The 56,905-nt window shown below is 54.0% G+C and carries 55 protein-coding genes (1 of these 55 cut by a window edge); 26 read left to right on the top strand and 29 right to left on the bottom strand.

Annotated elements, in window-relative coordinates; genetic code table 11:
* Together thrB and rnhA are read left to right on the top strand one after the other, a co-directional pair.
* A protein-coding gene (gene thrB / locus ACFOWX_RS04895; protein ID WP_381421880.1) for a homoserine kinase crosses the window boundary here: on the top strand, positions 1–899 show its 3' portion. Its footprint begins 55 nt before the window's first position; the window shows 899 of its 954 coding nt (coding positions 56–954); its start codon lies off the left edge, out of view; the stop codon is at positions 897–899.
* Between the two features lie 16 nt (positions 900–915).
* Complete coding sequence (gene rnhA, locus ACFOWX_RS04890; protein ID WP_381421878.1) at positions 916–1,362, top strand: ribonuclease HI; 447 nt, start codon at positions 916–918, stop codon at positions 1,360–1,362.
* A 36-nt stretch (positions 1,363–1,398) separates the two neighbouring features.
* Here the strand turns inward: rnhA and ACFOWX_RS04885 are convergent, their stop codons facing one another.
* Both ACFOWX_RS04885 and ACFOWX_RS04880 read right to left on the bottom strand, forming a co-directional pair.
* Positions 1,399–2,508, bottom strand: coding sequence for an NAD(P)/FAD-dependent oxidoreductase (locus ACFOWX_RS04885; protein ID WP_381421876.1), 1,110 nt, complete (start codon positions 2,506–2,508; stop codon positions 1,399–1,401).
* Positions 2,505–3,470: an alpha/beta fold hydrolase gene (locus ACFOWX_RS04880; protein WP_381421874.1), complete on the bottom strand. Its 966-nt coding sequence runs from the start codon at positions 3,468–3,470 to the stop codon at positions 2,505–2,507. Before ACFOWX_RS04880 ends, ACFOWX_RS04885 begins: the two co-directional genes overlap by 4 nt.
* 40 nt (positions 3,471–3,510) lie before the next feature.
* On the opposite strand from ACFOWX_RS04880, the gene ACFOWX_RS04875 reads away from it, so the two are divergent.
* The 8 genes from ACFOWX_RS04875 to ACFOWX_RS04840 all read left to right on the top strand — a co-directional run bounded on the left by ACFOWX_RS04875 (position 3,511) and on the right by ACFOWX_RS04840 (position 11,734).
* Positions 3,511–3,984, top strand: a complete 474-nt coding sequence (locus tag ACFOWX_RS04875) for an A24 family peptidase (protein ID WP_381421872.1) — start codon at positions 3,511–3,513, stop codon at positions 3,982–3,984.
* Positions 3,985–4,031: 47 nt separating this feature from the next.
* Positions 4,032–5,048 (top strand): Flp pilus assembly protein CpaB, encoded by a 1,017-nt coding sequence (gene cpaB / locus ACFOWX_RS04870; protein ID WP_381421870.1) that lies wholly within the window; start codon positions 4,032–4,034, stop codon positions 5,046–5,048.
* A gap of 5 nt (positions 5,049–5,053) precedes the next feature.
* Positions 5,054–6,661, top strand: a complete 1,608-nt coding sequence (locus ACFOWX_RS04865; protein ID WP_381421868.1) for a type II and III secretion system protein family protein — start codon at positions 5,054–5,056, stop codon at positions 6,659–6,661.
* 26 nt (positions 6,662–6,687) lie between these two features.
* Complete coding sequence (locus ACFOWX_RS04860) at positions 6,688–7,287, top strand: CpaD family pilus assembly protein (RefSeq protein ID WP_381421866.1); 600 nt, start codon at positions 6,688–6,690, stop codon at positions 7,285–7,287.
* Positions 7,287–8,558: a pilus assembly protein CpaE gene (locus ACFOWX_RS04855; protein ID WP_381421865.1), complete on the top strand. Its 1,272-nt coding sequence runs from the start codon at positions 7,287–7,289 to the stop codon at positions 8,556–8,558. The genes ACFOWX_RS04860 and ACFOWX_RS04855 overlap by 1 nt, the downstream gene beginning before the upstream one ends.
* Before the next feature lie 64 nt (positions 8,559–8,622).
* A complete protein-coding gene (locus ACFOWX_RS04850; RefSeq protein WP_381421863.1) occupies positions 8,623–9,615 on the top strand; it encodes a type II secretion system F family protein in 993 nt (330 codons plus the stop codon).
* A 15-nt stretch (positions 9,616–9,630) separates the two neighbouring features.
* Positions 9,631–10,629: a type II secretion system F family protein gene (locus ACFOWX_RS04845; protein WP_381421861.1), complete on the top strand. Its 999-nt coding sequence runs from the start codon at positions 9,631–9,633 to the stop codon at positions 10,627–10,629.
* Between the two features lie 205 nt (positions 10,630–10,834).
* Positions 10,835–11,734: a DUF4349 domain-containing protein gene (locus ACFOWX_RS04840; RefSeq protein WP_381421859.1), complete on the top strand. Its 900-nt coding sequence runs from the start codon at positions 10,835–10,837 to the stop codon at positions 11,732–11,734.
* An 84-nt stretch (positions 11,735–11,818) separates the two neighbouring features.
* Here the strand turns inward: ACFOWX_RS04840 and ACFOWX_RS04835 are convergent, their stop codons facing one another.
* Positions 11,819–13,588, bottom strand: a complete 1,770-nt coding sequence (locus tag ACFOWX_RS04835; RefSeq protein WP_381421857.1) for a DUF885 domain-containing protein — start codon at positions 13,586–13,588, stop codon at positions 11,819–11,821.
* A 119-nt stretch (positions 13,589–13,707) separates the two neighbouring features.
* On the opposite strand from ACFOWX_RS04835, the gene ACFOWX_RS04830 reads away from it, so the two are divergent.
* From ACFOWX_RS04830 to ACFOWX_RS04820, 3 genes are read left to right on the top strand one after another with little or no spacing between them, the layout of a single operon-like run.
* Positions 13,708–14,976, top strand: coding sequence for an MFS transporter (locus ACFOWX_RS04830; RefSeq protein ID WP_381421855.1), 1,269 nt, complete (start codon positions 13,708–13,710; stop codon positions 14,974–14,976).
* Between the two features lie 13 nt (positions 14,977–14,989).
* Positions 14,990–15,907 (top strand): cysteine synthase A, encoded by a 918-nt coding sequence (gene cysK / locus ACFOWX_RS04825; protein ID WP_381421853.1) that lies wholly within the window; start codon positions 14,990–14,992, stop codon positions 15,905–15,907.
* A 9-nt stretch (positions 15,908–15,916) separates the two neighbouring features.
* Entirely contained in the window at positions 15,917–17,104 is a 1,188-nt protein-coding gene (locus ACFOWX_RS04820; protein ID WP_381421851.1) for a cell wall hydrolase, read from the top strand.
* Between the two features lie 99 nt (positions 17,105–17,203).
* Here ACFOWX_RS04820 and ACFOWX_RS04815 read toward each other — a convergent pair whose 3' ends face one another.
* The 5 genes from ACFOWX_RS04815 to ACFOWX_RS04795 all read right to left on the bottom strand — a co-directional run bounded on the left by ACFOWX_RS04815 (position 17,204) and on the right by ACFOWX_RS04795 (position 22,982).
* Positions 17,204–17,548 carry a hypothetical protein gene (locus ACFOWX_RS04815; RefSeq protein ID WP_381421849.1) on the bottom strand — a complete coding sequence of 115 codons (345 nt, stop codon included), beginning with the start codon at positions 17,546–17,548 and terminating at the stop codon, positions 17,204–17,206.
* A 187-nt stretch (positions 17,549–17,735) separates the two neighbouring features.
* Positions 17,736–19,784, bottom strand: coding sequence for a methyl-accepting chemotaxis protein (locus tag ACFOWX_RS04810; protein ID WP_381421848.1), 2,049 nt, complete (start codon positions 19,782–19,784; stop codon positions 17,736–17,738).
* A gap of 195 nt (positions 19,785–19,979) precedes the next feature.
* On the bottom strand, positions 19,980–21,782 hold the full coding sequence (locus tag ACFOWX_RS04805; protein ID WP_381421847.1) for an acyl-CoA dehydrogenase C-terminal domain-containing protein: 1,803 nt from the start codon (positions 21,780–21,782) through the stop codon (positions 19,980–19,982).
* 38 nt (positions 21,783–21,820) lie between these two features.
* Positions 21,821–22,300, bottom strand: a complete 480-nt coding sequence (locus ACFOWX_RS04800) for a MerR family transcriptional regulator (protein WP_381421845.1) — start codon at positions 22,298–22,300, stop codon at positions 21,821–21,823.
* A gap of 154 nt (positions 22,301–22,454) precedes the next feature.
* Positions 22,455–22,982, bottom strand: a complete 528-nt coding sequence (locus ACFOWX_RS04795) for a superoxide dismutase family protein (RefSeq protein WP_381421844.1) — start codon at positions 22,980–22,982, stop codon at positions 22,455–22,457.
* Positions 22,983–23,294: 312 nt separating this feature from the next.
* Here ACFOWX_RS04795 and leuA point away from each other — a divergent pair, with 312 nt between their 5' ends.
* The 3 genes from leuA to ACFOWX_RS04780 all read left to right on the top strand — a co-directional run bounded on the left by leuA (position 23,295) and on the right by ACFOWX_RS04780 (position 26,738).
* Positions 23,295–24,974 carry a 2-isopropylmalate synthase gene (gene leuA, locus ACFOWX_RS04790; RefSeq protein ID WP_381421842.1) on the top strand — a complete coding sequence of 560 codons (1,680 nt, stop codon included), beginning with the start codon at positions 23,295–23,297 and terminating at the stop codon, positions 24,972–24,974.
* Positions 24,975–25,079: 105 nt separating this feature from the next.
* Positions 25,080–26,051: an NAD(P)H-dependent flavin oxidoreductase gene (locus tag ACFOWX_RS04785; protein WP_381421840.1), complete on the top strand. Its 972-nt coding sequence runs from the start codon at positions 25,080–25,082 to the stop codon at positions 26,049–26,051.
* A 147-nt stretch (positions 26,052–26,198) separates the two neighbouring features.
* Positions 26,199–26,738 carry a YHS domain-containing (seleno)protein gene (locus ACFOWX_RS04780; protein WP_381421838.1) on the top strand — a complete coding sequence of 180 codons (540 nt, stop codon included), beginning with the start codon at positions 26,199–26,201 and terminating at the stop codon, positions 26,736–26,738.
* 243 nt (positions 26,739–26,981) lie between these two features.
* Here the strand turns inward: ACFOWX_RS04780 and ACFOWX_RS04775 are convergent, their stop codons facing one another.
* Complete coding sequence (locus tag ACFOWX_RS04775; protein WP_381421836.1) at positions 26,982–27,209, bottom strand: hypothetical protein; 228 nt, start codon at positions 27,207–27,209, stop codon at positions 26,982–26,984.
* A 154-nt stretch (positions 27,210–27,363) separates the two neighbouring features.
* Between ACFOWX_RS04775 and ACFOWX_RS04770 the strand changes: the two genes are divergently transcribed.
* Positions 27,364–27,771 (top strand): BLUF domain-containing protein, encoded by a 408-nt coding sequence (locus ACFOWX_RS04770; protein ID WP_381421834.1) that lies wholly within the window; start codon positions 27,364–27,366, stop codon positions 27,769–27,771.
* 79 nt (positions 27,772–27,850) lie between these two features.
* Here the strand turns inward: ACFOWX_RS04770 and ilvC are convergent, their stop codons facing one another.
* The 4 genes from ilvC to miaA form a co-directional block, all read right to left on the bottom strand.
* Complete coding sequence (ilvC, locus tag ACFOWX_RS04765) at positions 27,851–28,885, bottom strand: ketol-acid reductoisomerase (protein WP_381421833.1); 1,035 nt, start codon at positions 28,883–28,885, stop codon at positions 27,851–27,853.
* Positions 28,886–28,931: 46 nt separating this feature from the next.
* A complete protein-coding gene (gene ilvN / locus ACFOWX_RS04760; protein WP_381421831.1) occupies positions 28,932–29,447 on the bottom strand; it encodes an acetolactate synthase small subunit in 516 nt (171 codons plus the stop codon).
* Positions 29,447–31,192 (bottom strand): acetolactate synthase 3 large subunit, encoded by a 1,746-nt coding sequence (locus ACFOWX_RS04755; protein WP_381421829.1) that lies wholly within the window; start codon positions 31,190–31,192, stop codon positions 29,447–29,449. Before ACFOWX_RS04755 ends, ilvN begins: the two co-directional genes overlap by 1 nt.
* A gap of 139 nt (positions 31,193–31,331) precedes the next feature.
* Positions 31,332–32,264 (bottom strand): tRNA (adenosine(37)-N6)-dimethylallyltransferase MiaA, encoded by a 933-nt coding sequence (gene miaA, locus ACFOWX_RS04750; RefSeq protein WP_381421827.1) that lies wholly within the window; start codon positions 32,262–32,264, stop codon positions 31,332–31,334.
* Between miaA and serB the strand changes: the two genes are divergently transcribed.
* On the top strand, positions 32,257–33,153 hold the full coding sequence (serB, locus tag ACFOWX_RS04745) for a phosphoserine phosphatase SerB (protein WP_381421825.1): 897 nt from the start codon (positions 32,257–32,259) through the stop codon (positions 33,151–33,153). The genes miaA and serB overlap by 8 nt on opposite strands.
* Positions 33,154–33,174: 21 nt before the next feature.
* Here serB and ACFOWX_RS04740 read toward each other — a convergent pair whose 3' ends face one another.
* Genes ACFOWX_RS04740 through ACFOWX_RS04725 form a run of 4 tightly spaced genes read right to left on the bottom strand, consistent with a single transcriptional unit; the run spans position 33,175 to position 37,110 of the window.
* Positions 33,175–34,122, bottom strand: coding sequence for an acetyl-CoA carboxylase carboxyltransferase subunit alpha (locus ACFOWX_RS04740; protein WP_381421823.1), 948 nt, complete (start codon positions 34,120–34,122; stop codon positions 33,175–33,177).
* A 31-nt stretch (positions 34,123–34,153) separates the two neighbouring features.
* Positions 34,154–35,104 (bottom strand): tyrosine recombinase, encoded by a 951-nt coding sequence (locus ACFOWX_RS04735; protein ID WP_381421821.1) that lies wholly within the window; start codon positions 35,102–35,104, stop codon positions 34,154–34,156.
* Positions 35,101–36,912 carry a hypothetical protein gene (locus tag ACFOWX_RS04730; protein ID WP_381421819.1) on the bottom strand — a complete coding sequence of 604 codons (1,812 nt, stop codon included), beginning with the start codon at positions 36,910–36,912 and terminating at the stop codon, positions 35,101–35,103. The genes ACFOWX_RS04735 and ACFOWX_RS04730 overlap by 4 nt, the downstream gene beginning before the upstream one ends.
* A gap of 33 nt (positions 36,913–36,945) precedes the next feature.
* Positions 36,946–37,110 (bottom strand): hypothetical protein, encoded by a 165-nt coding sequence (locus ACFOWX_RS04725; protein ID WP_381421818.1) that lies wholly within the window; start codon positions 37,108–37,110, stop codon positions 36,946–36,948.
* 67 nt (positions 37,111–37,177) lie between these two features.
* Between ACFOWX_RS04725 and ACFOWX_RS04720 the strand changes: the two genes are divergently transcribed.
* Entirely contained in the window at positions 37,178–37,741 is a 564-nt protein-coding gene (locus ACFOWX_RS04720) for a shikimate kinase (protein ID WP_381424914.1), read from the top strand.
* The gene (aroB, locus tag ACFOWX_RS04715) at positions 37,738–38,880 is read left to right on the top strand and encodes a 3-dehydroquinate synthase (protein ID WP_381421816.1); all 1,143 of its coding nucleotides are present in this window, start codon (positions 37,738–37,740) and stop codon (positions 38,878–38,880) included. Before ACFOWX_RS04720 ends, aroB begins: the two co-directional genes overlap by 4 nt.
* A 3-nt stretch (positions 38,881–38,883) precedes the next feature.
* Here aroB and ACFOWX_RS04710 read toward each other — a convergent pair whose 3' ends face one another.
* From ACFOWX_RS04710 to radA, 4 genes are read right to left on the bottom strand one after another with little or no spacing between them, the layout of a single operon-like run.
* Positions 38,884–40,674: a monovalent cation:proton antiporter-2 (CPA2) family protein gene (locus tag ACFOWX_RS04710; protein ID WP_381421814.1), complete on the bottom strand. Its 1,791-nt coding sequence runs from the start codon at positions 40,672–40,674 to the stop codon at positions 38,884–38,886.
* Positions 40,671–41,072: an iron-sulfur cluster assembly scaffold protein gene (locus ACFOWX_RS04705; protein WP_381421812.1), complete on the bottom strand. Its 402-nt coding sequence runs from the start codon at positions 41,070–41,072 to the stop codon at positions 40,671–40,673. The genes ACFOWX_RS04710 and ACFOWX_RS04705 overlap by 4 nt, the downstream gene beginning before the upstream one ends.
* A gap of 44 nt (positions 41,073–41,116) precedes the next feature.
* Positions 41,117–41,653 carry a CvpA family protein gene (locus ACFOWX_RS04700; RefSeq protein WP_381421811.1) on the bottom strand — a complete coding sequence of 179 codons (537 nt, stop codon included), beginning with the start codon at positions 41,651–41,653 and terminating at the stop codon, positions 41,117–41,119.
* A 10-nt stretch (positions 41,654–41,663) separates the two neighbouring features.
* A complete protein-coding gene (gene radA / locus ACFOWX_RS04695; protein ID WP_381421809.1) occupies positions 41,664–43,028 on the bottom strand; it encodes a DNA repair protein RadA in 1,365 nt (454 codons plus the stop codon).
* 85 nt (positions 43,029–43,113) lie between these two features.
* On the opposite strand from radA, the gene ACFOWX_RS04690 reads away from it, so the two are divergent.
* Complete coding sequence (locus ACFOWX_RS04690; RefSeq protein WP_381421807.1) at positions 43,114–43,740, top strand: DUF1287 domain-containing protein; 627 nt, start codon at positions 43,114–43,116, stop codon at positions 43,738–43,740.
* A 27-nt stretch (positions 43,741–43,767) separates the two neighbouring features.
* Complete coding sequence (locus ACFOWX_RS04685; RefSeq protein WP_381421805.1) at positions 43,768–46,119, top strand: patatin-like protein; 2,352 nt, start codon at positions 43,768–43,770, stop codon at positions 46,117–46,119.
* Positions 46,120–46,131: 12 nt separating this feature from the next.
* Here the strand turns inward: ACFOWX_RS04685 and ACFOWX_RS04680 are convergent, their stop codons facing one another.
* From ACFOWX_RS04680 to dnaK, 6 genes are all read right to left on the bottom strand, one after another.
* On the bottom strand, positions 46,132–46,788 hold the full coding sequence (locus ACFOWX_RS04680) for a DUF6969 family protein (RefSeq protein ID WP_381424912.1): 657 nt from the start codon (positions 46,786–46,788) through the stop codon (positions 46,132–46,134).
* 145 nt (positions 46,789–46,933) lie between these two features.
* The gene (locus ACFOWX_RS04675; RefSeq protein WP_381421804.1) at positions 46,934–47,209 is read right to left on the bottom strand and encodes a hypothetical protein; all 276 of its coding nucleotides are present in this window, start codon (positions 47,207–47,209) and stop codon (positions 46,934–46,936) included.
* Between the two features lie 163 nt (positions 47,210–47,372).
* Positions 47,373–47,942, bottom strand: a complete 570-nt coding sequence (locus tag ACFOWX_RS04670; RefSeq protein WP_381421802.1) for a hypothetical protein — start codon at positions 47,940–47,942, stop codon at positions 47,373–47,375.
* Positions 47,943–48,199: 257 nt separating this feature from the next.
* On the bottom strand, positions 48,200–49,120 hold the full coding sequence (locus ACFOWX_RS04665; protein ID WP_381421801.1) for an MBL fold metallo-hydrolase: 921 nt from the start codon (positions 49,118–49,120) through the stop codon (positions 48,200–48,202).
* A 207-nt stretch (positions 49,121–49,327) separates the two neighbouring features.
* Positions 49,328–50,461, bottom strand: a complete 1,134-nt coding sequence (gene dnaJ / locus ACFOWX_RS04660) for a molecular chaperone DnaJ (protein WP_381421800.1) — start codon at positions 50,459–50,461, stop codon at positions 49,328–49,330.
* 67 nt (positions 50,462–50,528) lie between these two features.
* Positions 50,529–52,445, bottom strand: coding sequence for a molecular chaperone DnaK (gene dnaK / locus ACFOWX_RS04655; RefSeq protein ID WP_381421798.1), 1,917 nt, complete (start codon positions 52,443–52,445; stop codon positions 50,529–50,531).
* A gap of 237 nt (positions 52,446–52,682) precedes the next feature.
* Between dnaK and ACFOWX_RS04650 the strand changes: the two genes are divergently transcribed.
* Positions 52,683–53,141 carry a copper chaperone PCu(A)C gene (locus tag ACFOWX_RS04650; RefSeq protein WP_381421797.1) on the top strand — a complete coding sequence of 153 codons (459 nt, stop codon included), beginning with the start codon at positions 52,683–52,685 and terminating at the stop codon, positions 53,139–53,141.
* A 3-nt stretch (positions 53,142–53,144) separates the two neighbouring features.
* Complete coding sequence (locus tag ACFOWX_RS04645; protein WP_381421795.1) at positions 53,145–53,609, top strand: vgr related protein; 465 nt, start codon at positions 53,145–53,147, stop codon at positions 53,607–53,609.
* A 10-nt stretch (positions 53,610–53,619) separates the two neighbouring features.
* Here the strand turns inward: ACFOWX_RS04645 and ACFOWX_RS04640 are convergent, their stop codons facing one another.
* Positions 53,620–55,008, bottom strand: a complete 1,389-nt coding sequence (locus ACFOWX_RS04640) for an MATE family efflux transporter (RefSeq protein ID WP_381424910.1) — start codon at positions 55,006–55,008, stop codon at positions 53,620–53,622.
* A gap of 134 nt (positions 55,009–55,142) precedes the next feature.
* On the opposite strand from ACFOWX_RS04640, the gene ACFOWX_RS04635 reads away from it, so the two are divergent.
* On the top strand, positions 55,143–55,811 hold the full coding sequence (locus tag ACFOWX_RS04635) for a CDP-alcohol phosphatidyltransferase family protein (protein ID WP_381421793.1): 669 nt from the start codon (positions 55,143–55,145) through the stop codon (positions 55,809–55,811).
* A 169-nt stretch (positions 55,812–55,980) separates the two neighbouring features.
* Entirely contained in the window at positions 55,981–56,307 is a 327-nt protein-coding gene (locus tag ACFOWX_RS04630; protein ID WP_381421791.1) for an HNH endonuclease, read from the top strand.
* 4 nt (positions 56,308–56,311) lie between these two features.
* On the opposite strand, the gene grpE is transcribed toward ACFOWX_RS04630, so the two are convergent.
* Positions 56,312–56,896 (bottom strand): nucleotide exchange factor GrpE, encoded by a 585-nt coding sequence (grpE, locus tag ACFOWX_RS04625; RefSeq protein ID WP_381421789.1) that lies wholly within the window; start codon positions 56,894–56,896, stop codon positions 56,312–56,314.
* Between the last annotated feature and the right edge of the window lie 9 nt (positions 56,897–56,905).

Here is a 56,905-nt window from a genome sequence, read left to right as displayed (position 1 = left end):
ATGACGTGGGCGACCTTGTTGCGTTAAAAGGCATTGCGGAGGGTGTCGAAAATAGCAACTATTTCGTCGAAACCACGCGTTCCCGTTATATTTTGACTTTATATGAAAAGCGCGTCGATCCCGAAGACCTGCCATTTTTCTATGCGCTGCTCGGCCATTTGCATGCCGCCGGTTGCAAAGTGCCGCGGTTCATTGATGACCGCGACGGCAATTGGCTGCAACAATTATGCGGCCGCCCGGCCTGTCTGATCGAATTCCTCTCTGGCTTCTCCGTGTCCACACCCACCGCCGTGCAGGCGCAGGCGACTGGTAAAGCGCTGGGCGACATGCATAAAGCGCTGGCCGACTTTACGATGGAACGGCCCAATAGCCTCGGCGTTGCCGCCTTTCGGCCATTGGCAATGCGCTGCGGCACAGATGCATTGGACAGCATTTCTCCCGGCCTGTCGGAGCGGATATTTGCGGAATGCGATTATGTTGAAGCGCATTGGCCGGTCCATTTACCGGTTGCCGCCATTCATGCCGACCTATTCCCTGACAATGTTTTGATATTGGATGACCGGGTATCAGGCCTGATCGATTTTTATTTCGCATGTACCGATATTCGCGGTTACGACCTAGCAGTAACGCACGCCGCCTGGAGTTTTTCGAGCGATGGTGCGGATTATCATCCCGAAATCGGCCGTGCATTATTGTCGGGATATGAACAAAGCCATGGCAGCGATCGTGCAACGCGTGACGCTTTTCCCATTCTTGCCCGCGCGGCGTGCTTGCGCTTTTTGTTGACCCGCTGTTTTGACTGGATCAATACACCCAAGAGCGCAATTGTGACCCAAAAAGACCCGTTGGCCTTTTTGAGGCGGCTTGATTTTTACACAGATCGGTTCGATAAATTGTGAAAAATGAGGCTTTATTATGAAGCAAGTTGAAATTTTCACTGATGGCGCATGTAAAGGCAACCCTGGTCCTGGAGGATGGGGGGCGCTCATCCGTTATGGCGAACATGAAAAAGAAATATCCGGCGGTGATCCCGACACCACCAATAACCGGATGGAACTGCTCGCCGCGATCAATGCGTTGAATATATTGATCGAACCTTGCAATGTACTGCTCCATACAGACAGCAAATATGTCTGCGAAGGCATAACGAAATGGGTTGCCGGATGGCAGCGTAATGGCTGGAAAAACGCGTCGAAACAACCTGTACGCAATGCCGATTTATGGCATGATCTGATCGAAGCTTCTGCACGTCACGATATTGAATGGCGATGGGTAAAGGGCCATTCCGGCCATGAAGGCAATGACCGCGCCGATGCCTTGGCAAGCAATGCCGCAGAAGCTGCGACACCCGTTGAGGATTAAGGCCGCAATGCCGGCGCTGTTCCGGCGCAACTGAAATTATCGAAACCTGTCCGGCGCATAATGTGCCGGATCGACATGTGCTGGCGCCGTAATGTTGCCCGATAATAGTGACGCGGCGAGCTGCGCTGTGGCGGGTGCGGTTTGGATGCCAAAACCGCCCTGCCCCGCCAGCCAGAAAAATGCGCTACATTCCGGATCAGCACCGATTACTGGCAACCGGTCGCGCGCAAAGCTGCGCAGGCCCGCCCATTTGCGTTCCAATTTTATCTGAGCGCAATTGGTCACTTGTTGAAAACGGTCCATGGCGATGGCTATGTCCATTTCTTCGGGTGCCGCGTCACAGGGCGGACTTGGCGTTTCGTCATGCGGGCTCAGCCATATTCGCCCGCCGGCTTCGGGTTTGAAATAGAAACTGCCATCAAGCGCGATGACGAGTGGTAAATTGGCTGCAAATCCGGGGTCCGTTTGCAATTGCAATACCGTCCGGCGATAGGCAGTGATGCCAATTGGCCGAATATCGCAGCGTTCCGCCACTTGGTCGGCCCACGCACCTGCGGCATTTACGATAGCCTTCGCAGTAAAATTGCCCGCCGCCGTCTCCAACGCCCACCGTCCATTGCCAAATTCGGCGCGGCGCAGCGCCGCGTTGCAGGCCAGTTTCGCTCCCTTGCGTTTCGCAGCGCGCAAATAGGCGCTGTGCAGGCCGCCGACATCGATATCACAGCAATCAGGCTCCCACAGGCCGATGGTCCAATCGCTTTGGATATGGCCGACCCGCCGCGCTATTTCAGCTGCGCTAACCGGGGTAATCGAAACCCCGCTGGGCGCAAAATCGGCCAACAGTTTGCTGGCAAGCGTCCGGTCAGCTTCCCGCCCAATATGCAGCGCGCCTCTTGGGTGCATAAATGGCTGGTCCGATATATCGGGCGGCGGCGCAGATAAAAACGGGCCAGATGCACTGGTCAGCGGCTGCACCATCGGGCCGCCATAGCTTTCGGTCCAAAATGCAGCGCTGCGCCCGGTTGCATGATACCCGGGTTGCGATTCTGCTTCCAATAGCAATAATCTTGCCGCGCCTGCCAATTGCGACGCAAGGCTGGCCCCGGCAATCCCGCTGCCAATAATCGCTACATCAAAATCTGTCATTTCTTCGGAGCGTGTTCATCCATGAAGCGGTTCATTGCATCAAGGCATTTATCGCGCACCTCATCCACTTCCCGCAGTAATTCATGCGCGGCCTCTTTTCCAAATAACAAAATTTCTGAATGAGGCAGCCGTTTTTCATCGGCAATGATCCGCCTCGTACTGACCAATTGATCGGCAGTTGTCGCCATCAACAGCGTTGGTATTTTCATATTTTCGAGCTTGCCTGCTCCTTCCAGCGACCGGATGGAGGCGATGGCTCTTTCAATCCAGTGCCAGCTGGCTGGTCCCAATTTCACGCCGGGCCGTTTCTCCCACCAAGCTAGCTCATCGGCGTAACGGTCCGGGTCATGGGTTAAGATTTTCGCCCTCAGGCTCATGGCGGACAACGGTTTTTCGCTCACTTTCCATGCCGGCCGTTCGCCCCTGCCCAGCCAGACCATGAAACGGGCAAATGCATGGTTAACGGACAATGGCAATCCAGCTGTATGAATGCACAGCATCGGCGCGCTCAATATCAGCGCATCGGGATGAATCGCGCCCTCGGCGGCAGTCCGCATGGCCAGATGCCCGCCCATGCTGTGCGCGATGACGACATGAGGGCCGGGCTGCTCTGCCTCCCATTTGCTGTAAAAATACCGGATATCTGCGATCCACGTTGAAAAATCATCAATATGACCAACATGGGGATCATCCAAATAGCGCCCCGACAAACCCTGTCCCCGCCAATCGGTAGACGTCACATTCCACCCTGCCGCCGCATAATAATCGAGCGTTTCGAGATATTTTTCATAATGGTCGCCGCGTCCGGGCAAAAATAAAATTGATCCCCGCGCCTGTTTCGCGCCGCCACGGCCCGCCCAGTCGATACGGCGGATTTCCCAGCCATCCTCGGCTTTCCAGCTGCTTTCGGTGGCGGTGGAGGGTATCGAACGGCGGTCGATGATTTCTAAAGCTTTGGCCATGGTTACCTTTTGGTAATTTCTATTGGTTAATGCGGGCGGCATGGATATGCAAAATCTCACCTACGCGCTGCTTGGCGGCTTGGCAATTGCTCTGATGTTTACCATCTACTCGGACATACGCCACCGCAAGATTTACAATTTCGTGACGCTCGCCATCGTGTTGGCGGCGCCGGTATATTGGTATGCGTCGGGTCAATTGGGATGGCAGTTTGCGGGCATGCAAATTGCAACTGCAATTGTCACTTTCGGCATTTTCAGCATTTTCTTTGCATTAAACTGGATGAAGGGCGGCGATGTAAAGCTGTTCTCCGCCCTCGCTCTTTGGTTTTCACTGACCAAATTTATCACCTTGGTTCTGGTCGCATCGGTGCTGGGGCTGTTCGTGACAATCTTTTTTGCCGTCTCGCATAAGATGCGAAAACGCAAGGGTCCGGCGCTCATTCCTTACGGGATAGCGATCTCCCTCGCCGGCATATGGGCGGTCAGTGAACCATTTTTTAACCATTTTGGATGAATAACGTCCCTCTCAATCAGGGGACCCTTCAGGAGGCCTAGTTCGTCATGGATAGGAAAAAAGTAATCTTACTGGTAAGCGCGCTGCTTATAGCCGTTTTATCCGCCTTTATGGCGCGCAGTATGTTAACCGGTGCATCGGCACCCAATGCGAAAGCCGTTGTGGCCGCGCCTGTGCCGACTGGCCCAAAGGTTCTGGTGGCGACGCGTGCATTGCCCGTTGGCACTTTGATCACGGCCGAGGCTTTGCGCTATCAGCCATGGCCCGAAGAGCTGGTTGAAGAAGCTTACTTCATTGAAGGCGGCGAAGGCCAACCCGATATCGAAAAACTGGCTGGTACTGTTGTGCGCACGCCGATCACTGCCGGACAACCGGTCACGCAAGGTTCGCTTGTCGCGCCTGGTGATCGCGGCTTCCTCGCTGCTGCGTTAAGCCCTGGCATGCGGGCCATCGCGATACCGATGAAAATATCGGAAGGCGTGGCCGGTTTTGTTTTCCCCGGCGACCGCGTTGACCTTTTCCTGACGCAAGGTGTGCCTGTTCAAGAAGGCCAACCGCTGAAGGTTTCGGAAACGATCGTTCGCAATGTGCGGGTTCTGGCAACTGACCAGCGCGCGCAGCCTACTGTCGATGAAAATGGCAATACGCAGGTTCGCAGTTTCACGCTTGTGACTGTAGAAATGACACCGCGTATGGCCGAAAAAATCACCGTGGCCCGCTCCATAGGTACGATCAGCATGTCTTTGCGGGCACTTGCCGATAATGCAACCGAATTGGAACAAGCTCTAGCATCCGGCTCCGTCAAAATTCCGGCAGGCGCAACGCCCGAAGAAGAACAGCGAATTTTGGCTTCGGTCAAAAGCCGTCCCATTGACGGCGGCGGCACTTTCTCAACCGGCGGCGATATATCACGCTTCCAACGCAGAGAAGCACCAAAGACCGTAATTCAGGCCGCTGCGCAAGCTGCTGTTGAACAGAAAACGATTGAGAAGATCGTTAAAGGACCTGTCGTTCGGGTGTCCCGCGGGGCGAATACCCAAGAAGTTCAGATAGAGCGGAGATAATCGAAATGACCTATACCAAACATCTGAAAGCCGGTTTTGCCGCCGCAGCCATTACGGTAGCCTTAGGCACCACTGCATTGTCCGCGCCATCCGCATTTGCCGCTCCATCCAGCCAAGCTGCATCAAATGGCAAGGTGATCGTCCTATCGATCGGACGCGGGCAGCAGATTAACCTGCCGCAAACCGCCGCCGACGTGGTTGTTGCCGACCCGGCGATTGCCGATTTGCAGATTATCTCGGGCCGCCAATTTTATGTCTTGGCCAAAGGACCGGGTGAAACGACAATTTATGCAACGGACGCTGCTGGTCGTAATATTTATACAGCGACGATCCGCGTTGGCAGCAATCTAGACTCACTCGATCAAATGCTTGGCCTCGCTATGCCGGATGCCGACATTCAGATCACGACCATGAACGGTGCAGTATTGTTGACCGGAACTGTCGCCAACCCTGAAGATGCAGAGGAGGCGCAGCGCCTTGTTCAGGCATTTGCCGGCAGCGGTACGACCGTTATCAGCCGATTGAAAAATGCCACGCCCCTGCAAGTAAACTTGCGCGTGCGGATCGCCGAGGTTAGCCGGTCATTGGCAAAAGAAATCAACGGCAACCTGGCGACGCGCGATAATTCAAACGGATTCCTATTTGGCGTGCAGCGCAATAGCGGCTTTATAGATATAGGTGATATAGATGTATCATCATTGCCGAGGCTGGATGCGTCGTCACAATTTGGTCTGCCCGCAGGTTCACTCAGCCTGCCATTTAACCCGCAGACTGGACAATTTGTAACAGGCGGATCGCAATATACCTTCAACAATGTTGATGGCGGTAATGCCTTGCAAGCGGCTGGCCGGTTATTCGGTTTTGATGTTGGAGCAGCCTTCGAACTGTCGGAACGTGCGGGTTTACTGTCGACTTTGGCAGAACCAAACCTAACCACAGTGTCGGGTGAAACAGCAGAATTTCGCGCTGGTGGACAATTCCCTATCCCGGTTCAGGCCGGACTTGGCTCCACTGGTGTGGAATTTCGAAATTATGGCGTAAGCTTAACCTATACGCCTACCGTCCTGTCCAACGGCCGCATATCGTTGCGGGTCCGGCCGGAAGTATCCGATGTGTCGTCCCAGAATTCGGTCCGTATCGCTGGTTTCGAAGTTCCCTCGATTAACTCCCGCATGGCCGACACCACCGTTGAACTGGGTTCAGGTCAAAGCTTTATGATCGCAGGCCTTTTGCAAAACACATTGTCCAGCTCGGTCGACAAAATGCCTGGCGCCGGTGATATTCCGATTTTGGGCGCATTGTTCAAATCCAATGGCTGGCGCAAAAATGAAACCGAATTGATGATTATCGTGACGCCTTATCTGGTGAAGCCTGTATCTGACAATGAAATCGTGCTTCCGACTGACGGGTTCAATTCGCCAAATGACATTGAACGGGTATTGCTCGGAAAATTGAGCGGTAAGAAAGATGACACGGGACGGCCCGCTCCTACTGTTAAGGAACAATCAAACGGACCTGATCTGGGTTCGGTAAGCGAAGCCATGCCGCCGCTGCCTCAAAAAGCACCAGAGGGCAAGACACAGGCATCTGTTCCTGGCTTTAGTTTTGAATAATTAGCAACCGTTTCAGGAGAATAGCCATGATTAAGACAAAATTCCTGATTGCAGCGACGATCAGTTTCGGTTTGGCCGGTTGCGGAGCAATGGGTTCGAATACTTCCTTATATTCCGCTAATCAGCCGGTGGTCGAACGGACCAATTTCGCCATTGATGTGAATGCCAATGGATCATCCGGGATTGCTCCGGGCGAAAAAGTGCGCGTGGGCGAATGGATGAACGCATTGCAGCTGGGCTATGGTGACCGTGTATCGGTAGATTACGGCGCGGGCTATGCCAATAATACCATCAAAAACGAGGTCGCTCAAATGGCCGCTGAACGCGGAATGTTGATCGCTGATACAGCGCCGGTAACTCCGGGTGCCGTCGCCCCCGGTACGGTCCGAATTGTTGTAACACGCTCCTCTGCCTCGGTGCCCGGCTGCCCCAATTGGAGCAAGTCTACCGAAGCAAATTATAACAGCTCAACCCACCCCAATTATGGCTGCGCAGTTAACAGCACTATGGCCGCAATGATTGCCGATCCCGAAGATTTGGTGCGCGGCAAGGAAAATGAAAAACTCGATAGCAGTAGCGGCAAAAATGCAATTCAAGCCTATCGCACCAAAACCGGAGATCAATAATGAACGCACCAGTGAAATCTCTTGCTGCGGGTAATAAGGATCCGTTTGTAGGTTTCGTCTGCGACGACCTGACTTTGGATGTCGTGCGCAGCGTCTGCGATGAAATGGGATGGAGCCAGGAAAAAGCCTTTAAGGGCGGCCTGCGCAACGCGGTTCAATCGCTATCCGTTTCTGCAAGCCCGCAAATATTGCTCGTCGACTTATCGGAATCGGGCGACCCGATCAACGATATCAACTCGCTGGCCGAAGTGTGTGAGCCCGGCACGGTGGTGATCGCCGTCGGGCAAGTGAATGACGTCCGCTTATACCGGGATTTGCTGCTATCCGGTCTGCAGGATTATCTACTGAAACCGCTTAGCCCCGATGCCATGCGCGATGCCATTGCCCATGCGCAAAATATATTGCACGCACCAAGGCATGATGATGGCAACACGGACCGCCCGCATATCTCTGCGGCGGTCATTGGAACGCGCGGCGGTGTGGGCGCATCGACGATCGCATCGTCGCTCGCCTGGACATTTTCCGACCGTTTATCTCGTCCCACAGGTTTCCTCGATCTTGACGTGCATTTTGGCACGGGCGCACTTGCCATGGATTTGGAACCCGGACGCGGCCTGACCGACGCCATTGATAACCCTAGCCGCATTGACGGCCTGTTTATCGAACGCGCTATGATCAAAGCCAATGACCGGCTTTCAATCCTGTCAGCAGAAGCGGCCATGAGCAATCCGATCATGTCGGACGGCACGGCCTTTTTCCAATTGCAGGAAGAATTTCGCGCTGCATTTGAAACGACCATCATCGATTTGCCGCGCAACATGCTGATCGCATATCCGCATTTGGCGCAAGATGTGAACGTGATGGTGATCGCCACCGAATTAACGCTGGCGGGTGCCCGCGATGCTATCCGCATTCTGGCTTGGATGAAAAGCAACGCACCTGCGTGCAAGCCGTTGATCGTTGTGAATAAGATGCAGCCCGCAGCGATTGAAATTTCGCGTAAGGATTTTGAATCGACGATTGAGCGGAAAATCGATCTTATCATTCCCTTCGACAGCAAGGCGACTGCTCAAGCCGCAAAATTGGGCCGTCCAGTCATTGAAGCGGCACGCAGCAGCAAAGTTGCCACCGCAATCTCCACCTTGGCTGATCTGGTTTCCGGATCGGCAGAAGACGGCGATGGAGCACCCGATGAGGAAAGCAAATCAAAATCGTCCATGTTTGGCGGTCTGAAATCCTTGCTAGCCAAAAAATCCGATAAAGACGGATAAGTTTAACCCAGCGATTTGCATCGGGGCCGATGAGGATCGCCAATAATTCGCAGAGCAGAATCTTATGAATATGCAGATGATGATCGTTGTTATTGGCATGATATTATGTCTGGCGCTTTTGGTTCTCGCTTTTGCCGGGCCATCCAGTGCCAAGGCAAGCATGCGCCGTATGGGTGCGTTAAAATTACGCCATTCGGACAGCGACAACGTCCGCGTAGAAGCTCAGATGAAAAAGGCCATCGCTTCACGCAGGCCAATGGTTTACACACAAGGCCAAGATATAAGCCGCGCTGACCGGCTTCGCTTACGCATTGCTCAAACCGGCAAACAATGGACGCTGCAGCAATATTTATACGCGTCGCTTGCGCTTGGCGTTGTTGTTGCTGGTTTAATCATCGTGAAGGGCGCTCCCGTTGCGCTAGGCGCTGCTGTTGGCTTGTTAATGGCGCTGGGCGTCCCGCATATGGTCATTGGTTTTTTGATCAACAAGCGGCTGAATAATTTCACTAGCAGCTTTCCCGATGCGATTGAATTGCTGGTTCGCGGTCTGAAATCGGGTTTGCCGGTTGGCGAAACTTTGATGGTGGTTGCCAAAGAAATTCCTGGCCCCGTCGGTGAAGAATTTAAGCTGGTCACTGAAAAAATCAAAATCGGTAAGCCGATGGAAGATGCTTTGCAGGAAACGGCGGACCGCCTGGGTACGCCTGAATTTCAGTTTTTCGTTATCACCCTGGCCATTCAGCGCGAAACCGGTGGTAACCTTGCGGAAACGCTTGCCAACCTTGCCGATGTGCTTCGGAAACGCGCTCAGATGAAATTGAAAATCCGGGCGATGTCATCGGAATCAAAAGCGTCGGCTTATATCGTCGGCTCCCTGCCCTTTTTCGTATTTGGCATGGTTTGGACGGTGAACCCTGAATATCTATATGGCTTTGTGACTTTTGATGAAGCCGATAAATTTTTTGAACCACGCCTATTGATCGCCGGTCTCATCGGCATGGTCTGGATGGGCATCGGTGTCGGCATCATGGCCAAAATGGTCAGTTTCGAAATTTAAATGGAGGCTATCAATATGCTTTTTACCATATCCTCCAATGCGCGGCCGGAACTATACGGCGTTGATGTTTACTATGTCGCGACATTTCTTGCGGCTATAGCTTGCGGCGCAGTGATGCTCGCCATCTATGCCGCAGTTACCGTGAAGGACCCCATGGCTAAACGGGTCAAGGCGCTGAACGAACGACGCGAACAGTTAAAGGCAGGTATCACCGCATCGACCGCGAAAAAACGCGCGAAGCTGGTTCGCAATTCCGACACCACCGACAAAATGCGCAGCTGGCTCTCGTCGATGAAGGTGCTGCAAGAAGACCAGATTAAACTTGCGCAGCAACGGCTTGCCCAGGCCGGTATTCGCCGCAAGGAATTGGCCGTCATCATCATTTTCAGCCGTTTGGTCATGCCGATAATCTTGGGCGGGTCGGTGGCATTATGGTTATATGGTCTCGGCGGGCTTGCTGATTGGACGCCGTTCAAAAAATTCGCAGTGTTCGCCACTGCTACCATTCTTGGCTATAAAGCCGCCGATATTTACGTAAACAATTTGGTTGCGAAACGGACCGACGCCATTCGCAAAGGCCTGCCTGATGCGATTGACCTTCTGGTCATCTGCGCCGAGGCCGGTCTAACCGTTGACACTGCCTTTAACCGCGTGGCCAAAGAATTGGGCCGCGGCTATCCTGAGCTTGGCGACGAATTTGCTTTGACCGCGATTGAGCTCGGGTTTTTGACCGAACGGCGAATGGCATTTGAAAATCTGGCTTACCGGGTTGATTTGGACGCGGTCAAAGGCGTGGTTACGACCATGATCCAGACCGAAAAATATGGTACGCCGCTTGCCTCTGCGCTGCGCGTGTTGTCGGCTGAGTTTCGAAATGACCGTATGATGCGCGCCGAAGAAAAAGCGGCCCGCCTGCCAGCGATCATGACGATCCCGTTGATCCTATTCATCTTGCCGACGCTGTTTATCGTTATTCTTGGCCCTGCTGCCTGCTCGATCAGCGACGCGTTTTAAGGACAGCAAATAGCGCTCCAGCCCGAGCGGACATCATCGAAAAACAAAGGCGGGAGCGAAATATCTCCCGCCTTTTTTTCGCCTCCATTATATTTTTGCATCCATATGTTGCGCCGAACCGTTACTATTCATCGACAAATGGTTGCATTGTCAAAATGATACAATATTACATATGCCGACTATCGAGTCGTTTTAGGAGGGTTAAATGATGAAGAAACATTGGCTTATCATGGGCGCAAGCTGCCTTTTGATCGCAGGCTGTTCGCAAAACTCGAACGAAGAAGCAGCGCCGGAAAATTATAGTACCGCCGACCAGGTGGCGGACGTCGCACCGGAGCCCGCGGCCATGCGCGCTCCGGGAATATCCCCTACCGCTGCCCCCGGTGTTGCCTTTAACTATCGCTATGCTTTTCGAATACCCGATGAGAAAATTGCCGCAGTCCAAGAAGTCCACGCCGCCGCCTGCGAAGCGCTCGGCATATCGCGTTGCCGGATCACGGGTATGCGGTATCAGTTAATCGACGAGGACGAGGTCGAAGCCTTTCTTGCCTTCAAACTCGATCCCATCATCGCCCGTAAATTTGGAAAAGACGCGATCAGCTCCGTGGAAAAGGCCAAAGGGATTTTAGTCGATAGCGAAATTAGCGGCACCGATGTTGGCAGCGAAATCAGCGCGTCACAAAGGCGCAGCAGCGACGTAAACGCGGAAATCAAACGGCTCGAAGCCCGGTTAGCCGCCAAAGGTCTTGGGGACCGCGAGCGCACCGAATTACAACAACAGGTTAATCAGCTAAACCAGCAATTGTCGAGCGAGAGCGAAAGCCGCCGTCAAGGCGAAGCCAGTCTGGCCACTACGCCAATGGAATTTTCCTATTCGGGCGGCGAAGGCATTGCCGGGCTTGGCCGCAATCCACTGGCGGGGGCATTTGACACATCGGTTTCCAGCTTTGTGACCATGGGCAGCTTCATCATTATGGCCATAGGCGTATTGCTGCCTTGGGCGATATTGATATTCCTATTCATCCTGCTGGCCCGTTCTAAATGGGGTGTAGCCGTCCGCAATTGGATCAGCCGCAAAGACAAACAATTGTCGCAGATTGACTGACGCCCTGAGGACAGGCGGACAGGCGGACAGGCGGGCGGGCCGCACCGGCGTAGGGGAATGCACCGGTGCGGCCAATCGCCGCAATTATTGTGATACAGCGGAGGGGAAAACGGCGCGCGGTGCATTTTCCTTCATCATTGCTTGACGCACCATGGGAATTTGCGGTCCGCCATAGGATAGAAATTCGTCATGGAATGCCTTCCATTTTGTCTTGTCACCCTTTGTCCAATCGTCGCGCAATTGTTTGATCATCAATTTGCCGAGCGTGTAATTCAGATATGCCGGATCATAGGTACCGCGCGACGATTGCTGGATCGCAGTGCCTTCTACCTGATAGCATTCTTTCATGAAAAACTGCTTCGACTGTTCGACGCTCATCGTCCCGCTATGCAAACCAATAGCGGACAAATATCGGCAATTGCGCAGCAATGCGTTGCTGATTTGCCCGACGCGGATTTCATCGGGGGTCAGCCCTTCCATCACGCCGCTTTCGGGCAGGCCCGCTTCGTTCATCAACTCTTCGGTATAATGGGCATAGCCTTCGGCAAAACCATAGCCAACGAACAAACGGCCAAACAGCGACTTGGCGCGATTGGCGTGCAGGAAATTCAAGAAATGCCCGGGCCATATTTCATGCACCGACGTACCGAGCAGATCGGCTTTTCCGGGGACAAATTCATCCTGTGTTTTCTTGTCCCATGCGGGATCCGGCGGGCTGATATAATAAACGCTGGGCAAACCTTTCTCAAACGGTCCCGGTATGTCGATATAGGCTGAATTCTGACGGTTATAGGGGGGCGATTCCTCTACCTTTGCCTCTTCGGTGCCGGGGATAGACACCAAATCCTTATCGATCAGGAATTTTTTCAGCGGCGGCAATTGACGGCGGGCCTCAGCGACCGGTCCGTCGGCGGCTTTATTGGCGCTCATCTTATCCATACAAGCCTGCATCGTTGCACCGGGGGCATAGCGGGTGCACACATCGGCCAAGGCGGCCTGATTGCGTTTCAAATCGGCCTGACCAATGGCGGTCAGCTCCGCTAGCGATAAATCAACGCCCTCGGTTTTTTTGACCATATCGGCAAATTTCTGAGCGCCTAATTCATATCCGCCCGCCGTTCCTGGCTGCGACTGAATATAGGCGGCAAGGTCGTTCATGGCCGCCGCTGCCTTGGCCGCCGCTGCGTCATATTCCGCCTGCAGCTTATCGTCCTTCACCTCGGCAAATGCCGCTTTGGCATCGCCGGTATAGCTGGTGGCAAAACCGCCAAAACCTGCTGCGCCATATTTCACAAAAGTCGCCGGTAAGGGCAGTTTCAAATTGGCCTTAATCTGATCCGCTGCGGTCGGAATATTACCCAAATATTTGATGAAGGCCTTCATCCGCGTTTCGGCATCGGCATAGGGCCGCGCGATATAGACGCTGGGATCCAGGGCACCGACATAGAAAGCGGGGTTTTTATGCGGTTGATCCGCCTCCTCTAACCAGAATAGCTCGCCCTGCATTGTGTTGATCAGATATTGGCGTTCAAATTTCTGGGCATCGGACAGGCTGGCTTCGTCAATCGCCTGCGCATCGGCAATGGCTTTTTTTCGGTAATCAATGGCGGCTTTCAAACCGTTCTCGGAAAAATCCGCGATCTGCCCGTCAAATTCATGCCGTCCTTGATAAATGGCGAAGCTTGGGTTGATGGGGAAATAGCCGTTGAGGAATGTTTCCATATAGCTACCCCAAGCACTACCATCGCTTTTTACGTCAGCCGGAGCGGCGGCGCCATCATCTACTTTTTTACAGGCCCCTGTGACCGCTAAGGCAGCGATAGAGGTGGCGACCAACAGATACCGTAACTTCATCTTACTCTCCCAAAATTTCCAGACGCCGTGTTTGCACCAGTCAGGAAGCTAGCGCCAGAATCTTTTTGACGAACATCTGCCATTGCCTGACCAACGACAAGCGGTTAGGCGCAAAAACAATGACCGACGCCCCCCATCCGCTCACTATCGCGAATTTCCGCTATTTGTGGTTCTCCCGCTTTGCATCGATGCTGTCGCAATATGCAATGATGCTGATTATCGGATGGCAAGCCTATAATCTGGCGAGAGCCGATATGGGGGTGGCGGCTTCGGCCGGGATATTGGGCTTGCTCGGCCTGCTGCAATTCGTACCTTTATTCATCCTCACGCCGCTTGTCGGTTGGGTCGCCGACCGGCTTGACCGGCGCTGGATCGCTCGGACGGTGCTGTTCGCGCAATTTGGGATAGCGGCCACGCTGGCGCTGCTGACCGTCACGGGGCACATAACGCTTTATGCGATTTATGCCATTTCGGTGCTGCTTGGCATTTGCCGCGCCTTTATCGGCCCTGCGATGACCGCGCTGACCCCCAATCTGGTCCCCGCCGCTTCATTGCCGCGCGCCATCGCGCTATCGACGATCGCTTGGCAAGTGGGTGTCATTATCGGGCCGGGGCTGGCGGGGCCGTTATATAAGGTCAACGACGCCCTGCCCTATATCATCTGTGCTGGTTTATATGCCCTATCCTTTACCGCGATGATGCGCATCGGCCCTGTCGCGCGCAGCCATATTGATCGCAGCAAGGGGCCAATGCGGCAAGTGGCCGATGGCATGGCCTATGTCTGGACCAACAAGTTGGTGCTGGGCGCAATCTCGCTGGATTTGATGGTGATGTTTTTGGCAGGTGCGCAGGCAATGATCCCGGTATTTGCGAAGGATATATTGCATGCGGACGAAACCGGCCTGTCGCTGCTCGCCGCTTCGCCTGCTGTGGGTGCTGCGATCGTTGCGGCTTGGTTTTCCTATCGCCCGCTGGCGCATAATGTGGGCAATAAAATGCTAGCCGCGATGGCAATATTCGGACTTGGCACGATTGGGTTTGGACTATCGCCGCTCTTGCCGCTTTCGATGCTATGCCTTGCGCTATGCGGCGCAGCGGATATGTTCGGCGTGTTCATTCGTTCCACGCTCATCCAGCTATACACCCCCGATGACAAACGCGGCCGCGTCGGCGCCGTCAGCCAGATGACGATCAGCGCATCGAATGAATTGGGCGACGCCTTCACCGGCGCATTGGCGGTGTTTGTTGGGCCGATAGTGGCCATTGTCGCGGGCGGCACAGCTGCTATAGTCGTAACCGGATTCTGGTCGCGTTTATTCCCCGAATTGGGCGCTGCCAAGACATTTGATCCCCCGCCGGAGCTGCAAAACGGCGACAAAAAAGCATAAAGGAAACTGCCCTATGAAAGCCCAAACGATCCTCGAAACAATCGGCAACACGCCGCATATCCGGATCAACCGCTTATTTGGCGATGCCGAAGTGTGGATTAAATCCGAACGCGCCAATCCCGGCGGTTCGATTAAGGACCGGATCGGTCTGGCCATGATTGAGGCTGCGGAGCAGAATGGCGATTTGCAGCCCGGTGGAACGATTATCGAGCCGACATCGGGCAATACCGGCGTTGGCCTTGCGATGGCGGCGGCGGTGAAGGGCTATAAGCTGATTTTGGTCATGCCCGAATCCATGTCGCTCGAACGCCGCCGTTTAATGCTGGCCTATGGCGCAAGTTTCGACCTGACGCCAAAGGAAAAAGGCATGAAAGGCGCAATCGAACGCGCCATTGAGCTGACCGAAAACACGCCCGGCGCATGGATGCCGCAGCAGTTTGACAATCCCGCCAACGTGGCCGTCCACATCCGCACCACAGCGCAGGAAATACTGGCCGATTTCGCCGACTCCCCCATTGACGTTATGATTACCGGCGTTGGCACGGGCGGCCATATTACCGGCTGCGCAGAGGAGCTTAAAAAACATTGGCCGCATTTGAAAGTATATGCGGTTGAACCAGCTGGCTCTCCGGTCATCAGCGGCGGGCAACCTGGACCCCATCCGATTCAAGGCATTGGCGCCGGCTTTATCCCCGGTAATTTGCACACTGGCTCGATTGACGGCGCGATCACTGTTGACCCCGAAGATGCAAAGGAAATGGCCCGCCGCTCCGCCGCAGAAGAAGGGATGCTGGTCGGCATATCATCGGGCGCGACGCTGGCGGCGATTGCGCAAAAATTGCCCGAACTTTCCGGCAAACGGATTATGGGCTTCAACTATGATACGGGCGAAAGATATCTGTCGGTTCCCGATTTCCTACCAGAAAGCTAGGGCAATAGATTGATCAGCAATAGCGCCAGATACCGTTTGGGGATCGCTGCCCCTGCGGCGCTCGTCACCGCCTGTCTTGCCGCCTTGTTGCTGGCGAAACCAACCGGGGAATATGGCGGCAAAAATGAAACAGCGGCTGATAATGAGGCGCGCATGGCCATACCGCCGCCCGCCATTGAACCGGTTGCGTTTAAACCATTGGCGGCAAAAGATGCGCAGGCGATTAACGCCGAAATTCCTTTTTCCGCTGCGCCCAATCCTCCGGCATCGCCCTTTCAATTTGCGGGCGATGCCGCCGCACTGGCCCGCGCAACCGACTGCCTGACTGCTGCCGTTCTATATGAAGCAGGCAATGACGCCACCGGTCAACGTGCGGTTGCGCAGGTTGTCATCAACCGCGCTCGCCACCCGGCTTTTCCTAAATCCATTTGCGGGGTCGTATTTCAGGGTAGTGAGCGGCGGACGGGATGTCAGTTTACCTTCACCTGTGACGGCGCGTTGGCACGGCGCTATAGCGGCGCTGCCTGGGGAGCCGCGCGGCAAATTGCAAGCTCGGCGCTTATGGGCAATGTCTACGCGCCCGTTGGCCTTGCCACCCATTATCATACGGACTGGGTTGTTCCTTATTGGAGTGATAGTCTGGAAAAAATCACGTCGGTCGGCACGCATTTATTCTTTCGCTGGCCGGGCGGATGGGGGCGGCCCGCCGCCTATCGGCGAACAATCAGCGGGTATGAGCCATTGGTGGCGAAGCTGGCCCCAATATCTCTGTTTCACCGCAGCGCCGACATGACATTGCCGGGGGAAGCCGCCGAAAATATTGCTGATAACGGTCCCGGAAATGGCGCGCTGCCCAATGGTATCATTATGGACGAAAACAACCGTTATACAGGGACCTTCACGCCCGCCAAAAAAGAAGTCAATGCCGGAAAATCAACCCGCATGCTATTGTCAGCATCGGGCAATGCCGAGGAATATCTCGCGCTCGCCAACGCGAAATGTGCTGGCAAAAGCTACTGCAAAATCATGGGATGGCTCGATGGGGGAAGCGTCCCGGAGGTAGGAGAGATTGGCGAAGCGGGACGCAATTCGATGGTCTTCAGCTATTTACGCGATGAAAAAAATGGCTTTGAAAAGGCGCTGTGGAATTGCACCATTTATCCGCGCAAAGACAAGCGGCAATGTATGAAACGATAAAGGCAGATTGCAAACATCCGTTTTGGGCGCGCAAAAAATCGCCGGGGCTGACCAGAGACCCCGGCGAGTTAAACTGCCCCTCTATCGCAAAAATAACGATCAGCGTTGTGGCTGCTCTGCCTCTTCGGCTGGCGGCGGTCCTTCGCCATTATCCGGGCGGCCATCGCCGTCATTATCCACCAAATCAGGCTTGCCATCATCGTTCGTGTCCCAGGCATCGGGAACACCATTCCCGTCCCTATCCCAGGCATCGGGTTTGCCATCGCTGTTGGTGTCGATGGTGGGGGCCGGTACGGCGCTGTCTGAATTCGGCGCGTCTTTCGCCATTGGTTCTTCCGGTGAATCCTGCCCGCCTATTGCGGCGGTAGCATTTCCAGAAATGCCGATCATTGCTATTGCAATTAACGGAGTTGAGAGTGCGACCCTCAGGGTTGGTTTCAACATTGGTTGCTCCTTAAAAAGCCAACCCCCTGTTTGATTTGATCACTATGACAAGCTTGGTCATCATAGCCAGCGCAATTCGACCATAAGAGCCGTGCAAAGGGCTAACGGCTCGTCGCAATCCAGCATTTGGGCGGCTTTTCGGCGTTAGTATCTGACCCGATACTCCGTTTCGGATGGTTCCGCACTCTTAGGCTGCCTTGGCCTGCGCATTTTGAATATTGCCGAGAAAGTCGCGGACCGTGCCGTCCAGCTGCCCGAAATTCACCGACACATTTTCACTGGCGCTTAGCATCTCTTGTGTCTTTTGCTTCGCCGATTCCGCCGATATATCGGCAGAGCTCACGCGGTCTACCAAATGGGAAAGCGCAGCGGTTGCCTGTTGTATCGCGCTTTCCACTCTCGCAATTGCGGCGGCCTGTTCATCCATCCCGCCCGCGACACTCACCGACCGGCTGGCCAATATATTGACGACCTGCAGCACCTCATCAAAAGCCGCCGTGACCGATTGATTTGCGCCTTCCATCGCCGCTATTTGCTGCGCAATTTCATGGGCGGTATTGCGGGTGGAACGCGCCAGCGCCTTAACCTCGCCTGCAACCACCATGAAACCCTGACCCGCCTCGCCAACACGCATCGCTTCAATCGACGCATTTAGCGCCAGCATATTGGTACGATGTGCAACGGCGGTAATTGTCTGCAACATTTTTGCGGCATTTTTCGTTGCTTGGTCAAATTCGGAGATTTTCTGGTTGGCTTTGCCCACACGGTCGACAGCATCATTAGCAAGGCTGCGCGCATCGCCGAGCGATTGGGTATAGCGGCTAAGTTCCCCAGATACCGTTTCCACTGTCGGCACTACATTTTGCACTGCGGTGCGAATTTCTTTTGCTGCTTTAGCGGCGGCGTTGGATTCCTTTTGCACGCCATCGACGCTGCCCGCCATGGCGGCGGCTTCTTGCTTCATTTGCGCGGCAGAAACGCCCGACTGTGCGAGCAATCCCGATACCTGTGTCTCCAAATCCGCTGCCAGCCGCGCGACCATTTGCCGCTCCAATATGCTGGCCTCAGCTTGCTGTTGTAACGCGTCAGCGAGCAATTGTTCATTCTGCGCCTTCACGTCAGCTACAACCCGTTCCAGTTCCTGTTGTGAGCGCCTGCGTTCATTTTCAAATGCACCGCTCATGTCGATAAAATCTTGCAACGCGCCTGCGATAATTCCGATGTCATTGGTAAATTCAGCGCAAGGCACGGGAGACAGATAGTCGCCTTCGGACAAATCGCCGAGCCGGGCGCTGATGCTGCGCATGCCCGACGTGAGCGCAGAGATAAGAAGGCCCGCCATTAACGCAACGATCACAACCGCAATTACACACGCGATCAGGCCGGCATATAGCTCGGTCTTGATGGATTGCTGCCGCTGTTGCAGGCTCACCTGAAGGGCGTTGCTGGTCGCCATCCAGTTTTTCTCGAGCAATTGATGCAGCCGCTCGTGACTTTGACCGATCTGTTTGCTCTGCGTGATACTATTCACTTCTGAAACAACAGCGTTCAATGTCTCCATGGCTTTACCGCGGGCGAGATCACCGGACGGATCACCTTCAATCGCGTTGGTCATCGAATTTTGTAAATCCGCCGCTGATGATGCCAGCTTGTGCCGCAAGATCAGGTAAAGCGGATCACGGGGGCCCGTTATATCGGGATAGGCCGCCTCCAGCTCATGCCCGGCGCGGGCGACTTCGCGAGACCGCAGCAACACCATATTGGCCAAATAACGGCTATCAATCTCTGAATCGAGCAATAGCCCGGATTGATTACCAATGCGCCGGATGAAATTGTCCATCTCGCGGCGGCCATCGGTGTCGATGCCATTTTTCATCGCGTCCAAGACTCGCAAAACGGCGTCAGCGGTTTTGACGCTGTTCAACCGCTGCACAGTGGCACCCTCGTCAACAATCCGTTTGAGAGTGGCATGGGCCTTTTTCGCCTCAGCAGCGCGCAGGCCTGTATCTTCCGAGCTATGCGCTATCATTTGATCAACTGGCTGAATTTGCCGCAAAAGGTCCAACCCGATCAGCTCACGTTCGACACTATCCGTTTCTACCATTTTATCAGCGACAAAGTAATTGCCCATCACCAATGCCGGAATCAAACCGAGCAGCAGGATCAGCGACAATGTCCAGCCAATCGATAAACCAAGGAATTTCGCGCGAACGGCCAAGAAGATTTTATTACCCATGGATAACCGAATAATCCGGCGCGCTTACCATATGGTTAATGTAAAATTATTTATAATAGCGCCCTGAAATGGCGTATAAATTTGGAGCCTATTGATAAAAAACGCTCCGCCATACTGATCCCGAAAATGCCCCCGGGATTCCTGTGGCGAAGCGTTTATGAACGGGCCGCTTAAGCAGCCTCGTTTGAAAGTCTATTATGCGACGGCGAACATTTCTGGCTCCAGCGCCATAATCGCTTCGCTGCCTGCCTCAATTTTGCGGCGTAGAGCGCCTGCTTCTGGAATGAAGCGTTCTGTGAAATAGCGTGCAGTGACCAGCTTTGCCTCGTAAAATTTGGCATTGCCCGTACCTGCATCCAGCGCCCGAAGCGCGGCATCCGACATACGCAGCCATTGCAAACCAAGCGCGACAATACCCATGATATGCATATAATGATGCGCGCCTGCCCCCACATTATCAGGATTAGCCATTCCATTTTGCATGAACCACATGGTCGCATCCTTCAACTCACCATTGGCTTTTTCCAACCGCTCGGCCAGATCGGATAGCTTGTCATTGGATTTGGCCGCTGCGCATTCTTCATCAACCACTTTGAACAAAGCCTGCACCGCGCGGCCGCCATTTTGCGCCAGCTTACGTCCAACAAGGTCCATCGCCTGCACGCCATTTGTGCCTTCATAAATCATGGTGATCCGGGCATCGCGGACATATTGTTCCATGCCCCATTCGCCAATATAGCCATGACCGCCATAAACCTGCTGTGCGTTGGTGGCGATTTCATATCCTTTGTCGGTGCCATAACCTTTGATAACAGGTGTCAGGAGCGACAGGAGGTCATCGGCCATTTGCCGGTCTTCTTCCGTCTGCGCCTTGTGAATTAAATCCGCCTGCAACGCGCCCCATAGACATAGCGCCCGGAAACCTTCGGTAAACGCCTTTGCATCCATCAGCATCCGGCGCACATCGGGATGCACAAATAAAGTGTCGGCCTTTTCACTGGTGTCTTTGGGACCGGTCAGCGCCCTGCCCTGACGCCGATCGTTGGCATAATGCACTGCATTTTGATAAGCGACTTCCGCAATGCCAAGGCCCTGTTGTCCAACGCCCAAACGGGCGACGTTCATCATGATGAACATGGCGGCAAGGCCCTTATTCTCTTCTCCAACCAAATAGCCCACCGCGCCGTCATAATTCATCACGCAAGTCGAATTGCCGTGAATACCCATTTTATGTTCGATGGACCCGCAAGACAGAGTGTTGCGCTCACCCAAACTGCCATCGTCATTGACCAAGAATTTGGGCACGATGAATAGCGAAATGCCCTTCACATTATCCGGCGCATCGGGGGTTTTGGCGAGCACCAGATGGATGATATTTTCGGTCATGTCATGCTCACCAGAACTGATGAAAATCTTGGTTCCGGTGATCGCATGCGAACCATCGCCATTGGGAACGGCTTTGGTGCGGATCAGGCCGAGATCAGTGCCGCAATGCGGCTCCGTCAGGTTCATCGTGCCGCCCCATTTGCCCGACACCATATTGGGCACGTATTTCGCTTTTTGCTCGTCGCTCCCTTTCGCAAGGATCGACGATATCGCCCCATGGGTCAGGCCGGGATACATAGCAAAGGCCATGTTGGAGCTTGCCATAAATTCTTCAAACGCCATGCTGATGATATGCGGCATGGCTTGACCGCCAAATTCTTCGGGTGCCGATAATGTGCCCCAGCCAGCCTCGCAATATTGCGCATAGGCTTCTTTAAAACCTGTGGGAGTTGTGACGCTGCCATCTTCATGGCGGGTGCAGCCTTCCAGATCGCCGACTTGGTTAAGCGGGAATAGAACATTTTCCACGAATTTGCCGCCCTCGGTCAAAATCGCGTCGATCATATCGGCGGTCGCATTTTCAAAACCGGGCAGGTTTGAAAAACGGTCAATTCCGAGGACTTCGTTGATAATGAATTTGCTGTCGTTAACGGGGGCTTGATATTGTGGCATCACTCACTCCTGAAAATAGAAATGGAAAGGGGTAATATTTACGCAGTTTTCTTCTTGGAAACAGCTGTCTCTTCAGCCTCAACTGTTTCAACGACCGAGACAAATTCGGTCAATTCATCAATCGCGCTTTCGATATCGTCGCGCTGCGCGGTCAGTAATTTGATCCGCTCTTTACATTTTTCGATTGTCACGCGGCGCTGAATATTGCGGCCGTCATTCAAATCATAAAGGTCAATCATCTCGCGAATTTCCGCCAAAGAGAAACCCACGCGCTTGGCTCGCAATATCCACGCGAGCCGGGCCCGGTCCCGCTTTGAATATATGCGGGTTAGCCCGTGCCGTTCCGGCGCAATCAGGCCCTGATCTTCATAGAAGCGCAGCGCACGAGCAGTCACGTCAAATTCGGCAGACAAATCGGATATGGAAAATGTTTCTCGATTCAATTCGTCCGGCGTATCGATGGTGGCGTCCGCACGCCTGCTATCTTCCGATTTTTTCAACAAATTCACTTGGTCCATGGCTTGTTCCTTATGCCATGCTTTTACTTTACGTTTGCGTAAACGTCAAGAGGCTACTGTAAACCTTGTCAACAGGCTCAGACATTTCGCCTTCTTCATCAGGACAGCTGACGGGGTGAGAAGTGATAAACCACCCTGCCCCGTCAGCATTCACTTATTTTTCCAGTTCAAAAACACCGCAGATAATTCGGTCGCCGCTTTCGCCGCTGGGATCGGTCTTGTTATCGTCAGGCTTGGCGTGGATCATAATCGCCGCGCCGTCGGCGTCCATCATGCCGCCTTCTCCTGTGATCTTTAACCCCGTCAACGACCGCTCTAGCCGGGTAACCTGACCATCGACACCTGCCAAATTGGGTAGGTCACCGGCATGCGCGCCTTTGGGATTTTCAAGACCATGTTCTTTGCCCGCCGGGTTCCAATGGCCGCCCGCGCTTTTATAATCAGGACCTTCACATTTACCGGTTTCGTGGATGTGAAATCCATATCCACCCGTTGGCAAGCCTTCAACGCGGAAAGACATTTCGGCATTTTCGCCTTTTTGCGTCAGCGTCACTGTCCCGACCTCCGCATCGCCGCGCATCAATTTGGCGGTCGCAACGACAGGTGCCTCTTTTGCTGGCTCGGATACCGAACCACAGGCCGCGAGCATTGCCACCGCGCCTAAAGCCATAAATTTATGCATAAATTGTCTCCCAAAACGTCTCGGCCCAAGTGTAGCGGATAAATGCCAATAGAAAAGGGTTACCGGCAAATTTTCAGTGATAAAGCAATAAGCCGAAAATAAAGGGCTAGACCTTTGGTATAATATATGGCTAACGATGTTGCCGATGAAGCATAAATTCGCCCTGCCGCTACACCTGCGACTTACACGCCCTTAGGCGTGGCACTGTTAGCGGATTATCAATGCCGCTCACCCGCCTAAGGGTTTTCAAATCCAGAAAATAGCTGCAACAGGGCGCATAGCCGCCCGATTTTTAGTAGAATTGCGAATATCATGACCATGCTTTCCGATCCATCTCAGAAATATCGTCCTTTCCCGCAGGTTGATTTGCCCAGCCGCAGCTGGCCGAATAACAGCATCACCGCTGCGCCCCGCTGGCTCTCCACCGATTTGCGCGATGGCAATCAAGCGCTGATTGATCCGATGGGAATTGAAAAGAAACAGCGGTTTTTCAGATTGCTGTGCAAAATTGGCATCAAAGAAATAGAAGTCGGCTTTCCCAGCGCGAGCCAAACCGATTTTGATTTCGTGCGCGGCCTTGTCGATAGCGGGATGGTGCCCGACGATGTTGTTATCCAGTCACTGACGCAGTCCCGCCGCGATTTGATCGAGCGGACATTTGAAAGCATGGCCGGGTCGAAGAAAGCGATAGTGCATTTATATAATGCCGTCTCGCCCGCATGGCGCGACATTGTTTTCAAACTCGACAAAGCGGGCGTGAAGGCGATTGCGATCGAAGGGGCGAGCATCCTTGCCGAGCAAGCCGCCAAATATCCCGAAACCGATTGGCATTTCGAATATAGCCCGGAAACCTTTTCCACCGCCGAATTGGATTTCAGTCTGGAGGTATGTGAGGCGGTTATGTCGGTGCTGCAACCTACGCCTGAAAAACCACTGATATTGAACCTGCCTGCCACCGTTGAGGCGGCAATGCCCAATATCTATGCCGATCAGATTGAATGGATGTGCGCGCATATTTCGGCGCGGGACAGCGTCATCATTTCGCTGCATCCCCATAATGATAGGGGCAGCGGCATTGCTGCGGCGGAACTTGGCCTGCTTGCCGGTGCCGACCGGATTGAAGGATGCCTGTTCGGCAATGGTGAGCGCACGGGTAATGTCGATCTGGTCACGTTGGCGCTCAATATGTATACGCAAGGGCTGCACCCTGGACTTGATTTCAGCAATATTGATGAGATCATCCAGACGGTCGAACATTGCAATGACCTACCCGTCCATCCCCGCCATCCTTATGCCGGCGACCTTGTCTTCACCGCTTTTTCGGGTAGCCATCAAGATGCGATCAAAAAAGGCTTTGCCGCACAGGCGCAGCGCAATGATCAGCTTTGGCAAGTACCGTATCTGCCCATCGACCCCGCTGATTTGGGCCGAAGCTATGAAGCGGTGATCCGCGTCAATTCGCAGTCGGGCAAAGGCGGCGTCGCATGGGTGTTGGAACAGGATTATGGCTATAAGCTTCCCAAAAGGATGCAGGCGAATTTCAGCTTGACGGTGCAAGAGCTATCCGATGCCACAGGACGGGAGCTGACCAGTGCGGATATTTTTGATGCCTTCCAAAACCGCTATCATCTCATCCCCGATGAAAATGCGCGTTTTGAGCTGGTTGACTTTAACGAGAGCGTCAATCCCCGCGTTGGGGTCGAGCGCATTTTTGCGGGCACCATCCGCATTGATGGCAATGAACAAACGGTCAGCGGCCGGGGCAATGGCTTGATCAGCTCGCTTGCCAATGCGCTGGAACCGGCGCTGGGCGGCGCGTTGGAGATAATCGATTATAACGAACATGCGATTGGCCACGGCACCGATGCCCGTGCCGCCGCCTATGTCGAATGCCGCATTGGTGACGGCCCGCTATTATATGGTGTCGGCAATAGCCGCGATGTTGCAACGGCGAGCGTGCGCGCAATTTTGAGCGCAGTGAACGGAGCCTGACGCCTGTACAGATAGTGACGAGATACAGGATTTTCCCCGTTTGACTTCGCCGTCCGCTTCAGCTTTAGGGTTTAATCATACACTTAACATCTGACCGGAGTAGCTATGCCCCTTCCCGCCATTTTTGATACGGTCCGCCTTCCGGTTATCGGCTCGCCTTTATTTATCATCTCCGGGCCCGAACTGGTGATTGCTCAGTGCAAGGCCGGGGTTGTCGGCAGTTTCCCGGCACTCAATGCCCGGCCCGCGAGTCAATTGGACGAATGGTTGCATCAGATAACCGAGGAGCTGGCCGCACATAACCGCGACAATCCCGATCGTCCCGCTGCGCCCTATGCAGTGAACCAGATTGTGCATAAATCGAACAACCGGTTGGAAGAGGATCTGATGACTTGCGCCAAATGGCAGGTCCCGATCACCATCACCTCTTTGGGCGCGCGCGAGGATTTGAACAAGGCGGTGCATGATTGGGGCGGCATTACGCTGCATGATGTTATCAATGACCGGTTCGCGCATAAAGCGGTTGAAAAAGGGGCCGACGGCTTGATCCCGGTTGCCGCCGGTGCGGGCGGTCATGCCGGGGTTACCTCTCCTTTTGCGCTGATGCAGGAAATACGCGACTGGTTTGATGGGCCCGTCGCCCTGTCTGGTTCCATCGCCAATGGCGCGGCGGTATTGGCAGCTCAGGCAATGGGCGCAGACTTTGGCTATATCGGCAGCGCCTTTATCGCCACGCATGAAGCGCGCGCGGTCGATGGGTATAAGGAAAATATTGTCGAGGCAAAGGCCAGTGACATTGTCTATTCCAACCTGTTCACTGGCGTCCATGGCAACTATCTGCGGCAATCCATCGAACGGGCGGGAATGGACCCGGATAACCTGCCCGAGGGCGATTATTCGACGATGGATTTCGGATCAGGCGGCAATACCGAGGCAAAGGCGTGGAAGGATATTTGGGGCAGCGGCCAAGGCATTGGCGCAGTTAAAGAAATTCAGTCCGTTGCCGACATGGTGGCCCGCTTGGAACGCGAGTATAACGCGGCAAAGACGGCGCTGGATAAAAAATATCTGTTTTAATTGAATAGATTATAATTTAGTTTAACATTTGTGAAACCGAATAGCGGACCGGTGCGAATTATAGTGCAAGCCCGGTCGTTGCCGATAGACCTCCCTACCCCTAAGGAGCGGTCGGGCCTTAAAATTTGATTTTTAAGGACCATCATAATGAAGACAATGCCCCTTCTCATCGCGCTGCTTGCAACTGCCGCGGCGTGCAGTAACGCAGGTGGCCAAGCGGCCGCTCAAAACAAGGAAAGCGCAGCGCAAACATCCGCTCTTGCGGGTTTGGGCGGCGCGCCTAAAGGCCCCATTTACACCAAGGAGGCGGGCGAAACTTTGGCACTTTCGGGCTATGATGCGGTCAGCTATTTTAACGCATCGGCCCCTATGCAAGGTAAGGCAGACTATACCGTTCGGTATCAAGGTTATGATTATCGTTTTGCCAATGCAGACAATGCCAAGACCTTTGAAGCAGACCCCGCAAAATATGCGCCCCAATATGGCGGCTATTGCGCCTGGGCAATCGGTGCCAACGATGCCCTCGCCCCCGGCGATCCCAATGTTTACAAGATTGTGGATGGTAAGCTTTACCTGAATTTCAATAAAGCCGTGGCGCAAAAATGGGCAGTGGATATTCCCGGTTTCATTTCCAAGGGCGATATCAACTATGCGGGCCATGACGCCGACGAGCATTATACCAATTGATAAGGCAACCCTTCAATCGGCCGTCAAGCCGTTGCGATAAGAAATTCGGGACCCCCCGAATGCTGTCGGTCAAAAAACCTTCAGCTACACCGATGACCAGTAATTAGTTTGATAGAAGAGAGGAATGATTATGACACATAAAGGTAAATGGGCCGCTTTATTGGCTGTTACCGGCGGTTTGGTCGCTGCTTCGGCTTCACCAGCCGCTTTTGCAAGTTGCCGTGCCGCTGGCGGCTGCACGAGCTACGGCTGTTCGGCCTGCAGTGCGGCGAAGTCGAAGAAAAAAAGCAAAAAAGCGAAAAAGGCAAAAAGCTGTTCCGCTAGCGCCTGTGCTGCGGCATCCGGTGGCGCTTCGGCTTGCGCCGCTTCAGCTTGCGCTGCATCGGCTTGCGCGGCCTCTGGATGCGCTGCTTCTGCTTGCGGCGCTTCTGCTTGCGCACCCTCGTGCAAGCCGCATGGCTGTTCGCCCAAGGCCTAACAGCCTTCGACTTGGTAGTTGATAGCTGCCTATATGGAGAAATTACGGGGCGGCCAACAGGCGGCCCCGTTTTTTTTGAAAATCAGTTAACCAATTTTCAACCGGCATTCAGCTACTTAAGATTATAAATCAAGCTGGAGTGTTAACATGTTTTTGCGATTATTATATATCAGCACCGCTGACAAAAATAGCAAAGACTCCGATCAGATACGGGCGTTAACTGCGGCAGCAGCAGAGCGGAACAAGCAAAATGGCCTCACCGGATTGCTGATTTTCGACGGATATCGGTTCATGCAATATCTCGAAGGTGAAGAGACACGGGTGCGCGAAACATTTCAGCGTATCAAGGCGGACAAACGGCATTTTGCTGTGGTCACGCTGAGCGAGAAATTTGGCGAGGAGCGGCAGTTTGAGCAGTGGGATATGGCGCTGCGCTTCACCAATGATATTGCCGAAGTAAGCGCTCAAATGCACAAGGTTATGGAACAAACGCGCTGTATCGATATTATGACTGCCGCAGATTTGCAGGGTTTTGTCGAACGGCGTGTCGCTTAGGCATAACTTCAATTTACAAAAGAAAAGGGCGGCCAATTGACCGCCCTGCTCCTCCCATATGGCCGTTGGCCGTAACCGTTTAATTTCGCTCTTTATCGACCAGCTTATTCGCGCCAATCCACGGCATCATTTCGCGCAATTTCTTTCCGGTTTCTTCGATCGGATGACGCTCAGCCGCTTTGCGTGAAGCTTTTAATTCTGGCTGCCCCGCACGGTTATCGAGCACGAAATCTTTTACGAACCGGCCGGATTGAATATCCGCCAATACGCGCTTCATCTCTGCCTTTGTTTCCTCGGTAATGATCCGCGGGCCAGTTTTGATATCGCCATATTCAGCCGTATTGGAAATTGAATAGCGCATATTGGCAATGCCGCCTTCATACAGAAGGTCAACGATCAGCTTTGTCTCATGCAGACATTCAAAATAGGCCATCTCTGGTGCATATCCCGCTTCGGTCAGCGTTTCAAAACCAGCCTGAATCAAATGCGTGATACCGCCGCATAGTACCGCTTGCTCACCGAACAAGTCCGTTTCGCATTCTTCGCGGAACGTGGTTTCGATGATCCCGCTACGCCCGCCGCCCATGGCCGAAGCATAAGAAAGCGCCAGCGCCTTGGCATAGCCATTGCCCGCTTCGCCGTCCTTTTCCTGCGCCACGGCAACAAGGCAAGGTACGCCGCCGCCTTTTTGATATTCGCTGCGCACAGTGTGGCCGGGGCCTTTTGGCGCAATCATAATCACATCAATGTCGCTGCGCGCTTCGATTAGGCCGAAGTGGATATTCAGGCCATGCGCGAATGCGAGCGCGGCGCCGGCCTGCATATTATCGTGATAATCGGCGGCATAGATGGCGGCCTGATGCTCATCGGGTGCAAGGATCATAACGACATCGGCCCAAGCGGCGGCTTCGGCATTGCTGAGCACCTTAAATCCGGCAGCCTCAGCTTTTTTCGCCGTGGCCGAACCCTGACGCAGCGCGATAGCAACATTGGCGACCCCGCTGTCGCGCAGATTTTGGGCATGGGCATGACCTTGACTGCCATAGCCGACGATGACGACCTTCTTGTCCTTAATCAGGGCCTGATCGCAATCTTTGTCATAATAAACTTGCATGATATTCGCTTTCTTTAATTCGTGGGTAACGGAAAATAGGGTGTGTTTAGCTCAGCGCACTGCCGCGCATCAGGCCAGCGACGCCGGTCCGGGCGACTTCGACCAGACCAACTTCGCGCATTAATGATACAAATGTATCTATTTTTTCGGGGCTGCCGGTGATCTCAAAAATGAAGCTGCCGGTCGTGGCGTCGATTACCCGGGCACGGTAAATATCGGCAAGACGCATGGCTTCGATCCTGTGGTCGCCTTTACCGGCTACTTTTACCAGCGCCAATTCGCGTTCCACATGGGGGCCGGCCTCAGTCAGGTCGGTTACCTTATGCACGGGCACCAGCCGCTCGCATTGCGCTATAATCTGATCAATCACCGGCGGCGGGCCATTGGTGACAATGGTAATGCGGCTGACCCCATGGTCCTCCGAAATATCGGCAACGGTCAGGCTGTCGATATTATACCCGCGCGAGGTGAACATCCCCGCGATCCGCGCCAGCGTACCCGCTTCATTATCGACCATAAGCGTCAGGACATGACGTTCGGACTGTTCTTGTTTAATATGCATTATACCAGCGCTTTCGCTTCATCATCCATCGTGCCCGAAACTTCGTCGCTATGCAGGATCATTTCGGTATGCGCCGCGCCCGATGGGATCATCGGGAAACAATTGGCGTCCTTGGTCACGCGGCAATCGAACATGACCGGACCGTCATAGGCGATCATTTCGGCAATCGCGTCGTCGAGCTTGGCCGGGTCGTTGCAACGGATTCCCTTCCACCCATAGCTTTCAGCCAGCTTTACAAAGTCTGGCAAGCTGTCGGAATAGCTACTGGAATAACGGCCTTCATAGGTCAGCTCCTGCCATTGGCGGACCATGCCCATCCATTCATTATTGAGGATGAATATCTTGATGGGCAGACGATATTGCGTCGCGGTACCCATTTCCTGAATATTCATCTGGATCGATGCCTCGCCCGCAATGTCGATCACCAGAGCGTCCGGATTGCCCATCTGCGCGCCGATGGCAGCGGGCATACCATAGCCCATCGTACCTAATCCGCCGCTGGTCAGCCATTTATTCGGGTCATCAAAATGGAAATGCTGCGCTGCCCACATTTGATGCTGTCCCACCTCTGTGGTGATTATGGGGTTTCGATCCTTGGTCAGTTGATACAGCCGCTCGATCGCATATTGCGGCATAATTTCCGCTTCACTCGACGGATAGTTCAGGCATTCAACCCCCCGCCAGTCGGAAATGCGCAACCACCATTCGGACAGGTCCTGCGCCTGATATTTGCGGCCTTTCCACACATTAATCATCTGCTTCAAGGCGGTGCCGACATCGGCCACCACGGGTAAGTCAACATGAACGGTTTTGTTGATCGAGCTGCGATCAATATCGACATGAATTTTGATGCTATCGGGCGAGAAGGCATCAAGACGGCCCGTCACGCGGTCATCAAAACGCGCGCCGAGGCAAACCATCACATCGCATTGGTTCATCGCCATATTGGCTTCATAGGTGCCATGCATCCCCAGCATACCGAGCCAAGCCGAACCGGTGGCTGGATAAGCGCCGAGCCCCATCAGAGTGGAAGTCACCGGCGCACCCGTCAATTCGGCAAGTTCGCGCAGCAACGCGCTCGCCTCTGGTCCGCTGTTGATGATGCCGCCGCCGGTATATAATATCGGGGCCTTTGCATTGGCGATCAGCTCGACAGCCTGATTGATAACCGCGAAATCGGCTTCTCCGGCTGGCACATAGCGGGGTGATGCGGTGCTTTTGAGGCGCGATGCGTCCGCCGTTGCAACCTGCACATTTTTGGGAATATCGATCACCACTGGCCCTGGACGTCCAGTTGTGGCGATGGCAAACGCCTCCCGCACCACATTGGCAAGCTGCGCCGGATCCTTCACCAGATAATTATGCTTGGAACAATGGCGCGTAATTCCAACGGTATCAGCTTCCTGAAACGCGTCGCTACCGATCAGGTTGGTTGCAACCTGTCCAGTCAGCACGATCAACGGAATGGAATCAAGAAACGCATCGGCAATACCCGTAACCGCGTTCGTCGCCCCGGGTCCCGAGGTAACTAGAACAACACCCGGTTTACCGGTCGAGCGAGCATAGCCCTCGGCCGCATGCGCCGCGCCCGCTTCATGACGAACAAGGACATGCTTAATCTTCGAATGCTGAAATATTGCATCATAAATAGGCAGCACTGCGCCGCCGGGGTAGCCGAAAATTGTGTCCACACCCTGTTCGAGCAGGGTTTCGATCAAAATGTCTGCGCCGGATTTTTCCGTCACGGTGAATTTCCGTTTCTATATCTTTACTTCAAAAGCGCCAGAATTAACGATTTTGCTAATTTTCATACCCTTGCTGCACCCGCGAAGGATATGCAAGAGGCGCCCTGCTAGAGGTTATAAAATACTATGTCAACCCTCTTTATTGAAATATAGTTTCAATTTCATCCACATTTGAATCATTTATTTCTTCTTCCAATCGCATCCAGTGACCCGGGCTTTGATTGCGAAACCAGGTATATTGCCGTTTCGCATATTGCCGTGTTGCCGCCTGCCCGCGCGCCACGGCTTCTTCGGCTGTAATCTCCCCGTTCAGCATCGCCGCGATTTCGGGAACCCCGATGGCACGCATGACCGGCGCGTCATGCGGCAGCTTCATGGCCAGCAACCGCTGTACCTCTGCTATCGCTCCGCCCTCGATCATCTGCACAAAGCGCCGGTCGCACCGATCATGCAGCCATGGCCGAGGCGGGAGAAGGAGCAGCGCGCGAAGGTCAATGTCGTCACCAATGCCGCCGGATTTTTGCGCCCGCCACTCGGCAAGCGACAGGCCGCTGCTGCGTTTTACCTCCAACGCTCTCTTGATCCGGCTGTCGTCATTGGCGTGCAGCGACGCCGCCATTTGCGCATCCTCGCTGCGCAGCGCGTGATATGCCGCGTCTGTATCCAAGGCGCGCACCTGCGTCCGAATGGTTGGATCAATGTCGGGCACTGGCGCAATTCCGTCTAGCAAGGTGCGCAGATATAACCCCGTTCCGCCAACCAATATTGGCAATCGCCCTGCGGCATGAGCATCGGCGATTTCACCCTTCGCTGCACCTGCCCAATCAGCGGCTGAACAAGCGGTCCGCCCATCAAGATAGCCGAACAGCTTATGCGGGGCGCTGGCCATTTCCTCCGCACTTGGCTGCGCGCTCAATATCGGCAGCGCATCGTAAACTTGCGCGCTATCCGCGTTAATGATGGTGCATTTTTGCCGCTTCGCCATGTGCAAAGCCAATGCGGTCTTGCCGCTGGCCGTCGGACCGGCAATAAGCGCGACCACCGGTTTTTGTTCAGGATTCGAAATGCCCATAGCCACTTTGATAGCAGCAGATATTTTTGACCGCGACATGATTTCCGCCGCCGTGGAAAGCTTGCAGAATGCCGGATGCGATAATGCCCAAGTGCAGTGGCTCGAAAATGGAAAAGCCGCAGACATCCTATTTACGGGAGATATCCTAGCCGCCCGAAATGCTCTCGCAAGATTTGAGGGCTCAGCTGATATCATTGTTCAATCCGAACATAATCGGCGCAAAATGTTGCTGATATCCGATATGGACAGCACAATGATCACCGTCGAATGTATCGACGAGTTGGCTGATTATGCCGGGATCAAGCCGCAAATCGCCGATATCACGGAGCGGGCCATGCAGGGGGAATTGGATTTTGCTCAGGCGCTTACCGCGCGGGTCGCCTTGCTCGCAGGGCTAGATGAGGCGACGATTGGAACCTGCCTTGCCGAACGAGTGCGGCCTATGCCGGGGGCAGAGATATTGGTCAAAACCATGGCCGGCTGGGGCGCGCATACCGTCCTAGTATCGGGGGGATTTACGCATTTTGCTAGGCCCGTAGCGGCGCAAATTGGATTTGCCGAATATGAAGCGAATATCTTGGCCATGAATGACGGCCAACTAAGCGGCCGGTTGGAAGGCGAAATCGTCGATGCCGCGGCAAAGCGGGCCTTACTAAACAAACGCGCTGCGGACAGATCCATTGCCGGGGAGCTTATCCTTTCGGTGGGCGATGGCGCCAATGATATTCCCATGCTGCAAGCCGCGATTGAAGGGGGCGGTGTCGGCGCCTCCTATCATGCCAAACCGAAGGCAGAGGCGGCGGCCAACTTTGCCGTTCGGCACAATGATTTAACGGCACTGCTCTATGCGCAAGGGATCAAAAAGGCTGATTGGTGGCAGGGGGCATAACGCCCTATCGCAGCCGGCTTCTCACATATTACCGATTTTCAAAAAGCGTTCATAGCGCTGCTGCTTAAGCTGCGGCGGAGACAGTGCGGATAGCGCGTCCAATTCTTCGCTAATGGCATGGCCCAATGCCGCGCAGGCCAGCCGATGGTCGCGGTGCGCACCGCCCACGGGTTCGGGCACGATCCGATCGATAACCCCTAGCGATTTCAAATCCTGCGCCGTCATCTTCATCGCATGAGCCGCATCAGCCGCCTTGTCGTTGGTCCGCCATAATATCGATGCGCAACCTTCTGGTGAAATCACCGAGTAAACGGCATTTTCAAACATCAAAACGCGTTCCGCTGCTGCCAGGGCTACCGCGCCGCCCGATCCGCCTTCGCCAACAATACAGGCAACCATCGGCACGCCTAGATTGAGGCATTTTTCGGTGGAGCGGGCAATCGCTTCTGCCTGCCCGCGCTCCTCCGCCTGAACCCCTGGAAAAGCGCCGGATGTGTCGACCAAAGTAACGACGGGCAGTCCAAAACGGTCGGCCAGCTCCATCAACCGAATGGCCTTACGATAGCCCTCGGGCTTGCCCATACCAAAATTATGTCGCAACCTGCTTTCGGTATCATCGCCCTTTTCATGGCCGATCAGGACCATTTTTTGGTCGCCGATCGTGGCAAGTCCGCCCAATATCGCCTGATCATCGCCAAAGGCCCTATCACCGGACAGCAGCGTAAAATCATCGAAAATATGCTCGACAAAATGCTTAAAATGCGGGCGCTCGGGATGCCGGGCCACTTGCGTTTTTTGCCAAGGGCTCAGCTTTGCATAGGTGTCGGTAAGCAGCTTGTCCGCTTTGGCGCGCAACTTTGCAATCTCTGCCTCAACATTCACCGCGCTTTCATCGGCGGCTTCTTCCAATTCCAGGATACGCGCTTCTAAAGCGGCGACCGGTTTTTCAAATTCCAGATATGTGGTCATGCAGGCCAGTTAGAGGTTGCGGCGGCCTTGGTCAATCTGGCCTTTTACGGCGGGCCAGATTTATCTGCGCCAGCGGGTGCCGCTTATTCACCAATTCGACCAAACGGCTGGAATCAACATGCGTATAAATTTGTGTGGTTGAAATATCCGCATGGCCAAGCATCGCCTGTAAAGCTCGCAAATTTGCGCCGCCCGCAAGCAAATGTGTGGCGAATGCGTGGCGCAGGACATGCGGGCTGACCTTTGCCGGATCAAGCCCAGCCGCCGCCGCCAGATCGCGGACAATCTGAAACAAGCGAATGCGGCTGATATGGCCGGTGCGGGACGGGAATAGGTAACGCGATTTGGCAGACACAAAGGGCAACCAACTCGCCACGGCCGCGCGGGCGCGATCCGATATGGGAACCAGCCGGTCCTTATTCCCCTTTCCTGTCAAGATGATATAGGGTTTATCACCGACTATCGACGCCCGGGGCAAAGCCACCAACTCACTCGCCCTTAGCCCCGATCCATATAACAGTTCGATCAGCGCGCTCAGCCTATAATCATTTGGATGCACCTTGGCATGGGACAGGCGTTCGGCAATCACGCGGAACAGCTCATCGACCTGCTCGTGACTTAATATTTTCGGCAGAGCTTGTTTTCGCGTCGGTTTGGGCAGGGCCGCTGCGGGATTGTCTTGCCGCAACCCTTCCTCCTCCAAAAATCCGTAGAAACGGCGCAGGACCGAGCTTTTGCGGGCCACTGAACTATTGGCGAGCGCGGCCCATTGTCCGGGCAATAACGCCAGGTCGTCCCGACCCGCGTCTGCCAGCCGGCCCTGCAAAATTTCAGACGCGCCCCATAAATCGGTGCGATAGGCAAGCAACGTGTTTGAAGCGACGCCGCGTTCTGCGGCCAACATTTCCAAAAACCGGTCGATTAGGGCAGCGTCGCTGTTTAAGCCGGTTGCCCTTGAGTCGCTGTCGGCGCCAAGGGTCACCCCAAAGTCACGGCTTCGGCGGCAATCATTCGCGCTTCGGCGTCCAAGCCGACTTGTTTCAACGCGCGTATGATGTGGAATAAGTCTACCGGCGCAACCTTTTGCCAGCTGCTGCCTTGCAGTGCGAGCGCAGAGAGCAGCACCACAGTGCCAGACTGGCCCCGCTGAGCCGCCAAATCTATGGCACGGCTCCACTTACTGGCCCGGGTCAGGTCCAGCTCTATATCCTCGGCAAATTCCGTCTGTGCAGCGGAATCAACTCGGCCCAAACCAGCCAGTGAAGCGAGCAGGAATTTTGATTTCAAAACATTGGCGCTTTGGTCATTGTCATAAAAATCATCAAGCTGTCCGTAAGAGACTTGCCCGTCCATACCCGGAGCGCCAACCGCCAATATTCCCCAGCCCAGAGACCCGCTGTCCAATTGGCCTGCCCATGTTGCCGCATTGGTGTCGAGCCCGGCGGTCATCATCGACGCCACCAGCCGGTCACCATTGGCGCCATAATCCTGTGATGGAGCGATTAACGCCGCGGCCCGCGCGGTTAGGACGAACATCGAATAGAGACTGCGCTGCTCGTTCGCGCCGTCCCATAAAGCGGCCATGGCAGTTACCTTGCCGCTATCGCTATTGCCAATATATGCAGCGGCAAGCTGATCCGCCAACGCCTTATTGGCTTCGTTGGCATCGGGGTCATCCGCCGCAATAGCGTATATGCCGGTAAAAGCGCGGTTCGAAATTGCACCGAGCGATGCCGCCGTGGGCGCAGCGTTCATCCGGTTATTTATGTCAATCATCGGCAGACGCGCCCGCCAACCGTCGACATGACGTCCCGATGACGCCAGCAATGGCTTGGGCGGTTCAACGCCGGTCGCATAAGACAAGCCAAATCGCCACGCGTTAAAGTCCTTTACCTTGTCCCATTCAATTTTGACCGATCGGCGGCCGTTTGTGCCTGCTCCGACCGCTTTTTCCGCCAGCAGATAATCCACGCCCGAAGCCCATCTGCCTCCTCTGGCTTGGTTCAATTGCGCAGTTGCAGTGCCTTGCTCCCCGGCCAAAGATGCGCAAATAGGTCGCGCCATTTTCCAGCTCGCATCCTTTACTTTTTTATACGCGTTCGGGGCCAGCGGGCACATCGCACCCAAATCAGCGGTGGCGAGGAAGACTTGCATCGAAACTTCATATAAACGCTCGCTATAATTGCCTGCATCCACCTGCTGCACCAATTGGCGAGCGGCAACCGCATCCCCCATCCGCAGCAGCAACCAAGCGCGTTCGGCGGCCCAATCAGCGCCATTTAACCCGTCGGGCGTGTTGATCCGGCTAACCAGCATCCGGCGGGTCATAATCGTCGCCCAGCGCGATACCAGCGGGCCTTTGGTCAGCTTTGCCGCGCGGTTCAAAAATGCCCCATCAGCATCGCCAAATGCATTCACCGCAAAACCGCCATTGGCAGCCGAAATCACGCCTATTTGTTTCAGTGACCTCTCGCCGGCAGGGGGCACATCAAAAACAATCCGGTCTTCTTCTTCCTCGTCGCCTTCTTCCTCATCCTCATCGGAGCTCGATGCTGCGGCTTTGGGCGCCGAGCCTACACTGCTGCCCGATTGTGACGGACGGCTCGGCTGGGTTGAAGAAGATGGCTGCGGGCCGCTGCTCGGCGGCGGCGGCGGCGGCGCAGGCGGCGGGTCGCCAAATCCAGGCGGCAACAATGATTCCGGCGCATCTTGTCCGACCACGGGAATGGCAATGATGACGGCCGCCGCGCTGGCCATTATCAATTTTGTTTTAGTAGAAATGCGTTTCAAAAATCTATCCTGTATCTGCGTTTTGTACCGGGATTATTGCCCCACTGCATCGCCCGGTATCGCAATCGGCTGCTCCACCATTTTCTGGTCGCGCTCACCGCCTAACCATGCCAGCGTAAATATTGCCGCTATAATGACGATCAACAAGCCTATAAGCAATATCCAACCGGCCATTGGCCTTTTTCTGCGGTTTCTCATCTACGAATCTCTAAATTAGGTAAAATACTTTCCGCAACCGCCTAGCCGATATATAGGCACCATCGCAATCAGTTCTAAGCAAAAGGCAATCATGGCGGTAAACCACCCGAACAATCCGAATATCGGCAACCGCTCAATCATATTGGTCGGCATGATGGGTGTTGGCAAATCCAGCATTGGCCGCCGGCTTGCCGACAGGCTGCATTTGCCGTTTGTTGACGCAGATGATGAAATTGAAGCAGCGGCGGATATGAAAATTTCCGAAATATTTGAAAAATTTGGCGAAGATTATTTTCGTGACGGTGAACGGCGTGTCATCGCGCGGCTATTGGAGGGTGAGCCGAAAGTCATAGCGACCGGCGGCGGGGCGTTTATCAATGAAGAGACACGCGAAGTGATTAGGGACAAGGCGCTGTCTATCTGGCTTGATGCGGATATTGATATATTGGTCCAGCGCGTATCACGGAGAAACCACCGGCCGCTGCTTCGCGGGAAAGATCCGCGCAAGGTTTTGAAAGAGCTTGGTGAGGCACGCAATCCCATTTACGCGCAGGCCGAATTACACGTCCGCAGTGACAGTTCCCCCCATGCCAGAACCGTCGAATTGATTATGAAAGAATTGACGAAATGAACGCGCCTTCCTCCCCTGCTCCATCCGCCAATATCGTAACGGTCGACTTGGGTGATAGGGCCTATGACATTCACGTTGCCTCAGGATTGCTGCAACAGGCCGCGCAATATCTCGCGCCCTATGCCCGCGCGGGGCGGTTATTGATTATAACCGACGATCAAGTCAGCCAGCATGTTTTGCTCGCCGTCGCCAACAGTTTGAACGGCGCTGGGCTGTCGCACGAAGTTTTTATATTGCCGCATGGCGAAGGCGCAAAAAGCTGGGCACAGTTGGAACGGATGACCGACTGGTTACTCGAACATCATGTCGAGCGCGCCGATCATATAATAGCTTTGGGCGGCGGGGTGGTCGGCGATATTACCGGCTTTGCGGCGCACATCGTAAAACGGGGATGTCATTTCGTGCAAATCCCCACCAGCCTGCTCGCCCAAGTGGACAGCAGCGTCGGCGGGAAAACAGCGATTAACAGCGGCGCTGGCAAAAATTTGGTTGGCGCTTTTCATCAGCCCTCTTTGGTTTTGATTGATCCCGATGTTTTGCGCAGCCTGCCGCCAAGGCAGCTTGCAGCTGGGTTTGCGGAAGTCGTGAAATATGGCCTGATCGATGACGCCGAATTTTTTGACTATTGCGAACGAAATTGCGCCGCCTTTTTTGCCGGTGACAAGGATACGCAAACACAGACCATTATTCACAGCGTCCGGTCCAAAGCGCGCATTGTCGCCGCCGATGAAAAGGAATTGAGCGGCACAAGGGCATTGCTCAATTTGGGCCACACATTCGGCCATGCGCTGGAGGCTGAGACTGGATTTTCCGACAAGCTGCTCCATGGCGAGGCGGTGGCAGTAGGGATGGCGCTGGCTTTTCGCTATTCAGCGCGGATCGGTCTGTGCAGCATGGCGGAGGCAGACCGTGTCGCAACACTGCTCCGCTCCGCCAAGCTGCCGACCAATTTGCAGGAAGCAGGCGCGGTCGCAAGCGGGCAGACATTGACCGCGCATATGCTGCATGACAAGAAAATGAGCGGCGGTACGCTGCCTTTTCTTTTGGCGCGGGCTATTGGCCAGACTTTCCTGTCACATGATGTTGAATTGAATGACGTCGCGGCATTTTTGGATCAAGAGGCCGGGCTACTGGGTTAAGAATTATTGCCGGTGTGCCGTTGGTTTGAAATCATCCGATTCTTCGCCGCCAAAACTATGCTGCATACCGGCGCGAAGGTTGCCGCTTTCCCGTTGCATCGACAATCGGCGCGCATCCCGGACACGAAATTCGGCGACGACTTCGGCGATATGATCCTGACTCTCGCCCAATGTCGCCAAGCCATTTTCGGCCATATCAACGGCGGATTCAAACAATTCGCGAAATACCATCACATTATCGCTGGGCATAATCCGCAGCGCTTGACCGCGGTCAAATGCTCTCACGAAAATCTTTGCATTGGGAAATGTCTCTGTCACCGGGGTCAGCGTTTCCGATGTCAATTCGCGGTCGTCGATACAGAAAAAAATCGCGCAGGCTTCGTCTGCCCCTGCCCGGCGCAACAGGTCGATCCGGGTCCCGTCGCCATAAAATACCTTACGGCCAAATTCGCCGCTTAGGTCGATTTGAGCGGGCTTAACATCGATCAGCGTCACACTGCGCCCTGCACCCTGCATAATTTGCGACACACTCTGCCCAAACCGGCCATGGCCAACGATAATGACCGAGGCATTATCCGCCATTTCAGGGTCGTCGAGAGCGACATTGCTTTTATTTCGGTCTTTGGCGAGGCGGCTGGCCAAGATCATCAAGAACGGCGTTGTCGCCATAGACAGCGTGACTACCGCGCCAAATAGGCTGGATGCCGACTGCTCAATCAACATCGCCTGCTGCGCCGCAGCAAACAGGACAAAGCCAAACTCGCCCCCTTGGCTCAGCAGCAATGCCATGATCAGCGCTGCCGAACTGGTCAGCCCGAAAAAGCGGCCTAGGCCGAAAATGATGATGATTTTCACGATGACCAACGCAGCAGCCAAGCCGATGACCGTCAATGGCTGCGCTGCGATCACGTCGAGGTCGAGCATCATCCCCACCGCCAGAAAAAATAACCCCAGCAGGATTGACCTAAACGGATCAATATCGGCCTCCAGCTCGTGCCGGTAAGGCGATTCGGCCAGCATCACGCCCGCAACGAAAGCGCCCAATGCCGCGGATAGTCCTAGATATTCCATGAGCGCAGCGCTGGCGCAGACGGTAAATAGTCCAGCAACGATAAACAGTTCACGCTCCGAAACCTTGCCGATCAATTTCAGCAGCGGCGTAAGGATATAACGCCCCGCCAGGACCAGCGCAGCGATTGCCAAAATGGCATAAATAACGAGCACAAATCCACTCGCCTTACCGTCATCGGCTGGCACCCGGGACAGGGCGGCGACAACGGTCAGCAACGGAACGATCGAAAGGTCTTGAAACAGCAATATCGCAAAGCTTTTTTGCCCATAATCGGTTTTCAACCGCCCGCGCGATTGCAGCAAAGGTAATGTCTGTGCGGTCGATGACAGGCCTAGCGGCAATCCCAGCACGAGCGCGGCTTGCCACGTAAACGGCATGGCGCTGATAATGGCGAACATGGCAAAGCCGCACAGCAGCACTTGTAGCGGGCCCAGCAAGAAAATTTCCCGCCGCATGCGCCACAGCCGGCGCGGCGATAGCTCCAGCCCGACGAGGAATAGCAGCAGGACAATACCAATTTCGGCAAAGCCCAAGATCGTCGCAGCATCGCCCACGAGGGCAAATCCATGCGGCCCTATCACAATCCCGGCGATCAAATAGCCGAGAACCGCGCCCAACCCCAATCGGCGGAATAGCAAGACCGCAACCAACGCTGCGCCCAACAGAATGAAGCCGTTAAAAAGGACGTCGGTGATGATGTGATGGCTTGGCGCTTCGGTCATATAGCGGCCTGTTTTTCGGCTGTGCTGGCCGCATCGATGGCAGCGAGCACAGCATCGTAGGGCAACAAAATGGCGGCATGGCGAGCCGGAAAATCACGGGCCACGCCAAATTCCTCCAAGCCGGGCCAGGCATCCGGAGCATCTGCGCCGTCCTTCAGATATGCCGCGAGTGCCGACCGAACCGCAGCGATATTGTCGCGGCTCTGCCCCGGTGCTTCTTGCTGCACAATCGCGGCTGATGCTTGCCCCAAGGCGCAGGCTTTTGCCCGAAATGCGATTGCGATAATTTTCCCAGCGCTATCTATCGTCACATCGGCTTCAATCTTGCTACCGCATGTCGCGGACCGGCGCTCGGCACTGCCGTTGGGAGCGGTAATCCGGTCGTCGAGCCGCAGCATGGATGCGAGCCGTAATATATTCCGGTTATATAATCCGCTCGCGCTCATTGTCCGGCAGGCGCGTTGGCGTCGCTTTCGGCATCTGCGCCTTCTCGCCGTTCCTTGATAAAGGCTGACATGGCTTCACCGCTGGCATTGAGCAACGGATATGTGCGCGATTGCGTCATCCAATCGGGCCGCTCGGCTGCGCCGCCAAATATGGTTTCATATCCCATGACCAGCAAAAGAAAGATCAACGTTGCGCCAATCAACCCTTTTAACATGCCAAAGCCAAAGCCAAGCACCCGGTCCACCGGCCCTAGGACCGATTGCCGGGTTTTCGATCCGATCGATTTGGCAATCACCTTGCCCAAGGCGTAGGTGGTCACAACAATCGCCAAAAATGCGAGAACAGCAGCGCCAGCCTCGGTCCCCACAGGGTCGGTTAACCAGCCGGTGACTGGGCCGTGCAGCAACCTGATCGCGGCGATTATCATTACCCACGCAATCAGCGACAGGGCCTCTTGCACAAATCCGCGCATGAAACCAAAAACGGCACCTGCGCCGAGCAGGAATAGAACAATAATATCAAGAGCAGTCATGCTCCGCTTGCTAACCGCGAGCGAGCATATGGTCAACGAGATTGGCAAGGGTGCGAAATTCGCGCACAGAAATATCTTTATTGCCCTTTACCGATGGCGGCACATAGGCGCTGGTGAAGCCCAATTTTGCTGCCTCTTTTAACCGCAAATTGCCATGAGCAACAGGCCGAATTTCGCCGGATAAGGCAACCTCGCCGAGCAGAACCGAATCCGATGGCAATGGTTTTTCCGCAAGCGCCGAAACCAGCGCCGCCGCAACCGCAAGGTCCGCCGCAGGATCCGAGATTTTGTATCCGCCCGCTATATTCAAATATACCTCAGCCGTTGAAAAGCTGAGGCCGCAGCGTGATTCGAGCACTGCCAATATCATGGCCAACCGCCCGCTGTCCCATCCGACCACCGCACGGCGCGGCGTCGCCCCGCTGGACAGACGGACGGTCAAAGCCTGTATCTCTATCAATACAGGCCTTGTCCCCTCCAGCGCCGGGAAAACCGTTGCGCCCGTTACCTGTTCGGCCCGGTCAGTTAGGAATAAAGCGCTAGGATTGCCAACCTCGGTCAGGCCTTCCTCTGCCATAGCAAAAACGCCGATTTCATCCGTGCCGCCAAAGCGGTTTTTATTGGCCCGCAATATCCGATATTGATGGCTACGCTCGCCTTCAAAAGCCAGGACCGTATCAACCATATGTTCCAGCACACGCGGACCTGCGATGCTGCCATCTTTGGTAACGTGCCCGACAAGCATCAGTGCGGAACCGCGATCCTTGGCAAAACGGATCAGCTCCTGCGACGAAGCCCGCACTTGGCTGACCGTTCCGGGTGCGCCCTCAATCAAGTCGCTATGCATTGTTTGAATCGAATCGATAATCAACAAAGCGGGCGGCTCCCCCTGCCCCAATGTCGTCAATATATCGCGGACCGATGTGGCCGCCGCCAGTTGCACCGGTGCATCGCCAAGCCCCAATCGCCGGGCGCGCAAACGAACCTGATCAACTGCTTCCTCCCCCGAAATATAAGCAACCGATAGACCCCGCCGCGCGAGATTTGCGGCTGTTTGCAGCAACAATGTCGATTTACCAATACCCGGGTCTCCGCCCAGTAAAGTTGCCGAACCGGGCACTAGCCCCCCGCCCAATGCCCGGTCAAATTCCGCAATGCCGGTCGATGCCCGTTCAGGCAATTTGATGTCGCTGTTCAACCCGGACAACACAACATCACGCCCGCCGCTGCGCAAATGGTGCTTCATTTCAAAAACGGTGGCTCCCGCCTCTTCCACAAGGGAGTTCCATTCGCCGCAATCGGCACATTGCCCCTGCCACCTTGTCGCCTCCGACCCGCAGGCCTGGCACACATATCTCCGTTTTGCTTTTGCCATATCCCCATTATCTATATCAGAACAAAAAAAGAACGCAACATGGCTATTCATCTGCCGTAAATGTATTGATTGGCAGAATCAACTCATGGAGATCAATCGCAGAACCTTCAGCGCCATGGCCGTCCTGCTGGCGACCATCCCCGGATGCTCCGCGCAATCGCAGCCAGCAAACCCAGCGCCCCGGTTGCAAAGCGGTGCAGCCAAACTCATCTCGGCTGCCCGCGCGCAAATTGGCGTTACTCTGACCTATGACCCTGCTTATACTGGCCTGTCCTTTCCCGGCGGCGATGTGCCCCGGGAAAAGGGGGTTTGCACCGATGTCGTTATCCGCGCTTATCGGGACGCATTGGGCGTCGACCTGCAGAAATTGGTGCATGAGGATATGAAATCAAATTTCGGTCTCTACCCCAAAATATGGGGCCTGAAGAGGACCGACCGGAATATCGACCATCGCCGCGTCCCCAATTTGCGTGTCTTCCTGGAACGGCAGGGGGCAAAGCTGCCGATTAGCCAAAGTCCCGATGATTGGAAACCGGGGGATATGTTTACCAGCATGATAGGCGGCCGCTTGCCGCACATCGGTATTGTGTCCGACCGGCGAGCGAATAATGGCAATCCGCTGGTCATCCATAATATTGGCCGAGGCACACAGGAAGAAGATATACTCTTCGATCATCAACTGAACGGCCATTTCCGTTGGAAGCTTGCCTAAGCCTCGCTTCGGCTTATAGCTGTTGGCATGCGTGAAAAAGAACTCCGGCTTGCCCTGATCTGTTACGGCGGGGTCAGTCTTGCCATCTATATGCATGGCATCACGCGGGAAATCTGGCATCTGGTTCGGGCCAGCCGCGCCTTTCACGACGACATCGATGACAAAGCCGGGGGTAGCGAAGATATATACCGCGAATTGCTGCGCGCTATTGAGGCCAGCAGCAATACGAAAATGCGGGTGTTTAGCGACATTATCGCCGGATCAAGCGCGGGCGGCATTAATGGTGTTTTCCTGTCACAGGCCATTGTAACGGGACAGTCACTGGAACCGCTGACCGACCTATGGTTGAAAACGGCGGATGTTGAAACATTGATCGACCCCGATGCTCGGCCATTATCCCGCTTTTCCAAATTTTGGGCTATTCCAATTGCATGGGCGATATTGCGGCGCAAAGGCGGCGCGGTGGAACGTACGGTGGCTTTGGAAGCGCGCGAAGAGGTCGCGTCCAAATTGTCCCGTTTTGTCCGGGCACGCTGGTTCAAACCGCCCTTTGGCGGACTGGGTTTTTCGCAGCTTTTGTTCAATGCCTTTGATGCCATGGAAAAAGCGGAAAAAGGCGCAATATTGCTTCCGAAAAACCAACCTTTGGATCTATTCGTTACCGTGACCGATTTTGCCGGTCATGACGAGACGCTGCGATTGAACAGCCCGCCCCAGGTTCAGGAAACCGAACATAGGATAACCATCAGCTTTTCGACCCGAAACAACAAGGGATCATTTTTGGCTGAAACACCGAACCTGGTATTTGCCGCGCGCGCAACGGCCAGCTTCCCCGGAGCATTTCCGCCTTTTTCCGCGCGTGAGATTGACAAGCTGATCACCGCTCGCAAAACTACTTGGCCCGGCCGCGACGCATTTCTAAAACGCATTTTGCCGCAACAATATGCCGCAGGAACGGCCGCTGATACGATGTTGATCGACGGTTCGGTATTGGCCAATGCTCCGTTTAACCAAGCCATTGACGCCTTACGAAACCGGCCTGCAAGGCGGGAGGTTGACCGGCGTTTTGTTTATATTGATCCAAAGCCCGGCAAGCCAAGCTTTCGTAAGGCCCGCAAACCCGGCGAGCCGCCCAATATCAAACCGCCGGGATGGCTGGCCACGATATTTGGGGCAACGTCCAATATCCCGCGCGAACAACCCATTCGCGATAGCCTCGACAAATTACAGGGACGGTCAGAACGCATTGAACGGATGCAGGCGGTCATCAGCAGCCTGCATATTGAAATTGAACGAACAGTCGATGATATGCTGGGCCGCACATGGTTTCTGTCCAAACCCAGTCCTGCACGCATCGAAAAATGGCGAGCGACTGCAAATAAGAAAGCTGCCGCTGCCGCTGGCTACAGCTATCCGGCCTATGGTCATTTGAAGCTGGTGGGCGTGGTCGACGATATGATCGCATCGGCCAAACGCGCTTGTAATGAAAGCAGCAATGCCCATTTTCGCGATTTGAAAGAAGCCATTTGGCGGGAATTGCGGATGCGAGGGCTCGATTCTATCGCGGGTGCCAAAGGCATTGGTGCAACGGAACAATCCATTTTGTTTTTCCGCGAACATGATGTGCGTTTTCGTATCCGCAGGCTGCGCTTTTTGGCGCGCCGGTTGGCCGACGATGTCGAACAAAATGACGCGCTTGGCGTGGCCGACCGGTATAACGGCATCGCTGCTATGCATGACTGTTTGTATGAATGTTTGTCGCTGTATATCGAACGCGAAACGGCGGCCTATATGGGGGAAGATTTAACCGCAGCCGTTCAAAATGGGATTGAGGCTCCCGGTGCTTTCATCGATATGCTGGCGGCGAAACGGAATTTGATAATGACCGACCGGCTGGTCGATGAAAAACTATTCACCGCTTTATGCAATATGGAGTCGGAACCGTCGCGGATCATGCTGCTTGGCTATCTCGGTTATCCCCTTTATGATATTGCAACGCTACCTTTGTTGCAGGGGGAAGGACTGGATGAATTTGACCCGGTGAAGGTTGACCGGATATCGCCCGAAGATGCTTTAACGATCCGTAAGGGCGGGGCCGAAGCGACTTTGAAAGGCATTGAGCTGAATAATTTTGGCGCGTTTTTCAGCCGCACCTACCGGGAAAATGATTATCTATGGGGACGGTTGCACGGGGCCGACCGACTGATTGACATTTTACTGTCATCGCTGCCCAGAAATTCTGGTTTCGCGCCTGAGGACATATTGACGTTTAAGAAACGGGCGTTTCACGCAATATTGGACCGCGAAGCGCCGCGCTTAACCAAAATCGCACCGCTCATCCAAAAACTGCGGACGGAAATTGATCAGATCAGACCCTAACTCCAACGCCGCCTATTCAATGCCGAGGCTCTCTAACTTGGCGTCCAGATCAATATCGCAGGCGGACAGCACGTCATTACCCTTTTCAAACAATAATGGGTTATCCGGTCCAGCGCCAATTTCTTTTAGCTTTTGATCCCGCTGCATCAGCAATTGGGAAATTTCGTCGCGATAAAGGGCGACCATGGCCGTTACAAACCGGTTGACGATGCTGTCTTCCTCGGTCTCATCCACATTATACCGGTCCAAATGCGCGATCATGGTTTCTGCTGGGAATAAATATTCCTCGGTAACCCACCGATTGGTTGTAAACCATTGGCGCGGAATGCCATTATGGTCGATTGCCAAAGCAGCGACATGAGTGGTTTGAACAGGATCCGTATCGCCTTTTTTCTGGGGTGAGATGATCGGAGTGACACCATCATCCAGCTGGCTCAGATGCAGGAACAAATGGAAATGGCCATGTTCTTCCGGATCGCGGTCGCCGGGGGCATGGACATGATAATACCAGCGCGATTTTGTGTGTTTATCGCGGGCATCTGCCTTGGGATAATGTTCCCACCAATGAACTTCATCATCGGGCAATACGCGTTTCATCAGGGGGCGGCCATCTTTTACCATCGCCATAATTGTTTCGATGACAATATGCGCTGCATCCACCTGATTCATCACTCACGATCCTTTGTTTCAATAGATTGGAAGTAACCCTATTCGCAGAAACGAACAAGGGCTTGGATCGCGAAATCCAAGCCCTTGACCAAGCTAAAAAGCAGCTTTTAAGAAATAATCTTCCGCTTGCTAGGACGCGTGTAGATTATTCCAATGCTGCAATCGCTATATTATTGTGCTGGCGCTTCAGCAGGTGCAGCAGCGGCGTCAGCAGCAGGTGCACAAGCAGCAGCGGCGTCAGCAGCAGGTGCAGTAGCAGCGGCATCAGCAGCAGGCGCACAAGCAGCAGCAGCGTCAGCAGCAGGTGCACAAGCAGCGGCGTCAGCGGCAGGTGCGCAAGCAGCAGTTTCTTCTGCAGGAGCAGCTTCTTCGCCACCACCACAAGCACTGGTTGCCATTGCAAGACCGCCTGCAACTGCAAGCATCGAAGCAAATTTCATTTTCTTCACAGGTTTTCCTCTCAAAATATCAAAACCACATGGGGTATTCAATTTCGCCGCACCCCCATAACACGGCGATTGGTGAACCGACAAACATGCGTCAGTTGGCACACGCCTAAATTATCCGTGGCCATTTCGCAATGATTATCGAAATAAACTTGTAGAATCCCGCAAAACCACATCATTGCGTTTCATCAATCCATTGATAAGCATATATTTATGCCAAGAACCAAAGGTTATCACAATGACCTGATTTTGACCAGAAACCTTGTCTAAAGCCCCATTTATTAAGGCCAAATGTGCTTGATTTATGGCAAGCCACCCTCCTGGCCCCAAATCTTTTTCAAAATAGCTTTGATAAGGTGCCTGGGCCTTTGCGACAATCGAGTCATATTCGCGGGAATGGATGAATATGGGATCATCACTGCGCCCTGCCACTGCCGCGCCATACGCTTTTTGCGCCGCCTGATGCTCTCCCCATTCTGCTTTCCGGCCTTCATCTTTTGATATATTTATGAGGGCCTTGTCCCGGCTATCTGCGATTTCTTGAGTCCAAGCGGCGGCGGGCACCAGCTGTATACCAACTTCTTCAGCCAGAGGGAAAATGGCATCGGTATATTCAGGAAATGCACGCACCCTGCTCTCGGTGACCCGTCCCGTTGACCGAAATTCCTGCCACGCTTTCGGAAATCGATCCGGCGGAATTTCGGTCAATATCTGGTCAGGATTGGCGCGGCGAATCGCCTTTTCTAATATTTTCAGACTATATTTTTCACTGGTTCGGTGGCCGCCGTGAATGGTGCCGATGATATAAACCTGGGTTTTGCCAGCCGTGCCGGAATCGCCGCCCTGCGGCTGCGTCTTTGCCCCGCATGCTGGCAGCATCAGCGCCGATAAAAACGCCAATGCCACATGTATAGAAAAACGGCGACTAACGGTCATGGGCCAAAGATAAAAGAGGCCGCCAAATGCTATTTGCCGCCCAGCGACGTATATACGGTTTCAACAAAACCATCCGGCTTGATAAAACCGTCGGTAGCAACGCCATATCCGGCAGCAGGTTTCATCGCCTTAATTTCATCGAGCGATTTTCCATCGGCCATCGCCGTTTCCACCTTGCCAATAATCTCCGACACCATTGTGCGGTATGCCTGCAAATCTGCCTTTGTGGCTACCGGTCCATGCCCTGGAATAATTTTGGTATCGTCATTGGCCAGCGCCAAGGCTTTATCCGCCGCCGCAACGACACCGCGCACGTCACCGCCACTTGATAAATCAACAAAAGGAAAAGTCACTTTATTAAAAAATGTGTCGCCCATATGGATCACATTTGATTTGGTCCAATGGATCAGCGTATCCCCATCGGTATGCGCCGGTGCAAGGCCAATGGCGCGCACCTCTTCTCCATTCAGGTGTAATTTCAACCCTTCGGCATAAGTGACCACGGGCAAAGCAGCCTTTGGGCTGGGCGGCGTGATGTTATCACCTCGGCGCTGCTCACTGACCATGCGGATGCGGACATTATCATGCGCCATGATGACCGCGCCTGCATTGCCAAGATTTTCATTCCCGCCGGTATGGTCGCCATGCCAATGGGTGTTAATCAGAAACTTGACCGGCGATGCACCAAGATTTGCGACCGCGGCCTGTATCTTTGCTGTCAGCGGCGCGAATTGGTCATCGATCAATATCGTCCCATCTTCGCCATGCGAAACACCGATATTGCCCCCTGCGCCAAATAGAACGGAAACAGATGGAGTCAGCTGCTGTGTCTTAATCTCTACCTTGGCAAATCGGTCTTCTTGCGCATGGACCGTGCCCAAAGCGGCCGAACCAAGCGCAATTGCCATGCCGATTTTGGATAGAGCGATGCTTTTATTGGTAAAGTTCATATTCTGTCCTTCCCGTAAATTTGCAAGGCACACGATTGCGTGCGCCATCTATATTTATGCAGCACGTATACATATTCGCCGTCTTGATTAAATTTGTTACGGGCTATGACCGTTTAATACAAGCGGCGGCGCCGATATATTCATAAACTCGGCTGAAATAAGGACATTGCAAGACGGCGACCAAAGCGCAAATTACGGGCTCTGGCCCTAATCGGTCAGCTCATCCCAAATGCCTTTAACCTTATCAAAAAAGCCCCTGGATTGCGGGCATTCTTCGCCGGTTTCGGTTTCTCTAAATTCACACAGCAACTCTTTTTGCCGTGCCGTTAATTTGGTCGGTGTTTCAACATCAATTTGGATGACCATATCCCCGCGCCCACGCCCCTGCAAAACCGGCATGCCAGCGCCGCGTTGACGCAATTGCTTGCCCGATTGAATACCAGCAGGGATGGCAACGACATGTTTTTGACCGTCCAGTCCGGGGATTTCAATCTCACCGCCCAATGCGGCCTTGGTGAAGCTGATCGGCGCACGGCAGAATAATGTCGTACCATCTCGCTCAAACATCCGGTGGCGCGATACATGGATAAAAATATACAGATCACCCGGTGCAGCTCCGCGCGGTCCGGCTTCCCCTTTTCCAGCAACGCGGATCCGTGTGCCTTCGTCGACTCCCGGCGGTACTTCGATGCTGATCGCCTTGCGTTCATCAACGCGTCCTTCACCGCGGCATTTGCGGCAAGGATGCTCAATCACTTCCCCACGGCCATGACAGGTGGGGCAAGTGCGCTCAACAACGAAAAAGCCTTGCTGTGCGCGAACCTTTCCATGTCCCGAACACATTCCGCAGGTGCGCGATCCCGATCCCGATGCCGCGCCCGACCCGCTGCAATCGCCGCATTGAACCGCGACATCGATGGCGATTTCGGCGGTTTTGCCGTGAAACGCTTCATCTAGCCCGATTTCCATATCATAGCGCAAATCGGCCCCGCGCGCAGGACCGCGCCCGCGGCCACCGCCCGCGCCGCCACCGAAAAAGCTTTCGAATATATCAGCAAAATCACCAAAGCCCTGCGCACCAGTTCCGCCGCCAAAACCGCCGGCACCGCCATTTTCAAAGGCCGCTTTACCATATTGATCATAGGCAGCGCGCTTTTGCGGATCTTTCAGGCAATCATAAGCCTGGCTGACGGCTTTGAACTTTGCTTCTGCCTCTGCATCGCCGGGATTGCGATCCGGGTGGCATTGCATGGCGATACGGCGGTAAGCCGATTTCAGCGTTTTATCGTCGGCTGTTCTTTCGACTTCAAGCAGCTCATAATAGTCTATATCAAGACTCATGACCGATTGTCCCCATTTTTGTGGCCGTCACCCAGCTTTTCAGGCGGGTGACGGCGAATAGTCACATTCAGTCTTTTTTAGCTTCGGCGTCTTCATCGACTTCCGAAAATTCTGCGTCAACGACATTATCATCAGCAGGAGCGGCTTCCGCTTCCCCTTCGCCAGATGCTGCTTTGGCTTGCTCTTCTTTATAAATCGCTTCACCCAGCTTCATGGCCACTTGCGCCAATGCCGCTGCTTTTTCGGTCATTGCATCGGCATCGTCGCTTTCAATCGCCGTTTTGGTTTCGGCAACAGCGGCTTCGATTTCACCTTTCAAACCAGCGTCAATTTTGTCGCCATGTTCTTCCAGTTGCTTCTCCGTGGTGTGGACCAGACTCTCGGCGTTATTCTTCGCCTCTGCCGATGCCCGACGCTTTTTATCTTCTTCGGCAAATTTCTCCGCATCTTGGACCATTTGATCAATATCCGCATCGGACAATCCGCCCGAGGCCTGAATTTTGATCTGCTGCTCTTTGCCGGTGCCCTTGTCCTTTGCTGTCACGCTAACGAGGCCGTTTGCGTCAATGTCGAAAGTCACCTCAATCTGCGGAACACCGCGCGGCGCAGGCGGAATGCCAACAAGGTCGAAATTGCCAAGCAGCTTGTTATCCGCCGCCATTTCACGCTCGCCTTGGAATACGCGGATGGTAACAGCATTCTGGTTATCATCGGCCGTCGAATAAACTTGGCTCTTCTTCGTCGGGATCGTCGTGTTGCGGTCAATCATACGCGTGAATACGCCGCCCAATGTCTCAATTCCCAGCGAAAGCGGAGTGACATCCAGCAACAGCACGTCTTTCACGTCGCCCTGCAACACACCAGCTTGAATAGCCGCGCCCATGGCAACCACTTCATCCGGGTTCACACCGGTATGCGGTTCTTTGCCAAAGAAATTTTTCACAACTTCGCGCACTTTAGGCATACGGGTCATGCCGCCGACCATGACGACCTCATCAATATCCGCTGCTTTCACGCCGGCATCCGCGATTGCTTTCTTGCACGGCTCCAACGTCCGCTTGATCAAATCTTCGACCAGCTTTTCAAGGTCTGCACGGGTGATATTTTTCACCAAATGCTTAGGCCCATTTTGGTCAGCAGTAATGAAAGGCAGGTTAACCTCTGTCGATTGCGCAGAGGACAGCTCAATCTTGGCCTTTTCCGATGCTTCTTTCAAACGCTGCAGCGCCAATTTATCTTTGGTAAGATCAATGCTCTCTGCTTTTTGGAAATCCGAAGCCAAAAACTCGACCAGTTTGCTGTCAAAATCTTCTCCGCCTAGGAAAGTGTCGCCGTTGGTCGATTTTACTTCAAAAACGCCATCACCAACTTCCAAGATAGAAATATCGAATGTACCGCCGCCAAGGTCATAAACCGCGATAGTTTTATTCTCATCTTTATCAAGGCCATAAGCCAGCGCCGCCGCAGTCGGTTCGTTGATAATGCGCAGCACTTCTAAGCCCGCGATCTGACCAGCATCCTTCGTCGCTTGCCGCTGGGCATCGTTAAAATAGGCAGGCACAGTGATAACGGCCTGCGTCACTGTTTCACCCAAATAGCTTTCCGCTGTTTCCTTCATTTTCTGCAGGGTGAATGCGGAAATTTGTGATGGCGAATATTTCTCACCACCGGCTTCGACCCACGCATCGCCATTTTTGCCTTTGACGATATTATAGGGCACCAGCTCCATATCTTTTTTCGTCATCGGATCGTCAAACCGGCGACCGATTAGGCGCTTTACCGCGAAAATTGTGCTTTCTGGATTGGTCACCGCTTGCCGTTTGGCAGGCTGCCCGATCAGGCGCTCACCATCTTTTGCAAAAGCGACGATTGACGGCGTAGTGCGCGCGCCTTCCGCATTTTCGATAACCTTGGGCTTGCCGCCGTCCATTACTGCAACGCAGCTGTTGGTTGTTCCCAAATCAATGCCAATAACTTTAGCCATTTATATCTTACCCCGATATTTCATATTAAAAACAATAACTCCCTTCGCCAAGCCAGCCCATCAGGCACCGACTTGATCCCAGGACATGAGCAATTATCAGCCCATGTTTCAACGGCGATATAGGAGACAAATTCCTTGGCACAAGAGATTGGGCTTCCTAGATAGAATAAAAATGCGGATATGCCCCTTTTTTGGACAAGGATGAAAAGGCCTAAGATGATGTATAAAAACAGGAAGATGAAATTGGCAATTGCGGCAGCGTTGGCGATGTCTTTGGCAGGATGCGGCGATCCCCCTAAATTGCGTGTTGATGAGGCTGTGTTGGTCCTCTCGCCGGTTGATAGCAACCCGTCCGCTTTATATTTCACCGTTCATGGCGGGACAGAGGATGTGAAGCTATTGCGCGTGGTGTCGCCGTCAATCATCCGTTCGGAAATACATGAAAGCGGCAAAGACCCGAAAACCGGCGCAATGACAATGGCCCCACTGAACAATGTTCCCGTCGCCGCCCGGTCAAAGGTCGAATTTAAGCGCGGCGGAAAACATGTCATGGTTTGGGGCGTAAACCTTCGTGCCCGCCGTTTGGGTGAAATGGAAACCGAATATATATTCTCCAACGGCGACAGGATATTGGTTGATGCCGTTGTTCAGGAAGCAGACGGCACAATACCGGATGAACGCAAGAAAGTTACCTGATCCATGTTCGGAGCCCATCCAACGGGAAGGCCGCTGACACAGCGGGAAGTCGCACTTGTCCAGTCGATTTTCAAAGATGCCATCGACTTTGGAAAAGTGCGAATACACAAACGCAAATGGTGGTGGTTCCAACCCCGTCGAATCACGATGGCCCCCGATGGCCATTTGTGGTTCCATCCCAAGGGTGATTTATTCTGCGATGATTTTTGCGATCAGCGATTATCGTTGCAAGGGCTGTTCATCCATGAAATGGTCCATGTGTGGCAGCATCAAAAAGGCATATTCCTGCCGCTGAAACGGCATCCCTTTTGCCGTTATGACTACAGTCTGAAACCGGGTTGGAGACTGGAACAATATGGCATTGAGCAACAGGCCGAAATCGTGAAGCATATTTTCCTATTGCGTCAGGGTGTCGCAGTCGCAGGCGCACCGCCGCTATCGCAATATGAGGGCATATTGCCTTTTTGATGGCCCGGATTTACGCGGGCAACAACCCTAAACGTGCCCGCATTGTCCACCGGATCAGGATCAGCACGGCAACTATTCCTAATCCTGTGGCAAGACCAGTCCAAATACCAACGCCCTGCCACCCAGCGGAAAATGCTAGCCAAGCGCCTACACCAATGCCGACAACCCAGTAACCAAAACCGGCAATAACCATTGGCATCCGGGTGTCATGCAGCCCGCGCAGCATCCCCTGCCCAACCACCTGCGCCCCGTCCACTATCTGAAACAATGCTGCAACCGCGAGGAATTGCACCGCCAACATAGCGACGTTAGGGTTGGCAGCGGCGTCTTGTAAAAATATCGATATCAGCTGCTGCGGGAAAATCCATAATAAAGCCGCCATGACGGTCATAAAACCGGTGCCCAGGACAAAGCTGGTCCACCCCGCGCGGCGGATCATTGCTGCGTCTTTACGGCCATATCCAATGCCCACGCGCACCGTCGCCGCCTGCCCCAAACCCATGGGCACCATGAAGGATAAAGACGCGATTTGCAGCGCGATAGCATGGGCGGCCACAGCCTCAACGCTGATCAAACCCATCAACATCACGGCGACCGAAAAAACGCCGCCTTCCAGCCCAAATGATATCCCAATAGGAAGCCCCAATCGCCACATTTCCCTAAAGCGGGGCCAATCGCTGCGCCACCAACGGCCAAATAAGCGGTAGCGGCGGAAATCCTTATGCCGGGATATAACAAGGATCATGCATAGAAACATGAAGCTATTGGCCAGAATACTGCCAATCCCCGCGCCTACGACCCCAAGCGCTGGCGCGCCAAATTCACCGAATATCAAAGCGTAGTTGAATATCGCATTGGCAATGACCCCGGCAATTCCAATAATCAGGGACCAAATAGGTTTTTCGAGCGCAGAAAGGAAATTACGAGCCGCGAGTGTCCATAAAAATGGCAGGATCGACCACATATAGGCGCGTACATAATCCTGCGCCAACGCCGCCAGCTGCGGCTTTTGCCCCAATAGCAGCAGCAGGTCGCCGCTGTTCCATAATATTGCCCATATCGGGATACAGATGATCAGCGCCGTCCATAAAGATTGCCGGAATGTGCGCCTGACATCACGCACGCTATTGGGTTTGCGGCCAATTTCGCTGGCCATCATCGGCGAGGCGGCGGTTATCAAGCCCATCGAAAATATCGACAACAACATGGCCAGGTTAAACCCAAGCGAGGCCGACGCAAGCTGAGTTGGACCAAGCCAGCCGATCATCAAAACATCGGTCGCCCCAATCAATGCCATAGTGACATTGGTGCATACAAGCGGCCACGCGAGGCGGATCGTGGCCGCCAGTTCATGGCTCCACGCTTGCCGAGGATGATAAGGAAGAGCGGGTGGCTGCATAGACGGCGGGTAGCTGTTCAGCGGCAACCCATCAATCACAAACTGTCAGTCCGCCTGCGCGTTACCATTTTTCACTTGCCGCTCCCTAAATAGAAGCGCAATGCGCGATTTTTCAGATGAAAGGCTCCAGCCCGATGGATGCACCGACCCGAATTCAGGAAAATTTGACGGCAAAGATCGAACGCCGAATGCTGAATTGGCTATGCGCGCGCCTGCCCATGTGGGTGACACCCGATTTGTTGACCAGCATCGGTTTTACAGGCGCAGTGATGGCCGCATTGGGTTATGCGCTCAGCAATTTTGCGCCCGAATGGTTGTTCCTGACCCTGATCGGTTTTTCTCTAAATTGGTTCGGCGATTCGCTCGATGGCAGCATCGCCCGCTACCGCAAGATTGAACGGCCCAACTATGGGTATTTTATTGACCATAGCCTTGATGCGCTTGCCAATGGATTATTGATCATGGGCATGGGTTTGAGCCCCTATATGCGCATGGATACAGCGCTTGCGGGACTGGCAGGCTATTTACTGCTATCAATTCACACGTTCATTTCGGCCAAGATATTCGGCGTAATGCGCCTGACCTATTTTGGCGGAGGACCGACAGAGGTGCGGCTCATCCTAATGGCCATGACTCTCGCCATGTATTTCTATGGCACCGACACAGCAATCAGCTGGCCCATTGCGCAACAACAATTTTCGCCTTTCGACATATTCGCGGTTGGATTGGGGTCTTTATTGGCCATGATATTTGTATTCCACACGATAAAGACCGGCCGCTATCTGTTTGGCAAGGGCGGATAAACTGCTACCGTAATCAGAGATTTGTTAACCGTTTTACACTAGCATTCTGTTTATGAATATGCAGACAAAAATTGTGGCGGTCATAGACTTTTCAGCCTGTTATCACAGCTTACATGACCTACCATATAGGGCGATTGTGCCGATCAAGCTGCACTCAGATGGCGGCCCGATGTTGTATCAGGTAGCGGGCAGCAGTGCCGGCGCTTGCGGAGCGGAAAAAGCCTTGCGCAGCGCCATGAAAATTCATGGCGGCAACTGTTTCTATTGCAACAAGGCTATGAAGGGTGAGCCATCGCTTGATTGGACACTCGATCATGTTGAGCCAACGGTACTTGGCGGGAAATCGGATCTGTTCAATTTGGTAATCGCTTGCAAACCATGCAACAACAAAAAAGGGCATCAGCCAATCGATGCCTTTAACCCCAAAGCGGGAAAAAAGTGGCTTAGCAGTTTGAAAACGCAGATTGACGCAAGATTGGCAAAGCTACCGAAATAATGGCCTAATCGGGCTTCTTCGCGACACCCACCATGGCTGGACGCAGCAGGCGGTCTTTAATCATATATCCGGCCTGCATTTCCGCCACAATGGTACCGGGCTCGGCATCCGCACTCGGTATTTCGACCATCGCCTGATGCTGATTGGGGTCAAGCGGCAGGCCCATAGCGGCTATCCGGGTAATCCCGTTTTTGGTGAAGACGCTTTCGAGCTCGCGCCCCGTGGCTTCAAGGCCGATGACCAGCCCTTTCATCTTTTCATCTTCGCGCAACTCGGCCGGGATCGATTCCAGCGCGCGGCTCAAATTATCGGATACCGACAATATATCACGGGCAAAGCCGGTCGCGGCATAAGCGCGTGCGTCGGCGATTTCTTTTTCCATGCGGCGGCGAACATTTTGCGTATCGGCTTTTGCATATAGGATCTCTTGCTGCGCTTCGGCGAGTTTATTCTCCAACTCGGCAATGCGCTCGGCGTCACCCTCGGTTGCTTCTGCCTCTTCGCTGCCTTCGTCCAACAAATGCTCTGGAACGCCTTCCAATTCCTTTTCAACTGCTTCATCTACTGGTTTAGATTTTTTATCGGTCATAGCCCCAAT

This window comes from Sphingorhabdus arenilitoris (assembly GCF_042651485.1).
GTDB classification, from domain to species: domain Bacteria; phylum Pseudomonadota; class Alphaproteobacteria; order Sphingomonadales; family Sphingomonadaceae; genus Sphingorhabdus_B; species Sphingorhabdus_B arenilitoris.
This window is presented reverse-complemented; position numbering and strand designations above follow the sequence as displayed.

What these genes read in the sequence shown, in the direction of transcription:
- rnhA (WP_381421878.1), top strand. Translation starts at nt 916, where the DNA reads ATGAAGCAAGTTGAAATTTTCACTGATGGCGCATGTAAAGGCAACCCT.
- ACFOWX_RS04885 (WP_381421876.1), bottom strand. Translation starts at nt 2,508, where the DNA reads ATGACAGATTTTGATGTAGCGATTATTGGCAGCGGGATTGCCGGGGCC.
- ACFOWX_RS04880 (WP_381421874.1), bottom strand. Translation starts at nt 3,470, where the DNA reads ATGGCCAAAGCTTTAGAAATCATCGACCGCCGTTCGATACCCTCCACC.
- ACFOWX_RS04875 (WP_381421872.1), top strand. Translation starts at nt 3,511, where the DNA reads ATGGATATGCAAAATCTCACCTACGCGCTGCTTGGCGGCTTGGCAATT.
- cpaB (WP_381421870.1), top strand. Translation starts at nt 4,032, where the DNA reads ATGGATAGGAAAAAAGTAATCTTACTGGTAAGCGCGCTGCTTATAGCC.
- ACFOWX_RS04865 (WP_381421868.1), top strand. Translation starts at nt 5,054, where the DNA reads ATGACCTATACCAAACATCTGAAAGCCGGTTTTGCCGCCGCAGCCATT.
- ACFOWX_RS04860 (WP_381421866.1), top strand. Translation starts at nt 6,688, where the DNA reads ATGATTAAGACAAAATTCCTGATTGCAGCGACGATCAGTTTCGGTTTG.
- ACFOWX_RS04855 (WP_381421865.1), top strand. Translation starts at nt 7,287, where the DNA reads ATGAACGCACCAGTGAAATCTCTTGCTGCGGGTAATAAGGATCCGTTT.
- ACFOWX_RS04850 (WP_381421863.1), top strand. Translation starts at nt 8,623, where the DNA reads ATGAATATGCAGATGATGATCGTTGTTATTGGCATGATATTATGTCTG.
- ACFOWX_RS04845 (WP_381421861.1), top strand. Translation starts at nt 9,631, where the DNA reads ATGCTTTTTACCATATCCTCCAATGCGCGGCCGGAACTATACGGCGTT.
- ACFOWX_RS04840 (WP_381421859.1), top strand. Translation starts at nt 10,835, where the DNA reads ATGATGAAGAAACATTGGCTTATCATGGGCGCAAGCTGCCTTTTGATC.
- ACFOWX_RS04835 (WP_381421857.1), bottom strand. Translation starts at nt 13,588, where the DNA reads ATGAAGTTACGGTATCTGTTGGTCGCCACCTCTATCGCTGCCTTAGCG.
- ACFOWX_RS04830 (WP_381421855.1), top strand. Translation starts at nt 13,708, where the DNA reads ATGACCGACGCCCCCCATCCGCTCACTATCGCGAATTTCCGCTATTTG.
- cysK (WP_381421853.1), top strand. Translation starts at nt 14,990, where the DNA reads ATGAAAGCCCAAACGATCCTCGAAACAATCGGCAACACGCCGCATATC.
- ACFOWX_RS04815 (WP_381421849.1), bottom strand. Translation starts at nt 17,548, where the DNA reads ATGTTGAAACCAACCCTGAGGGTCGCACTCTCAACTCCGTTAATTGCA.
- ACFOWX_RS04810 (WP_381421848.1), bottom strand. Translation starts at nt 19,784, where the DNA reads ATGGGTAATAAAATCTTCTTGGCCGTTCGCGCGAAATTCCTTGGTTTA.
- ACFOWX_RS04805 (WP_381421847.1), bottom strand. Translation starts at nt 21,782, where the DNA reads ATGCCACAATATCAAGCCCCCGTTAACGACAGCAAATTCATTATCAAC.
- ACFOWX_RS04800 (WP_381421845.1), bottom strand. Translation starts at nt 22,300, where the DNA reads ATGGACCAAGTGAATTTGTTGAAAAAATCGGAAGATAGCAGGCGTGCG.
- ACFOWX_RS04795 (WP_381421844.1), bottom strand. Translation starts at nt 22,982, where the DNA reads ATGCATAAATTTATGGCTTTAGGCGCGGTGGCAATGCTCGCGGCCTGT.
- leuA (WP_381421842.1), top strand. Translation starts at nt 23,295, where the DNA reads ATGACCATGCTTTCCGATCCATCTCAGAAATATCGTCCTTTCCCGCAG.
- ACFOWX_RS04785 (WP_381421840.1), top strand. Translation starts at nt 25,080, where the DNA reads ATGCCCCTTCCCGCCATTTTTGATACGGTCCGCCTTCCGGTTATCGGC.
- ACFOWX_RS04780 (WP_381421838.1), top strand. Translation starts at nt 26,199, where the DNA reads ATGAAGACAATGCCCCTTCTCATCGCGCTGCTTGCAACTGCCGCGGCG.
- ACFOWX_RS04770 (WP_381421834.1), top strand. Translation starts at nt 27,364, where the DNA reads ATGTTTTTGCGATTATTATATATCAGCACCGCTGACAAAAATAGCAAA.
- ilvC (WP_381421833.1), bottom strand. Translation starts at nt 28,885, where the DNA reads ATGCAAGTTTATTATGACAAAGATTGCGATCAGGCCCTGATTAAGGAC.
- ilvN (WP_381421831.1), bottom strand. Translation starts at nt 29,447, where the DNA reads ATGCATATTAAACAAGAACAGTCCGAACGTCATGTCCTGACGCTTATG.
- serB (WP_381421825.1), top strand. Translation starts at nt 32,257, where the DNA reads ATGCCCATAGCCACTTTGATAGCAGCAGATATTTTTGACCGCGACATG.
- miaA (WP_381421827.1), bottom strand. Translation starts at nt 32,264, where the DNA reads ATGGGCATTTCGAATCCTGAACAAAAACCGGTGGTCGCGCTTATTGCC.
- ACFOWX_RS04740 (WP_381421823.1), bottom strand. Translation starts at nt 34,122, where the DNA reads ATGACCACATATCTGGAATTTGAAAAACCGGTCGCCGCTTTAGAAGCG.
- ACFOWX_RS04725 (WP_381421818.1), bottom strand. Translation starts at nt 37,110, where the DNA reads ATGAGAAACCGCAGAAAAAGGCCAATGGCCGGTTGGATATTGCTTATA.
- aroB (WP_381421816.1), top strand. Translation starts at nt 37,738, where the DNA reads ATGAACGCGCCTTCCTCCCCTGCTCCATCCGCCAATATCGTAACGGTC.
- ACFOWX_RS04710 (WP_381421814.1), bottom strand. Translation starts at nt 40,674, where the DNA reads ATGACCGAAGCGCCAAGCCATCACATCATCACCGACGTCCTTTTTAAC.
- ACFOWX_RS04705 (WP_381421812.1), bottom strand. Translation starts at nt 41,072, where the DNA reads ATGCTGCGGCTCGACGACCGGATTACCGCTCCCAACGGCAGTGCCGAG.
- ACFOWX_RS04700 (WP_381421811.1), bottom strand. Translation starts at nt 41,653, where the DNA reads ATGACTGCTCTTGATATTATTGTTCTATTCCTGCTCGGCGCAGGTGCC.
- radA (WP_381421809.1), bottom strand. Translation starts at nt 43,028, where the DNA reads ATGGCAAAAGCAAAACGGAGATATGTGTGCCAGGCCTGCGGGTCGGAG.
- ACFOWX_RS04690 (WP_381421807.1), top strand. Translation starts at nt 43,114, where the DNA reads ATGGAGATCAATCGCAGAACCTTCAGCGCCATGGCCGTCCTGCTGGCG.
- ACFOWX_RS04685 (WP_381421805.1), top strand. Translation starts at nt 43,768, where the DNA reads ATGCGTGAAAAAGAACTCCGGCTTGCCCTGATCTGTTACGGCGGGGTC.
- ACFOWX_RS04680 (WP_381424912.1), bottom strand. Translation starts at nt 46,788, where the DNA reads ATGAATCAGGTGGATGCAGCGCATATTGTCATCGAAACAATTATGGCG.
- ACFOWX_RS04665 (WP_381421801.1), bottom strand. Translation starts at nt 49,120, where the DNA reads ATGAACTTTACCAATAAAAGCATCGCTCTATCCAAAATCGGCATGGCA.
- dnaJ (WP_381421800.1), bottom strand. Translation starts at nt 50,461, where the DNA reads ATGAGTCTTGATATAGACTATTATGAGCTGCTTGAAGTCGAAAGAACA.
- dnaK (WP_381421798.1), bottom strand. Translation starts at nt 52,445, where the DNA reads ATGGCTAAAGTTATTGGCATTGATTTGGGAACAACCAACAGCTGCGTT.
- ACFOWX_RS04650 (WP_381421797.1), top strand. Translation starts at nt 52,683, where the DNA reads ATGAAATTGGCAATTGCGGCAGCGTTGGCGATGTCTTTGGCAGGATGC.
- ACFOWX_RS04645 (WP_381421795.1), top strand. Translation starts at nt 53,145, where the DNA reads ATGTTCGGAGCCCATCCAACGGGAAGGCCGCTGACACAGCGGGAAGTC.
- ACFOWX_RS04640 (WP_381424910.1), bottom strand. Translation starts at nt 55,008, where the DNA reads ATGCAGCCACCCGCTCTTCCTTATCATCCTCGGCAAGCGTGGAGCCAT.
- ACFOWX_RS04635 (WP_381421793.1), top strand. Translation starts at nt 55,143, where the DNA reads ATGGATGCACCGACCCGAATTCAGGAAAATTTGACGGCAAAGATCGAA.
- ACFOWX_RS04630 (WP_381421791.1), top strand. Translation starts at nt 55,981, where the DNA reads ATGTTGTATCAGGTAGCGGGCAGCAGTGCCGGCGCTTGCGGAGCGGAA.
- grpE (WP_381421789.1), bottom strand. Translation starts at nt 56,896, where the DNA reads ATGACCGATAAAAAATCTAAACCAGTAGATGAAGCAGTTGAAAAGGAA.